The sequence below is a fragment of the Streptomyces sp. PKU-EA00015 genome, from assembly GCF_013387495.1.
Taxonomy (GTDB): Bacteria; Actinomycetota; Actinomycetes; order Streptomycetales; family Streptomycetaceae; genus Streptomyces.
Genome location: NZ_JABZEE010000007.1, coordinates 54,734 through 110,846 on the forward strand (window position 1 = coordinate 54,734; position 56,113 = coordinate 110,846).

Consider the following 56,113-nt stretch of genomic DNA (forward strand, 5'->3'; position numbering starts at 1 on the left):
GCTCCGGCGCCCTGGAGCTGAACGGCATCATCACCGCCACCGAGACCGTCAACTGCTCGGAGTCCTCCGCGCTCCGGTTCTCGACGGCGATGGCGCGCGCGACCTCCCGTATCTCCTTCACCCCGAAGTCGTAGCCGGTCGCCGAGACACCGATGCATTCGTCGCTGCCCTCGGGTTTCACCACGCCCTTCGCGCACGAGCGGTTCTGATCGAGGACGCCCGGCCCGAACAGCACGCCCAGCACGACCGCGGTCACGGCTCCGACCCCGATGAGGATCTTCGTCAGGTTGTTCATCAGTCCATCCCCCCACTCGCCCGGCCCCGCCGGGAGCAGTCGCACTCCCGCAGCGGACGGCCCGACCGGATGCTCTCCGCCCAGTGCGTGGCGGCGTCGGTGAGTACGGAGCTGTCGGCGACGTCGTCCCGCAGGGCGTGCAGCGCCCCGTGGACCGCCGCCTCCAGCCGCGCCTCGGGCAGCTCCAGCCAGTCCTGCGCCAGCCAGGCGGCGTTCAGCAGCCGCTCGACGCGCCGCTGCGGCTCACGGTGCCCGCCGGTGAACGCCAGCCTCCGCCGCTCCGACAGCCCCTCGAAGCCGGGCGCGGACGCGATGTGCAGCAGTTCGTCCAGCCAGGCGGCCGTGTCCGCGCGGCCGAGCGAGCCGGTGAGATACGCGACCGCGCCGCCGGTCCGGCCGATCGCCAGCTCGTGGTGGTACGCCTGCCAGGAGTCGGGTCCGGCCGCCGCGTAGTGCATCACGAGCCGCGAGTGCATGCCGAGCCACGACGAGTGGTCGGTGTCCAGGTGGTAGAGCCGGTGCAGGAGCAGGGTGCGCAGGCAGTGGTCGGCTACGAAGTGCCGGTCGCAGCGCGGCCATCCGTCGGAGTCGAGCGCGTGGCGCAGCTCCGGCGTCGTCATGCCGGCCGCCGCCGGGAGCAGCAGCTCGGCGGAGCGCGCGTCGGCAGCCGGGGACACCCGGGTGAGCAGGTCGCCCAGCTCCCCGGGGGCGAGCTCCTCCCGCAGCGCCTCGGCGACCGTCGGCCCGGTGTCCGCCTGCCGCGGTGTCGCCGGCCGGTGCCGCAGCAGCGAACGCAGCGTCAGCGTCGCGAGGGCGGTCGGCGCGGGCGGCCCCGCCGGGCCGGGCGGCACGGCGGCGTCGGCCGCCGTCCGCAGCTCCTCGATCGCGTCCGTCATCCGGGTCATGGCCAGCGGCCGTCCGCCCGTGAACCGGTAGAGCGCGCGCGGCAGTCCGGGCGGCAGCATCGCGTCCGGATCGACGTGGCTCAGCAGCCCGTCTGAGGTCTCGGGACCGGCCGGCGGCAGCGGCGGATACGGCACCACGACCATCGGGTGCACGCACAGCCCGTCGCCCCGGCCGCCCGCGAGGCCCACCGCGGAGCTGAGCGACGCCAGCCCGTGCGCGCCCTGCAGGACCGGCGGATCGCCGCGCCGGAACGCCGCGTACACCACCACCCGGTCCGGATGGCCGGTCGACCGGTGGGTGAGGCAGTCGCGCACCAGTTGCTCGCCCAGCTCGTCGTGGGCGTTGTCGAGCAGCATCAGCGGGCGGCCGGTGCGCAGCAGCCAGCCGCCGGCCGTCCGGTACGCCTCCTCCAGGTCGGCCCGCAGCGCCTGACCGAGGAAGTACTCGGCCCGCCGCCGCTGGTCACCGCCGAGCCGGAAGTGGCTGCCCAGCAGGGTCAGCCCCCAGCGGGCGCTGCCCTGCGCGCCCGGATAGGCCGCGTACCAGCCGACGGCCTTGCGGCTGCCGCGCTGGAACAGCTCCTGGAGCAGCACCTCCACCGACACCTCGATGAACTTCTGCACCGGCGGCAGCGGCATGGGCAGCGCCGCGTACGCCGCCATCAGCTTGGCCACCCAGCTCTGCACGACCGCCGCCCAGTTGCCCCGGGACGGCGAGATCAGCTCCAGGCGGCGCAGTTCGGCGGCGATGCGCTCGTCCTGGTCGGCGTTCCACGTGCCGGAGGCGACGGCGACGAGCCCCGCGAACAGCCGGGTCATGTGCAGCGTCGGCGCCCGTGCGGGCCCGGCGCTGGTGAAGCCGATGCCGAGCAGCCGCAGCGCCTCCGTCAGCAGCGAACGCGACTCCGGCGACTCGGCCGCGCCGGTGCGCAGCGTGTCGTCGGCGCAGTCCAGGTACGCGGTGGGCGTGACCGGTCCGCAGACGTCCCGCAGCCAGGCGAAGTCGTACGACTTGCCCATTCCGCGGCCGCCGACGACGGCGACGACGGGAGGCGGCAGGGCCTTGCAGGAGGGGCGGAACTTCCGGCCGGCGACCTCGGTGCCGGTGAGATGGGACGTGAGCTGCGCGAGCAGTTCGCTCCTCGCGGCGAGTTGATCCCTCAAAAACGACTCCCGAGCGGTCAAGTGGCGCCGGGGGACAAGTAGTTGAAGACGATGATATGACCCGCGGGGCAGGCGGGCGAGGGGATTGACGCGCTTTCGTGTTCAGTCCGTTACGCGCCGTCGCGGGGCTCCGGCGGCACCGGCTCATGCATCGCCGATGTCCTCGCTCCACAGCGCCGGATGACCTTCGACGAAGTCCCGCATCATCGCCGCGCACCCGGGATCGTCCAGCAGCACGATCTCCACGCCGTGCTCCGCCAGCCAGTCGTGCCCGCCGTGGAAGGTCCGCGCCTCGCCGATCACGACCCGGGAGATCCCGAACTGCCGCACCAGCCCGGAGCAGTACCAGCACGGCGAGAGCGTCGTCACCATCGTGGTGCCCCGGTACGACCGCTGCCTCCCGGCCGCCCGGAACGCCGACGTCTCGGCGTGCACCGACGGATCGCCGTCCTGCACGCGCCGGTTGCGGCCGCGCCCCAGCAGCGAGCCGTCGGCCCCGTACAGCGCGGCTCCGATCGGGATGCCGCCCTCGGCGAGCCCCGCACGGGCCTCGGCGACCGCGGTGGCGAGCCACCTGCGGGCCTGAGCATCGTCCATGCCCGGACTCTTCCCGGGCGGGCCCGGCACCACCCCATCGACACGGCCGATGGGGCCATCGGCAGGACGCCACTGGCCCGTGGACCGGCGCACGGGCCCGTTCGCAGCGTCAGGACCGGGCGTACCTCAGCTCGGCGGCGGCCCGGGTGAAGCCGAGGACGGTGGCGACCTTCTCGAAGGTCACCAGGAGCCGCAGCTCCATCAGCCGTCCTTGTCCTCGCCCTGCTCGCGGCGCTTGAGCTCCTCCTCACGGCGGCGCAGGTCGGCCTCCCAGTCCTTGAGGAGCGACTCGTCCTTCTTGTTCTCGTCCTTGATGGACTTCAGGAACTCGGGGTTGTCGTCGGGAGCGACCCAGTCCATGCGGTGGTTGCGGTGCCACTCGGAGGGGGTGCGGCCACCCGCCGGGGCGTGCCGCATCTTCCCGGCGGCGAACCAGACGATCGGCCCGACGATCCAGAACAGCAGGATGATGAAGATCCAGGCGAGCTTGGGCAGATGCTTCGCCTCGTCCTCGGGCGTGTTCAGGCAGTCGATGAACGCGTAGATCGTCAGCGCCAGCGGCAGGATGTACATCAGCGCCCTGAGCATGTGGGACAGCCCCCTGGAGACTTGGGCGGAGCCGTGTTCTCCGGCCCCGGTGACGGGCCCAGGGTAGCCCGTGGCCGATACTTGGCCCCATGGCTTACGACGATCTTCGCTCCTTGCTCCGGGCGCTGGAGCGCGAGGGCGACCTCAAGCGCATCAAGGCCGAAGTCGACCCGTATCTGGAGGTCGGGGAGATCGTCGACCGGGTCAACAAGGCCGGCGGCCCCGCCCTGCTCTTCGAGAACGTGCGCGGTTCGGCGATGCCGCTGGCGATGAACGTGTTCGGCACCGACCGCCGGCTGCTCAAGGCGCTGGGACTGACGTCCTACGACGAGATCAGCGACAAGATCGGCGGACTGCTCAGGCCCGAGCTGCCGCACGGGTTCGTCGGGGTGCGAGAGGCGTTCGGCAAGCTGGGCTCGATGGTGCACGTGCCGCCGAAGAAGGTGAAGGACGCGGCCGTGCAGGAGGTCGTCCTCACCGGCGACGACGTCGATCTGGACGCCCTGCCCGCGCTGTTCACCTGGCCCGAGGACGGCGGCTCCTTCTTCAACCTGGGACTCACGCACACCAAGGACCCCGAGTCCGGTGTGCGCAACCTCGGTCTGTACCGCCTCCAGCGCCACGACCGGCGCACCATCGGCATGCACTGGCAGATCCACAAGGACAGCCGCAACCACTACCAGGTCGCCGCCAGGCGGGGCGAGCGGCTGCCGGTCGCGATCGCCTTCGGCTGCCCGCCGGCCGTCACGTACGCGTCGACGGCGCCGCTGCCCGGCGACATCGACGAGTACCTGTTCGCGGGGTTCGTCGCGGGCAAGCGGATCGAGATGGTCGACTGCAAGACCGTGCCGCTCCAGGTCCCGGCGAACGCGGAGGTCGTGCTGGAGGGCTGGCTGGAGCCGGGGAAGATGCTTCCCGAGGGCCCGTTCGGCGACCACACCGGCTTCTACACGCCGCAGGAGCCGTTCCCGGCGCTGACGATCGACTGCGTGACGATGCGCAAGCGGCCGCTGCTCCAGTCGATCGTGGTGGGCCGGCCGCCGACGGAGGACGGCCCGCTGGGCCGTGCCACCGAGCGCTTCTTCCTCCCGCTCCTCAAGATCATCGTGCCGGACATCGTGGACTACCACCTGCCGGAGTCGGGCGGTTTCCACAACTGCGCGATCGTCTCGATCGACAAGAAGTACCCGAAGCACGCGCAGAAGGTCATGCACGCGATCTGGGGCGCGCACATGATGTCGCTGACCAAGCTGATCGTGGTCGTCGACGCGGACTGCGATGTCCACGACCTGCACGAGGTCTCCTGGCGTGCGCTGGGCAACACGGACTACGCCCGTGACCTCACGGTCGTCGAGGGCCCGGTCGACCATCTCGACCACGCCTCCTACCAGCAGTTCTGGGGCGGCAAGGCGGGCATCGACGCGACGCGGAAGCTCCCCGAGGAGGGCTACACCCGCGACGGCGGCTGGCCCGAGATGGTCGTGTCGGACCCGAAGACGGCGGCGAAGGTCGACCGCCGCTGGAAGGAGTACGGCCTGTGACCTCCGCCGCCGCGGCCGTCCCGCAGCCCGGACGCACCAGGGCGTTCCTGCGTCTGGTGATGATCGAGCACTCGGTCTTCGCGCTGCCGTTCGCCTACATCGCCTCGCTCACCGCGATGTTCCGGCTCGACCGCACCGTCCACTGGGGCGAACTGCTGCTCGTCACCGTCGCGATGGTCGGCCTGCGGACGTTCGCGATGGCGTGCAACCGGATCATCGACCGGGAGATCGACGCCCGTAACCCGCGTACGGCCTCGCGCGAGCTGGTGACCGGCGCGGTGTCCGTCCGCTCGGCGTGGACGGGCGCGCTCGTCGCCGTCGTCGTCTTCCTCGGTGCCGCGGCCCTGCTCAACCCGCTGTGCCTGGCGCTCGCGCCCGTCGCCGTGGTGCCGATGGTGGTCTATCCGTACGGCAAGCGGTTCACGAACTTCCCGCACGCCATCCTCGGGCTCGCCCAGGCCATGGGGCCGGTCGGCGCGTGGATCGCGGTCACCGGCGCGTGGTCGTGGGAGGCGGTGATCCTCGGTCTCGCGGTGGGTGTGTGGATCGGCGGCTTCGACCTGATCTTCGCGTGCCAGGACGTCCAGGCCGACCGGGCCCACGGCGTGAAGTCGGTCCCCGCGCGCTTCGGCATCCCGGCGGCGCTGTACGGGGCGCGCGGCTGCCACGTCGTGACGATGGCGCTGTTCGTCTGGTACGCGCTGGCCACGGACGCGGGGGTGTTCCTGTGGCTGGGGCTGGTGATCGTGGCGGCGGCGTTCCTCTACGAGCACACGATCGTGCGCCCGCACGACCTGTCGCGTCTGAACCGGGCGTTCTTCACGGTGAACGGTTTCATCGGGATGGCGTTGTTCGTGTGCGCGCTGCTGGACCTGGTGGTGCGCGGCCTCACGGTCTGACCGGCCCGGGGCCTGGGGCCGGATAGGCTCACCCATGTGGAGCCGCAGGAGATGAACAGTCGTCGGCCGTGGGTCGTGGGGGTGTCGGGTGCCTCCGGCACGCCGTACGCCGCCGCCGTGCTGCGGGCGCTGCTCGCCGCCGGCGAGAGCGTGGACCTCGTCGTCAGCCGGGCCTCGCGGCTGACCCTGCTCGACGAGACGGGGATCGCCTTCCGGGACGCGCACTGGCGGGACGACCTGCGTCAGTGGCTGGCCCGCGGGGCGGACGGCAAGCCCGACACGTTCGACGTCGACGTGGCCGGGGTGCGCCACTGGGCCGCGGGGGACCTGGCCGCCGGTCCGTCGTCGGGGTCGTACCCGGTCAAGGGAATGCTGATCGTGCCCGCGTCCACCGCCTGTGTGGCGGGTGTGGCACTGGGGCTTTCGAAGGACCTTCTCCAGCGGGCCGCGAGCGTGACGCTCAAGGAGCGGCGCCGGCTGGTGGTCGCCGTGCGGGAGACCCCGCTGAACGGGCAGACGCTCAAGCATCTGGTGACGCTGGACGAGGCGGGCGCCGTGGTGCTGCCCGCCTCTCCGGCGTTCTACGCGGGGGCGACGCACATCCAGGATCTGGTGGACTTCGTCGCCGGGCGGGTGCTGGACGCGGCCGGGGTGCCGCATCGGCTGTACCGCCGTTGGGAGGGGGAGCTCGGTGGTGGCTCCGCGGACGATTAGCTCTTCCTGCCGCGGCGCGGTGCGCGGGTCCGGTCGGCCCGGCGGGCGGCGGAGGGCTGGTGGGCACGCGAGCGGTTGGCCAGCTCCTGCAGCTGTCGCATGTGGGCGTAGGCCATCTCGATCGTGTACACGGTGAGTGTCATCTCCTGTATGGATCCGGATCCTTGTGGGATCAGCTGTGATCGTTTGAGTAATTCGCAGGGTGTCGGCCCTGCTTGCCTTAGATTCTACACGTAAACTTGCGCTATCGCTGAATAATGGAAGGCTTGAGTCTATGGACGCCGTGGATAGGCAGCTCATCCAGGCCCTGCGCGAGAACGGCAGGGCCTCGTACGCCGAGCTCGGCCGGCTCGTGGGGCTCTCCGGCCCCTCCGTGACCGACCGCATCAACCGCCTGGAGGCGGCGGGGGTCATCACCGGCTACCGCGCCACCGTGGACGCGGCCTCGCTCGGCCTCGGCGTCACGGCCCTCATCGGCATCTCGCTCTCGGACGCCGCCGACCACGAGGACGTCGCCCGCCGGCTGCGGGACCTCGCCGAGATCGAGGACTGCTGGTTCATCGCCGGCGACGACTCGTACATGCTCAAGGTGCGCGCCAGCGACGTCGACGGCCTGGAGAAGACCATCCGCCGGCTCTCCGGCACCCGCGGCGTCTCGCGCACCCGCACCACGATCGTCCTCTCCACCAAGTGGGAGAACCGCGTCGGAGACCTCCCCGACGAGGCGTGAGTCACCCGCCGCCCGCCGTACCGCCCCGCCCGTGAAGGGACGCCAGGGCGGGGGAGTACGGTGGGCGGAGCCTGTTTTACGTGGAGATATGGGAGGCGGCCAGGTGGACGCGGGACTCAAGCGCGAGCTGGAGGAGAAGGTCCGGGCCGGTGAGCGGCTGACCCGTGAGGACGGCATCGCGCTCTACGCGTCGGACGACCTGGCCTGGCTCGGCGGTCTCGCCCACGAGGTCCGCACGCGCAAGAACGGCGACGTGGTCCACTTCAACGTCAACCGCCACCTCAACATGACCAACGTGTGCACCGCGTCGTGCGCCTACTGCTCGTTCCAGCGCAAGCCGGGCGAGAAGGACGCGTACACCATGCGCATCGAGGAGGCCGTCCGCCTCGCCAAGGCGATGGAGAACGAGAACCTCACCGAGCTGCACATCGTCAACGGCCTCCACCCCAACCTGCCGTGGCGGTACTACCCGCGTTCGCTCAGCGAGCTGAAGAAGGCCCTGCCGAACGTCTCGCTGAAGGCCTTCACCGCCACCGAGATCCACCACTTCGAGACCATCTCGGGGCTGTCCGCCTCCGAGATCCTCGACGAGCTGATCGAGGCCGGCCTCGAATCGCTGACCGGCGGCGGCGCGGAGATCTTCGACTGGGAGGTCCGCCAGCACATCGTCGACCACCGCACCCACTGGGAGGACTGGTCGCGCATCCACCGCCTGGCGCACGAGAAGGGCCTCAAGACCCCGTGCACGATGCTGTACGGGCACATCGAGGAGCCGCGCCACCGCGTCGACCACGTCCTGCGGCTGCGTGAACTCCAGGACGAGACCGGCGGCTTCCAGGTCTTCATCCCCCTTCGCTACCAGCACGACTTCGTCGACATGCAGGACGGCAAGGTCCGCAACAAGCTGCAGGCGCGCACGACCATGGCGACGGGCGCGGAGGCGCTGAAGACCTTCGCGGTCTCCCGCCTGCTGTTCGACAACATCCAGCACGTCAAGGTCTTCTGGGTGATGCACGGCGTGCAGACCGCCCAACTCGCCCTCCAGCACGGCGCGGACGACATGGACGGCTCGGTCGTCGAGTACAAGATCACGCACGACGCCGACAACTACGGCACGCCGAACAAGCTCACCCGCGACGACCTGCTCGACCTGATCCGCGACGCCGGCTTCCGCCCGGTCGAGCGCAACACGCGCTACGAGATCATCCGCGAGTACCCCGGCCCGGACGCCTCCCGCCGTGAGTCCCCGCAGCCGATGCGTGTCTGACGCCCAGTGACTCCGCCCCCGCGGTCCCCGGCCCGGGGGCGGAGCGCCGTCCGTCTCGGACCCTGGAATTCTGTGTTCCCGCCGCCGGGCCTTTCCTACGCTGGGGCGCATGGCTCTCACCTTCGAACTCGATCCGCCCGGTGGGCCGGCTCTGCGTGACGGCGTGCTGGAGCTGTGGGCCGACGTCAGCAATGCCGGCGGGGCCGTCGGCTTCGTGCCGCCCGCCACGGTCGACGACATACGTCCCGAGTGGGTCAAGCACCTGACGGCCATGGCCGAGGGCCGGATGAGGCTGCTCGTCGGGCGCGACGAGGACGGCGAGATCGCGGCCACGGCGTTCCTCGCGCTCAACACGCACCGCCTGATGACCCACTGGATCTGGCTCTACACCGTCATGGTCCACCCCCGTCACCAGGGCAAGGGCTGCGGCCGCGAGCTGATGGCCGCCGCCGCGGAGGCCGCCCGGGGTCTGGACGGCATCGAGGCGATACGCCTCACCTGCCGGGGCGGCACCGGCGCCGACCGGTTCTACAGCGCCTGCGGGTACAAGGAGGTCGGCCGCGTACCGGGCGCCATCCGCGTCGCGGACGGCGACGACCGCGACGACGTCATCATGCTCCTGCCGCTCAACTGATCCGCCCTCCCTCCCCCAGCCACCGCCGGTTGGTGCCCCCACCGGCCACCACCCCTCATGCAAGCCCTGGGGGCCGCCCCGCCCTCCCGCCCCCTTTCATGCAAGCCCTGCGGGCCGCCCCTTTTGTCGGGCGTGCTTCACTGGACGGGCACCTCTGTCGTCAAGGAAGAAGGCCCGCCGTGTCCGCAGGAAAGTCGAGCGCCGCGATCCGGTACACCGCGCTGCGGCTCGCGATCTTCGTCGGCTGCTTCGTCGTCGTCGCCGGTCTCGTCCAGGTCGGCGCCCTGCCCAAGGGCCTCGGCGACGCCAACTTCGCCTGGGTGGTCCTGCTCGCCCTCGTGCTCTCCGCACCGCTGAGCTTCGTGCTCCTGCGCAAGCAGCGCGACGCCATGTCCGAGCAGATCGTCACCAAGGTCGACCGGGCCAAGGCGCGCCTCGAGGCCAACCGCTCGCAGGAGGACGGCGTCACGCGGTAGGGGCGGGCGCCCTGGGCCGACGGGGATCGTCCCCAAGGGGAGCTTTGAGGTTCTCAAAGTTCAAGTGTTAACGTGTTCGGCATGAAGACAGCAGTGCGCCATCACACCGCCGCGAGCGTCCCGCTCGTGGCGCGCCTGCATGTCGATCTGTGCCGCTGTATGTCCGCGGTCTGTTGCCGCCAGTTCTGACCCGGCATCACAGCGGCGCCGCGCATCCGCGCACGGGCGCCGCATCCCTGTTCCCCGTCTGTCCCCGCTACGCCCCTGTGGAGTGTGCCCGTGTCCGCGACCACTGTGTCCGCGTCCGGTAACCGCATACCGAAGATCCCCTTCTGGGCCCAGATCGTCGCCGGTCTGGTGCTCGGCGTCCTGCTCGGCTGGTTCGCCCGCAGCCAGGACGTCGCCTGGCTGAAGGACACGCTCGACCAGGTCGGCTCGATCTTCGTCCAGCTGCTGAAGCTGGCGGTCGCGCCGCTCGTCTTCTTCGCGATCCTGGTCTCGATCACCAATCTGCGGAAGGTCAACAACGCCGCCCGGCTGGCCACCCGCACCCTGCTCTGGTTCATGATCACGTCGCTGATCGCGGTCGCCATCGGCCTCGCCATCGGCCTGGTGACGAACCCCGGCGCCGGCACCGGCCTCACCCCGAAGGACGGCCAGAAGCCCGAGCACGCCGGCTCCTGGATCGACTTCCTCACCGGCATCGTGCCGACCGACGTCATCACGCCCTTCACCGAGCTGAACGTCCTTCAGATCGTCTTCATGGCCGCCGTCGCCGGCGTCGCCGCGCTGGGGCTCGGCGACCGGGCCAAGCCGATCCTCGCCCTGAGCGAGTCCGTGCTGGAGCTGCTGCAGAAGGCCCTGTGGTGGGTCATCCGCCTCGCGCCGATCGGCACCGTCGGCCTCATCGGCTTCGCCATCGCGGACTACGGCTGGGACCTGATCGGCAAGTACGCCACCTTCACCGCCGACGTCTACATCGGCTGCGCCCTGGTCCTGTTCGGCGTGTACCCGCTGCTGCTGGCGACCGTGGCCAAGGTCAGTCCCGTCCAGTTCTTCAAGGGCGCCTGGCCCGCCATCCAGCTGGCGTTCGTCTCCCGCTCCTCGGTCGGCACCATGCCGGTCACCCAGAAGGTCACCGAGCGCCTCGGCGTCCCGAAGGACTACGCGTCCTTCGCCGTCCCGTTCGGCGCGACGACCAAGATGGACGGCTGCGCCGCGATCTACCCGGCGCTCGCCGCGATCTTCATCGCGCAGATCTTCGACGTGCAGCTGGGCATCAAGGAGTACGTGCTGATCGCGTTCGTCTCGGTCGTCGGATCGGCCGCCACGGCGGGTCTGACCGGCGCGACCGTGATGCTGACGCTGACCCTGTCCACGCTCGGCCTCCCGCTGGAGGGCGTGGGTCTGCTGATGGCGATCGATCCGGTCCTCGACATGATGCGGACCGCGACGAACGTGGCCGGCCAGGCGCTGGTCCCCGTCCTGGTCGCCGCCCGCGAGAACATCCTCGACCGCGACGCGTACAACGCGGCCACCTCCTCCCCGATCGACGGGGCCGAGGTGCAGGGCGCCGAGCGCGAGGTCGCGGTCCCGGCCGCCGCGTAACGGCCCCTCCACAGGCCAAGCGCCCCGGATCCGGCGGATCCGGGGCGCTCCCGCGTTCGCGGGGCGGCGCGGCGCCGGGGAGCGGGACCGATCACATCCGGACGATCTTTCTCCTGGCCGTTCCCCGCTGTTCGGTCCGTCCTTCCCGCGGGTCGTAGTCTTACCGCTGGGTAAGGGCACGGGGTGGGAGGAACGTCGACAATGGGTGCTGTGAAAGGCGTCAGGGCCAAGCGGATGCCGCGGGCCGTGCGCGAGCAGCAGATGATGGACGCCGCCGTCCACACCTTCGGGCAGCGGGGCTACCGGGCCGCGTCGATGGACGAGATCGCCGAGCTGGCGGGGGTCTCCAAGCCGCTCGTCTATCTGTATCTGAACTCCAAGGAAGAGCTCTTCACGGCGTGCATCCGGCGGGAGGCCAGAGCCCTGACGGAGGCCGTGCAGGCGGCCGTCGAGCCGGGTCTCCCGGTCGACCGGCAGATGTGGGCCGGCCTGGAGGCGTTCTTCCGGCACACCGCCGAGAACCCCGACGGCTGGGCCGTGCTGCACCACCAGGCACGTACGCACGGCGAGCCGTTCGCCGCCGAGGTGGCGAGGATGCGCGAGGACATCGCGGCCTTTGTGACCGGCCTGATCGCGGCCGCGGCCCGGCAGGGCGTGCCGCCGGCGGGGTACCGCGACGCGGAGCTCGCCGAGCGGGACGTGGCCGGCCTCGCCCAGGCGCTGGTGGGCGCCGCCGAGTCGCTCGCCGGCTGGGCGAACGAGGCCGGTGAGGTCTCGGCCAAGGAGGCGGCGGGCCTGCTGATGAACTTCGCCTGGACGGGGCTCGATCGGCTCATGCGCGGGGAGCGCTGGAGCCCGCGGTGACGTCCCCGGGCACGGCTCGCCGTCGCCGAAGTCCGGTCGGCGTTCCATGGCGTCAGGACGGCGGCGGACTCTCCACCATGACCACCTCGAACTCCTCCAGCGACCGCAGGGTCGCCCGCGCCTTGCTCGTGGCCTCGCCCCGCAGCGCGGCGACAGGACTGCGCGAGGCCGCGAGGCTGTCCTTGTCGGCGTAGAGCGTGCCCACCGCCCCGCGCCCGGCGGCACGGTCGACGAGGAGCGATCCGCCGAGGAAGCCGGGCATGGTCCGCAGCCGTGGCAGGACGCCGTTCTCGAAGGCGTCGACCAGGCTGTCTGCGTCGGAGGGGGCGAAATCCAGCCGGGCCAGCCGGAAGCGGGCGCCCTCGGGGACCGACTCCGCGCGGGCTGCGACCGCGGCCTCCCAGTTGTCGACCGTCACGGTCGTCGCGAACGACGACAGCACCCGGGCGCGCACCTGCCCCATGCGGTCGGCGCTCGCCCGCATGGCCGCTTCGTCCTCCCACCACGTCCCGGTCACCAGCTTGCCGAGCTCGCGGTCCGCGAACATGCCCGCGCCGCGGAAGCCGGGTTCCGCGACGAGTCGCTGTCTGCCTTCCGTGGTCAGTGCCTGCACGGCCTGGTCGAGCGTGGCCGGATCACCCGTCGCATACGTCGTACGAACGAACATGACTCCATGCGACGTCCGGTCCGCACGGCAGGCAAGGCGGTCCGTGCGTTCGGGTGACGAGTCCCCATGCCGCGCGCGACGGCGCGGGGGAACCGAACAGCCGGGCGAAGCGCCGGCCGGGCGGCAGTGCGCACTCCGGAAAGGGCAGGAGCCCCGTTCCGCAGGGAACGGGGCTCCTTGGTACTGCTAAGTCGTGCGCGATCGCCGACCCATGGCCCGATTAGGCCGGGGTGACGTTCTCCGCCTGCGGGCCCTTGGGGCCCTGGGTGACGTCGAAGTTCACGACCTGGTTCTCCTCGAGGGAGCGGAAGCCGGTCGCGTTGATCGCGGAGTAGTGGACGAAGACATCCGGGCCGCCGCCGTCCTGGGCGATGAAGCCGAAGCCCTTTTCAGCGTTGAACCACTTGACGGTTCCGGTAGCCATAAGCCCTCCTATGGGCCAAAGGGTTGCCCTGCTCCAGAACCTGCAAGAAGTCTGAAAACTACAAAAGCCTGCGGGTTACATGCTCCGCAGGCTCTGTACTGCAAGGGAAACCAAACTGCAACTTGCGTTGAGCCTAGCACGCAGCGTGCGCACAGCGGTAGAGGGAAAGATCACGTCACCCGGACGTTTGATTCGGGGGCCCGGGGCGCTGACGAAGCGCAGTTCGGACGGGCCGCACGGAGGTCACCGCGCAGCCCCGGCGCCTGCCTCGGCAGGGCACGGGTCTAGCCTCACGATGTGGACAGTCACGGTGAAAGCACAGCAACCGACATCCGTCGCAGCCGGCCGCGCGTCGGCCACATCCAGTTCCTGAACTGTCTACCTCTTTACTGGGGGCTTGCCAGAACGGGAACCCTTCTCGACCTGGAACTGACGAAGGACACTCCCGAGAAGCTCAGTGAGCGTCTGGTGCGCGGCGAACTCGACATCGCGCCGATCACCCTCGTGGAATTCCTTCGCAATGCCGACGACCTCGTCGCATTCCCCGACCTCGCCGTCGGCTGCGACGGCCCCGTGATGTCCTGCGTGATCGTCTCCCAGCTGCCGCTGGAGCAGCTGGACGGGGCGCGCGTCGCGCTCGGGTCCACCTCCCGTACCTCCGTGCGCCTCGCGCAGCTGCTGCTCGCCGAGCAGTACCGGGTGGCGCCCGACTACTTCACCTGCCCGCCGGACCTCGGCGTGATGATGCAGGAGGCGGACGCCGCCGTCCTCATCGGGGACGCCGCGCTGCGCGCCTCCCTGCACGACGCGCCCCGCCTCGGCCTGCGGGTCCACGACCTCGGGCAGATGTGGAAGGACTGGACCGGGCTGCCCTTCGTCTTCGCCGTCTGGGCCGCGCGCAAGGACTACCTGGCCCGTGAGCCGGTCGTCGTGCACCAGGTGCACGAGGCGTTCCTCGCCTCGCGCGACCTGTCCCTGGAGGAGGTCGGCAAGGTCGCCGAGCAGGCGGCGCGCTGGGAGAGCTTCGACGCCGAACTGCTGGAGCGCTACTTCACGACGCTGGACTTCCGCTTCGGGCCCGAGCAGCTGGCGGGCGTACGGGAGTTCGCGCGAAGGACGGGGCCGACCACCGGCTTCCCCGCCGATGTGGACGTGCGGCTGCTCGACGGCCACCGCTGACATCCCACCCCCTAGTCTGTTGGCAGTCCGTTGACCGGACGGTCTGTGCCAGGGCCTTGGCGCCAGGGCTGACGGGGGAGTTGAGATGCAGCCGCTGGATCCGGGTGAGCCGCGCGTCATCGGTGCGTACCGGCTGCTCGGCAGACTCGGCGCGGGCGGGATGGGCCGCGTCTATCTGGGCCGCAGCGCGGGCGGCCGTACGGTCGCGGTGAAGGTCGTCCATCCGCACTTCGCGCTCGACGACGAGTTCCGGGCGCGGTTCCGGCGCGAGGTCGGGGCCGCGCGCCGGGTCGGCGGGGAGTGGACCGCCCCCGTACTGGACGCCGACCCCGACGCGTCCGTGCCCTGGGTCGCCACCGGTTACGTCGCCGGCCCCGCCCTGTCCCGGGCGATCGCCGGCCACGGCCCGCTGCCGACGCCCTCGGTGCGCGTGCTGGGTGCCGGGCTCGCCAGGGCGCTGGTCGCGGTGCACGCCCTCGACCTGGTGCACCGGGACGTGAAGCCGTCGAACGTGCTGCTCGCCCTGGAGGGCCCGCGGCTGATCGACTTCGGGATCGCGCGCGCCACCGAGGGCACGGCGTCGCTCACCTCCACCGGCGTCTCGGTCGGCTCGCCGGGCTACATGTCCCCCGAGCAGATCCTCGGCAAGGGCGTCACGGGGGCGGCCGACGTGTTCTCGCTGGGCGCGGTCCTGGTGTACGCGGCGACCGGTGAGGCCCCCTTCCCCGGCGACTCCTCGGCCGCGCTGCTCTACAAGGTGGTGCACGAGGAGCCCGAACTCGGCGCGCTGGACGGCGGGATACGGGATCTGGTGAGCGCCTGCCTGGCCAAGGACCCGGCGGCGCGGCCGACGCCCGCCGAGGTCGCGGAAGAACTCGGTGACGGCACCGGGGCGGGCTGGCTGCCGGGTCCGTTGGTGGAGGAGATCAGCCGCGCGGCGGTGGACCTGCTGCACCTGGAGTCCTTCCCCGCCGAGTCCGTCGCACCCGCGGCCTCGGACCCGGCCGCCTCCGGCCCGGTCGCGTTCTCCAGCCCGGCCCTCGGCGTCTTCGGCCCGCCGGTCGAGCCGGACGGGGCCGCGGCACCGTGGGGCAGGCCGGCGCCGGCCGTCCATCACGAGGCCGCCACTGCCTCCGGTACGTCCCGCCCGGCCGACGGCGGCGGCATCTCCCTCGCGGCGAGCGGCGGCCGCAAGGGCCGCAGGGTCAGCTGCACGCTCGCCCTCACCGTGGCCGGCGCCCTCGCGGCCGTCACCCTCGGCAGCGGCTTCCTCCTCGACCTGTGGCCGGGCCGCGGCGGCGACGGCAAGCAGGGCGCGAACGACGCGGCCGAGCCGCCGCCCGCCGCGACCGCGTCCCCCTCCCCGAGCAAGGGCGACGAAGTCCCGCCGGCGTTCCTCGGCACCTGGTCCGGGCCCGCCACCGAACGGTCCGGCCTGCCGCACGGCACCGTGACCGTCACGTTCACCAAGGGGACGAAGGGGCAGGACGTCGTCCGCAGCACCAACGCGATCTCGGTCCTGGGAGTGAGCGTCGAGTGCTACGGCGTCGGCAGGCTCACCTCGGCCACCTCCCGGATGGTGCGCATCGAGGAGCGCACCGACCCCGAGCGCGAGGGCACGGCCGGCAAGTGCACCGGCGGGAAGGCGGCGCTGGTGTTCACGCTCGCCGACGACGGCACCCTGCGCTACCGGTCCCACGAGGAGGCCGCGGGCACACCGACCGCGACGCTGACGAAGGTGCGGCGCTGAGCGGGGGCGGGACGGGGAGGCCCGCGGCCGGGCGCCGGGGCCGTGGCGTAGCCTGGATCGGTCCGTGGATCCGCAGAAAAACCGCCGAAGGGTGACGCCCGGTGACCGAGAAGGCCGACCTTCAGTCCGTCCTGGACCGTGCCGCCGCAGGCGGGCGGATCACAGCCGAGGAAGCGCTCGACCTCTACCGCTCCGCGCCGCTGCACGCGCTGGGCGCCGCGGCGGACGCCGTGCGCCGGCGCCGGTACGCAGGTACGGAGCACATCGCGACGTACATCATCGAACGCAACATCAACTACACCAACGTCTGCGTCACGGCCTGCAAGTTCTGCGCCTTCTACGCCCCGCCGAAGGACACCGCCAAGGGCTGGACCCGCGACCTCGACGACATCCTGCGCCGCTGCGCGGAGACCGTCGAACTCGGCGGCACGCAGATCATGTTCCAGGGCGGTCACCACCCCGACTACGGCGTCGAGTACTACGAGAAGCACTTCGCTGCCATCAAGAAGGAGTTCCCGCAGCTGGTGATCCACTCGCTCGGCGCGTCCGAGGTGGAGCACATGGCGCGGATCTCCGGCGTCACCGTCGAGGAGGCGATCAGCCGCATCCACGCGGCCGGCCTCGACTCCTTCGCGGGCGCCGGCGCCGAGTTGCTGCCGGAGCGCCCCCGCAAGGCGATCGCGCCGCTCAAGGAGTCCGGTGAGCGGTGGCTGGAGATCATGGAGATCGCGCACGGCCTCGGTGTCGAGTCGACCTCCACGATGCTGATGGGCACGGGCGAGACCAACGCCGAGCGGATCGAGCACCTGCGGATGATCCGCGACGCGCAGGACCGCACGGGCGGCTTCCGCGCCTTCATCCCGTACACGTACCAGCCCGAGAACAACCACCTCAAGGGCCGTACGCAGGCGACCCTGTTCGAGTACCTGCGCATGATCGCGATCGCGCGTCTGTTCCTCGACAACGTCGCGCACATCCAGGGCTCCTGGCTCACCACGGGCAAGGAGGTCGGCCAGCTGTCGCTGCACTACGGCGCGGACGACCTCGGCTCGATCATGCTGGAGGAGAACGTCGTCTCCTCGGCCGGCGCCAAGCACCGCTCCAACCGCATGGAGATCATCGACCTGATCCGCAAGGCGGGCCGCGTGCCGGCGCAGCGGACGACGACGTACGAGCACATCGTCGTGCACGAGGACCCGGCGGACGACCCGGTCGACGAGCGCGTGGTCTCCCACATCTCGTCCACGGCGATCGAGGGCGGGACGGCGCACCCGGAGCTGAAGCTGCTCAGCGCCAACTGAGGCCGCTTTGCTGACGATTCACGTCGCGGACCGGGCGGCCTTCACCGGCCGCAGGGACGCCGACGCCGTGGCCGTGGACGGCGGGCTGATCGTCGCGGCCGGTCCGTACGAACGGCTGGCCGGTGAGCGCCCGCAGGCGCGGGTGCGCCGCTGGCCCGGGCTGCTGCTGCCCGGGCTGCGCCATCCGCAGGCCGTGCCACTGCTGGAGCGTGCGTACCACCCCGATCCGCGCGAGGCGGACGAGCTCGGCATGGAGCCGCTGACGGGCGATGCCCTGGAGGCGCTCGCGATGGACGACACGCGCTGGGGCGCGAGCGCCCGGCGCGGTCTCCAGCGGCTGCTGGCGCAGGGAGTCACCGCGCTCGCCGGACCCTTCACCGTGCCGGCCGTGCGGACGGCGGTCGCGCGGTCCGGGCTGAGGGTGCGCGAGGCGCGGCGCGGCCGGTACGAGGGGGATGCACTCGCGCTCGATCCCGCCGTGCACTTCCCCCTCAACGCGCTGCTCGACGGCGACTTGAGTGCCGGCGGCGCCGCCGACTTCGCGGTGTTCGACGTCCCCGTCGGCGAGCAGCCGGCCCGCGCGCTGCGCCTGGGCGGTGCGGCCACGTGCGTCGCGACCGTCCTCGGAGGCCGACTGGTGTACCGGCGGAGGTGAGCCGGGCGCGGCGGCACGCGCCGGGCGCGCCCCGAGACCTGCGCACCGCGTCGGGCACGGCGATCCGTGACCTAGCCGTCGACCACGCGCGGCCGGCCGGGCCGGCTCCACGCAAGCGCCGCCGGGCCGCCTCACGGGCGACGCCACCTGGGAGGCGCCGCGCCGCGCGTCAGTCGCGGGGCGTCCCGCGGGCGGCTCGGCAAGGCGGGCTGCTTGAATGGGGCTGTGACCCGAGCAACCTTGGCCAAGCAGCCGCACGAAGTCGCCTCGATGTTCGACGACGTGGCGGCGAACTACGACCTCACCAACGACGTGCTCTCGCTCGGCCAGGACCGGCGCTGGCGCAAGGAGGTCGCCAAGGCCGTGGACGCGCGCCCCGCGCAGAAGGTCCTCGACCTCGCGGCCGGCACCGGCACCTCCTCGCTGCCGTTCACCGCCACCGGCGCGTACGTCGTCCCGTGCGACTTCTCCCTCGGCATGCTCCGCGAGGGCAGGAAGCGCCACCCGTGGCTGCCGCTGACCGCGGGCGACGCGACGAAGCTGCCGTTCGCCGACGACGTCTTCGACGCCGTGACGATCTCCTTTGGGCTGCGCAACGTGCAGGACACCGACCAGGCGCTGCGCGAGCTGTACCGGGTCACCAAGCCGGGTGGCCGTGTGGTCATCTGCGAGTTCTCGCACGCGACATGGGCGCCGCTGCGCACCGTGTACGAGGAGTACCTGATGCGGGCCCTGCCGCCCATCGCCCGCGCGGTGTCCTCCAACCCGGACGCGTACGTCTACCTCGCCGAGTCGATCCAGAGCTGGCCCGACCAGCCCGCACTCGCCCGCAGGCTCCAGCAGGCCGGCTGGACGAAGGTCGCCTGGCGCAACCTGTCCGGTGGCATCGTCGCACTGCACCGCGGCACCAAGCCCCAGCAGTAGGCAGCAGGCGTGGAACACCAGTCCATCGCCGTGGACTACCAGGCGGTCCTGGAGCAGATCGCGCAGGACGTCGCCCCGCTGGTCGGCAGCGGCAGGCCCGCCGAGTACATCCCGGCCCTCGCCGGCGTCGACCCGCGACGCTTCGGCATGGCCGTCGCCGACCTGCACGGCAACGTGTACGGGGTGGGGGACTGGCGCCACCCGTTCTCCGCACAGTCGATCACCAAGGTCTTCACGCTGGCGCTGGCGCTGGCCGCGGGCGGCGACGGCCTGTGGGAACGGGTGGGCCGCGAGCCCTCGGGCAACCCCTTCAACTCGCTGGTGCAGCTGGAGTACGAGAACGGCATCCCGCGCAACCCGTTCATCAACGCGGGCGCCCTCGTCGTCACCGACGCGCTGCAGACCCTCACCGGCGACGCCAGCAGCGAACTGCTCGAATTCCTGCGGGAGGAGAGCGGGAACAAGGACCTCGCCTTCGACCCCGAGGTCGCCGAGTCGGAGTCCGCGCACGGCGACCGCAACGCGGCGCTCGCCCACTTCATGGCCTCCTACGGCAACATCACCAACCCCGTCCCGGCCCTCCTCGACCACTACTTCTGGCAGTGCTCGATCGAGATGAGCTGCGCCGACCTGACGCGCGCCGCCCGCTTCCTGGCCCGGCACGGGCTGCGCGCGGACGGCTCGCGGCTGCTGACCCGCAGTGAGGCCAAGCAGATCAACGCGGTGATGCTCACCTGCGGCACGTACGACGCGGCCGGTGACTTCGCCTACCGCGTCGGTCTGCCCGGCAAGAGCGGGGTCGGTGGCGGCATCGTGGCCGTCGTGCCGGGCCGCTGCACGCTGTGCGTGTGGAGCCCGGGCCTCGACGCCCGCGGCAACTCGGTGGCCGGGGTGGCGGCGCTGGACAGGTTCACGACGCTGACGGGGCTGTCCGTGTTCTGAGGCGGGAACCGGCGGGTGGCAGGATGAGTCAGTTGCTTACGTGCTCCTCATGGAGCGTCAACTTCCGTCCCCGCCCGTTGCCTTCGGAGTCTCCCCATGGCGTCGTACTGCGGCCACTGCGGTGCCCCATCCCCGGATGAGGCCCGCTTCTGCATGACATGCGGCAAGGAGCGGCCGGCCGAGACCGCCCCGCCGGTGCCCGTTCCCGTCCCGGCGCAGGGCCCGGCGCCCGTGCCGCCCCCGCCCGCGTACGGACCCGTTCCCGCCGTGCCCTCGCCCGTGGCGGCCTTCTTCCGGCGGGCGCTGCGCGGCGACTGGGCGGCATCGGTGCGGGCCGCGCTCTGGCCGACCGGTCTGCTGCTCCTGCTCGCGACCGCGCTGGCGATCCCGTCGTACGGACAACAGGACGAGGTCGTCGTCGGCTGGAGCGACCGGCTGCGGATCGCCCTCGCGCTGCTGATGCAGGGCTTCGGCGGCGGGTTCGAGCTGAAGGCCGGCGACGGGACCGGGTTCGGCACCGGAGACTCCTCGGACGGCGGCCGTTTCGGCTGGGGGGACTCCTCGGGTGGTTACGGCGACGGCTCCGGCGGCTCGGGCTTCCCCGACTCCGGCATGGAGGCCGTGACACAGGGCACCGCGTCGCTCTCGCTCGTCCCGCTGACCGTCACCGTGCTGTGGATCGCCGCACTGTGGACGGGAGCCCGGATGCTCCGTGCGCGCGGCGCGGGGCTCGAAGCGGCCGTGCGCGTCTCGCTGGTGGTCACCGCGGCGGTCCTCGTGCTCGGCCTGTTCGCCCAGCCCGACATCGCGGGCATCGAGGTCTCCTCGTCACCGCTGCTCGCGGCGCTCGGCGCGCTGGTGCTCTCGGCGGTCGTGACGGCCGGGGTGCTCCAGCGCGACGACCTCGCCGCGTGGCTGGCGCAGCGCCCCGCCGCCCGGTCCGCGGTCCGCGCGTTCGGCACGGCGGTCCGCGCGCTCGCCGTCGTCGTCGCACTGTGCTCGCTGACCGGCTTCGCCGTCTACGCGGCCAACGACGACGTGGACGGTACGGCCCTGCTGATGGCGCTGCCGCTCCTGCCGAACATCGGCTTCACCCTGCTCGGCCTGGGCTGGGGCGTGCCGGTGACGTACGAGGTCCGGGGCGACGCCGTCTTCTTCGGCTGGGGCTCCGAGCACGGCAGCTTCGGCCTGGGCGAGGTCTCCGACGTGTGGGGCGGCGGGGCGGTGGCGGGAGCGGTGGCGCTCGGAGTCGTCTCGGCGCTGATCCTCGGCGTGTGGGCGGCGCGCCGATCGGCCGACCGGCGCGAGCAGCTGCTGGCGGCAGCGTTCGTCCTGGGGCTGGTGCTGCTGTTCACCGGGGTCTGCGGTCTCTCCGCCGAAATGGCGGGCGGGCTGGCCGGCTTCGGCGGCCAGGGCATCGCCGAGATCGCGCCGAGCGTGCCGGACGCGCTGCTGTTCGGGCTGCTGTGGATGGGCGGCGCGACGTTCGTCTGTTCGTTCCTGCCCGGGCGGCCTGGACAGTGGCCGGCGGAGCAGGCGACGCCGTACACCCCGCCGCCGGTGCCGTACGGGCCCGGGGCTGCGCCCGCACCGGCGCCGTACGCACCGGGACCGCCCGCGCCCGGGGTTCCCGCGCCCGGTCCGGAGGCTGGCGGTCCGGGAGCCCCGGCGGCCGCTGCCGCCAACGGCGGTCCGCACGACCCGTACACCGTGCACCTCGGCGCCCCGGCGGTGTCCGGCACCGCGCCGCTGCCCGCCGGACCGGGCGCGGGAGCCGGCGGGGACCGCAGGCGCAAGGTCCTGCTGTGGACGGCGACGCTCACCGCCGCGTTCGTCATCGGCGGCGGGGCGACGGCCGGCCTGCTGATCTGGCAGGACCAGCAGGACAAGGAAAACGCACCCACGACGCAGGACCGGCGGTCCGCGCCGCCGGCGCAGACGCCGGACGCCAAGCCGCAGGCGACGCCGTCGCCCGCCGCCTCGCCCTCGCCTTCGTCGTCCTCGGCGTCGCCCTCGCCGTCCGCTTCCCCCGGCGGCACGCTCCCCGCCGGATTCGTGGTGCGCGAGGATCCCGCCGGGTTCAGTGTGGCGGTCATGGAGGGCTGGACCCGCCGGCAGGCGGGCAGCCAGGTCTTCTACGAGGCGCCCACCGGAGGCGAGTACCTGCAGATCGGCGTCATCCGGAACACCCCGATGAGCTCGTACGAGAACTTCACCGGCCTGGAGAAGAAGCACCTGGCGAACGCCGCGAGCGACTACCGGCGCCTGCGGCTGGAGCAGAACACCTACCAGGGCCGCCCGGGAGCGCTCTGGGAGTTCACGCACATCCCCGAACCCGACGAGGGCGGCCTGGTCCGCCACGTCATCGACCAGGCCTTCGTCGCCGCCGACGGCACCGAGTACGCGATCCTCGCCGCCGGTCGCGCCGACCGCTGGGACCCGGACAAGGACGTGGTGTTCTCCACGGCGGTCGCCACGTTCACGGCCGGCTGAGGCCGTCCGCCAGCTCCAGCCGGAAGCAGTAGCCGGTCTGCTGCGACGCCGGGGTCGTGAACGTCTCGGCGAGCTCCATTCCGAGGCGCCGGACCACGGCGATGGACCGCTCGTTGCGGGAGTGCACCATCGCCACCACGCGCTCCACACCCGCCGCCCGTACCCGCTCCAGCGTGGTGCGGGCGGCGGCCGTGGCGTAGCCCTTGCCCCAGGCGGAGCGGGCGAGCCGCCAGCCGATCTCGATCTCGCCGACCGGCCCGAAGTTCTCGTGCGGCCACGGCTGCGCGCCCGTGAAGCCGACGACCTCTCCGTGCTCGTCGAGGATCGTCCAGAAACAGAAGCCGCGCTCGGCGTCGTGCTTGCGCTGCCGGGCGGTGAGCTCCTCGTACACCGACAGCTCGGCCGGCCTGCCCCCGTGGAACTCCATGACCTCGGGGTCGGCGAAGACCCGGTGCCAGGCCAGGGCGTCCTCGTCGGTGGGGACGCGCAGCTGCATGTCGGGGAGCGGCCTGCTGCTCATGTACGGAGCCCTTCGGTCGGCGGAACTGATCGCCCCCATAGACTGCCCATGTCCTGTGCCGTTCGGTACGCAATATCGAACCGAATCGAATCGAATCTTCGGGAGAAACCGCCGTGACCGAAGCCCTTACCGAGCACACTGCCGATGTGATCGTCGTCGGGGCAGGCCCGGCCGGCTCCACGACCGCGTACTACCTGGCCAAGGCCGGGCTCGACGTCCTCCTCCTGGAGAAGACGGCGTTCCCGCGCGAGAAGGTCTGCGGCGACGGTCTCACCCCGCGCGCCACCAAGCAGCTCGTCGCGATGGGCATCGACATCTCGGAAGAGGCCGGCTGGCTGCGCAACAAGGGCCTGCGGATCATCGGTGGCGGCGTGCGCCTCCAGCTGGACTGGCCGGACCTCGCCTCGTACCCGGACTACGGACTCGTCCGCAAGCGCGACGACTTCGACGAGCAGCTGGCGCGGCAGGCGCAGAAGGCGGGCGCGCGGCTGTACGAGCGCTGCAACGTGGGTGCGCCGATCGTCGACGACCGCACCGGCCGCATCACGGGCGTGCACGCCAAGCTCGGCGAGGACAAGTCGCCGGTCACCTTCCACGCGCCGCTCGTCGTCGCCGCCGACGGCAACTCCTCGCGCATCTCCCTCGCGATGGGCCTGCACCGCCGTGAGGACCGCCCGATGGGCGTCGCGGTGCGTACGTACTTCACCTCCCCGCGCCACGACGACGACTACCTGGAGTCCTGGCTGGAGTTGTGGGACCGGCGCGGCCCGGGCGAGGACCGGCTGCTGCCCGGCTACGGCTGGATCTTCGGCATGGGCGACGGCACGTCCAACGTCGGCCTGGGCGTCCTCAACACCTCCGCGTCCTTCAAGGAGCTGGACTGGCGCGAGGTGCTCAAGGCGTGGTGCGCCTCGATGCCGGAGGACTGGGGCTACACCGAGGAGAACATGACGGGCCCGATCCGCGGCGCGGCCCTCCCCATGGCGTTCAACCGCCAGCCCCACTACACGAAGGGCCTGCTGCTGGTCGGCGACGCGGGCGGCCTGGTCAACCCGTTCAACGGCGAGGGCATCGCCTACGCGATGGAGTCCGGCCAGATCGCGGCCGACGTCATCGTCCAGGCCCACGCCCGGCAGACCCCCGCCCAGCGCGAACTGGCCCTGCACCGCTACCCGAAGGTCCTCAAGGACACCTACGGCGGCTACTACACGCTGGGCCGCGCGTTCGTGAAGCTGATCGGCAACCCGAAGGTCATGAAGGTCGCCACCCAGCGCGGTCTGACGCACCCGCTGCTGATGAAGTTCACGCTGAAGATGCTGGCGAACCTGACTGACCCGACGGGCGGCGACGCGATGGACCGCATCATCAACGGCCTGTCGAAGGTGGCCCCGAAGGCGTGATCCTTCAACCGGGATCACAGGAACCCCGCCGGCCCGGGCTGCCGTAGCCCACTGACGTAGGCCCTTCTTCCCGCGGACATGACTCAGCCCGCAGGCTGCGGTGCTTGCCGGCGGCCGGAATGCGAACGGGTCAGCGGTCGCTCTCGCTCCGGTCGGCTGATGCGGAGCGATTGGGGAGCGGCCAGGGGGTGATGTTCGGTACGCAGTCGGGACAGGCGCAGACGGTCCGGCCCCGCTCGGCGGCTCGACGCACGGGACGGCGTCGACATCGCCGATGCGGGCGGGGAATTCGACGAAAGCCCGATGGCCGGTCGAGGCGACGGCATACGCTTGCCCCACGGAGGACAGCGGGGGAGCAACTGCCGAGGCGGGGGATGTCTGGCAACCAGAGCGCGAGCGGCGAGCGACGGCCCGAGGAGTCCCATTCCGCCGTCAGCATGCAGGGGAGAGCACAGACATCGGGCTCCGTGCACCAGGCCGGGGGCGGACAACTCAACCTCACCAACAGCAGCAACAACAACGTCTTCTACCTCCCGCCCGGCCACCCCGGTGCCGCGGCACCCGCCGACGGCGCTGCCGCCGACCGGTCCCGGGCCCACGGCAGGAGACGCATCGTGCTGGCAGCGGCCATCGCCGCGGTCGTCGGCGCGGCGACCGCGTACGCGATGACAGACGGCCGGATCTCGAACGGCGCCGGCCGTCAGCCCGCCTCCTCACCCGACGGCACGCCGGGCGGCGGCCCGCAGACGGGTGGCGACCGACCGCGGGCGACCGGTCCCAGCGCCGCACCGGAGGAGGAGACCGGCACTACGAGCCCGTCCTCCGCGCTCCCCGAGCCCTCAGTCCAATGGAGCGGCGTCATGGTGCTCGGCCTGGAGGGCAAGGAACTGGACGACGGCCAGCCCACCAAGCCGTCGCAGTTCTCCTACGGCGATCTCGTTATCGGGTCGGGCGCCGGCGGTTTCGATGTATTCCCGGGCAGCAACGGGGCCGTGTCGCTGTGGCGGATCGACGGAGACCTGCCGGACCACGAGGCCTGCGCCGGCACGGTCGAAGCCGCCGCCGCTCACTCCGTCCCCGTGCGACCGGGCACCGTCCTGTGCGTGAAAACCGACGGCGGCCGCCTCGCCCGCCTCCGGGTGACGCGGATCCCGGAAGGGGTCATGCCCGCCGTGGAGTTCGACGCGGTCGTCTGGGGTTCTCCACCCGGCGCGTCCGCGGACCGCTGAACAGGCCGGACACGGTGACGCCCGCGTACCACACCTCTCCACATGAGCCCGATTGACGACCGTGCAGAACTGTCTTTCCCGGAGGTTGACATGGATCCACTGGCAGCGGCCGCCGCGACCGCGCTGGTCGGTGCGATGGCCACCGACGCCTGGCAGCAGGCGCGCACCTCCGCCGTGGAGTTGTGGCGGCGCGTCCACCCGGAGCGGGTTCCGGCCGTCGAGGCCGAGCTGGCGGAGGTACGTGCCGAGGTGCTTGAGGCACGACAGAGCAACGACCCCGAAACCGAGAGCCACCTCGCTTCGGACTGGCAGCGCAGGCTCCAGCGGCTGCTGCGGGAGGATCCCGACCTGGGACGGGAACTTCGCCGTGTGCTCGACGAGGAGCTGACCCCGCTCCTGCCGACGGCGGAGGACCGGTCACACCACGGCACGCTGGTACAAGAGGCAAGGGCCTCGGGCGGCAGCCACATCTACCAGGCAGGCGGCGACCAGACGAACATCCACCGCTGAGCCGTCGACCAGGCGGAGCAGGCCGCGCTCGCGGCCCGGGTCGCCTCCGGGAGCCGCGGGATGCACCTACGCCGTAACCCGCCGGGGGCGGCCCTGCTCCCCGGGCTGCGGGGCCTGCGGAGGTCTCCATGCTCATGCGAACCTTGCGACCGAGTACCTCTGACCCGGACTTGCCAAAGTGACCCCGAAGGCGTGACCGCCCGGCGGGCACAGGGGGACGGCTGGAGGAACGGGCGACCGAGCGGTCGTGGGTCGTTGGAGCGTCGCCCGCGTGCCGGGCCACGAAGGGGCAGCCTCAGCGGCCCGCGGCCGAGACATGGACCCGCAGGCCCGTCAGGCTGCCCAGGTCCGGCAGCGGATGGGCGGGCCACGCGCGGGCGTACGCCGGGGGGCGTCCCCCTCCCGCGACCACGACGGCGACCGGCCGGTGGCCGGCCGCTGCCGCGAGTTCCTCCGGCGTGATGCTCTCGTCGTGGCCCCAGGGCTGGCGGGAGGCGCAGCCGGCGCGGAACGCGATGCGGATCGCCTCCGCGCCGCTGACCACGCACGGCGGGCGCACACCCAGGGCACGCAGTTCGGCGGCGATGCGCCCGAGATCGGCGGTGTTGCGCCGCACCCGTTCCGCCGCGCTGTCGGCCACCCGGAACTGGATCGCCAGATGCGCCGCCACGGCCACCGCGACGATCCCGACGGCGATCCGCCGCCCGCGCGGCCGGGGCCGGCACGCCCGGACGAGGCCGTACGCGACGGGCAGGGCGAGCAGGGCGTAGGCGGGCAGCAGGAAGCGCGGTGCCGCGTAGCCGACGGTGAACAGGTAGGGCGCGGCCAGCGCGGCACCGACGACAGTCGCGACCACCAGCGGCGTGCGGTGGCGGCGGGTGCGGGCGGCGGCCCGCACGCCCGCCGCCACGAGCAGCGGCAGGACGAAGAACCACAGGGCGGCCGCGGGGTGCCGCCAGGCCACGTCGCAGGGGCGGCACAGCAGGCGCCCGTCGAGGGCGCGTACGTGATCGTCGATCGAGAAGTACCAGCCGAGCCGGCCCTGGATCTCGCTGGCCCGGTCCAGCCGGGCGGCGAGGCCCCCGTACGAGACATACGCCTCGACGATCCACGGGGCACAGCCGGCCACCACGCCAGCGGCGAGCAGGACCAGCAGCAGCGGCCACCGCCAGGCCCGCATCACCACGGCCGCGACCGCGAGCGGCAGCGCGAGCCACACCGCGTCCGTGGGCCGCATCAGCGCGGCGAACGCCACCCCCGCTGCCATGCCGGCCGGCGCCCACCGGTCGCCCGGGCTGCGCGCGGCCCGCAGGAAGCAGCCGACCGCGGCGAGCGCCCCGTAGGCGACCCACAGGTTGGGCATCGCCTGCGAGGCGTAGAACATCGTGATCCACAGGCTGGCGAACAGCCCGCCCGCGACGCCGAGGACGGGAGCGGGCAGCAGCCGGCGCCACACCCACAGCGCGAGGAACAGGCCGCAGCCCGCCAGCACGGCCATGAAGACGCGCAGCGCCATGACGGAGGTGGTGAGCGCCGTGACAGGCGCGACGAGGAAGGTGACGCCCCGGGCGCGCGGCGCGCTGAAGAACGCCGCCGGCGCCTGCGGGCTCACCTGACTGACGTACACCGACTCGTCCCAGCCGAGCCCGAGACCCGGGGCGATCAGCGCGAGGTGGACGAGTACGAAGGCGGCGGAGACGGCCGCGAGCCAGGGCAGAGCGTTCCCGGCGGCCGTCCCGGCGCGTGGTCCCCGCAGCACCTCGCCCGCCGCACCGGTCAGTGCCCCGTTGATCACGCCTGTTTCCCGCATGGCAGCCAAGATGCCGCCGGCTGCGGCCGGGCGCCCGGGCCGGCGCGGCAGTCGGACCAACGCGCGTTCCGAACGAGTGAGCCCGTGCCGGTCGTCGCGTGAGCTGGTTAGCATCCGGAAAGGGGCAGCCCACGGATGGCACGGAGGCCGTCATGCAACAAGGACGCACATCCCGCCTGTCGGTGAACCGCTCACGCCTCGGCCACAAGGTGCGGTACGCCCTGCGCCATCCCCGCCGCGTGGTGCCCCATCTGCGCCGGGCGGGCCGGGACGCGTGGCTGCGGCTGCGCCACCGCGGCGGCCACGTCGCGTACTACCGGGCCGTGATGGCGTCCGACACCGCGAGGAGCCCGGAGGCGGCGGTCGGCGGCGGGCCCTCGCACGACCGCTGGCTCGCCATCGGGCAGATGCAGTTCGACTACCTGCGCGAGCACGGCCTGCGGCCGCAGGACCGGCTGCTGGAGATCGGCTGCGGCAACCTGCGGGCCGGCCGGCTCTTGATCGACCATCTGGAGCCCGGCCACTACTACGGGATCGACATCTCGCCGGACATCCTCATCGAGGCGAAGAAGACCCTCGTCCGCTACGGGCTCCAGGACAAGCTGCCGTATCTGACACCCGTCGACGATCTGACCCTGGACTTCCTTCCCGACGCCGCCTTCACGGTCGTGCACGCGCACAGCGTCTTCTCGCACTCGCCGCTGGAGATCATCGACGAATGCCTCGCGCACGTCGGACGGATCCTCGCGCCCGGCGGCTTCTTCGACTTCACCTACGACCGCACCGAGACGCGCGAGCACCAGGTGCTGGGCGAGGACTTCTACTACCGTACGGAGACGCTGGTACGGCTGGCCGCGCGCCACGGTCTGGCCGCCCGGTTCATGGACGACTGGGAGCGCCTGCCGCACGGTCAGTCGAAGCTCCGCGTCACCCACGCGGGGTGACGAGCGAAGGGAGAACCACCCCATGCGGGTCGCGGTAGCGGGCGGCACGGGCCTGGCCGGGCGGCACGTCGTCGGGGAACTGCGGGCGGCGGGTCACGAGCCCGTGGTGCTGGCGCGGTCGACCGGCGCCGACGTCACCACGGGCCGGGGGCTGGACGCCGCGCTCGCCGGCGCCGAGGTGGTGATCGACGTGACCAACGCGGCGACGATCAGCCGCCGCAAGGCCGTCGCCTTCTTCGAGTCGGCGTCGCGCCATCTGCTCATGGCGGAGGAACGGGCGGGCGTGCGCCACCACGTGGCGCTGTCGATCGTGGGCATCGACCGGGTCGGCCACGGCTACTACCAGGGCAAGATCCGTCAGGAGGAGGTCGTGGCGGCCGGCCCGGTCCCGTGGACGGTGCTGCGCGCCACCCAGTTCCACGAGTTCGCCGACGAGCTCCTCGACCGCATGCGGGGGCCGCTGGCGCCGATCCCGCCGATGCGCGTGCAGCCGGTCGCCGTCCGGGAGGCGGCCCGCGCGCTCGTCGGGCTGGCGCTGGGCCCGGCCGTGGGCATGGCCCCGGAACTGGCGGGCCCCCGCGAGGAGCTGCTGATCGACATGGTCCGCCGTGTGCTGCCGGCCCGGCACGAGCGGCGCTTGGTGGTGCCGGTCGGGTTCCCGGGCGCGGCGGGCCGCGCGATGGCGGCCGGCGGCCTGCTGCCGACGGGGCCCGGCCCGCGCGGCACGCAGACGTTCGACGAGTGGCTGCGGCAACGGCGGGCGGCACCGGGCGGCCGGGCCTGAACCGCCGGGGCGCGGTCACGGGGGTGAGTACGACGAAGGCCGCCGCTCCCTTTCCGGAGCGGCGGCCCGTCGAAGACGTCGACAGCCCTCAGAGCACGCGGACCGCGCCGCTCGCCGGGTAGCCGGACAGGTCCTGGATGACGACGCCCTTGCTCGGGTTCGCGGCGTCCAGGTACTGGCCGTTCCCGATGTAGACGCCCGTGTGGTACGCGGAGCCGGCGCCGCCCCAGTAGAGGATGTCGCCGACCTGGAGGTTGGAGGTGCCGACCTGGGTGCCGGCGACCGACTGGTCCTGCGAGACACGCGGCAGCTCGATGCCGACCTGGCGGTACGCGGCCTGGACCAGGCTGGAGCAGTCCCACGCGTTGGGACCGGTGGCGCCCATGATGTACGCGTCGCCGAGCTGCGCCTTGAGGAAGGCGACGACGGTGGCGGCGGAGCCGCTCGCGGGGGCGGTGGAGGCGGACAGCGTGGTGCGCTCGGCGTCGCGGGAGGCGCGCGCCTCGGCCTCCGCCTCGGCGCGGGCCTTCGCTTCCGCCTTGGCCTTGGCCTCGGCCTCGCGCTCCGCCTCGGCCTTCGCCTTCTTGGCCTTCTTGGCCGCCTCCTCGGCGGCGGCGTCCTCCTGCGCCTGCAGTTCGAGGTCGAGCGCGACCTGCTGCGTGGCCTCGGCCGACTGCGCGACCGCGGCGGAGAGGTCGGCGGACGTGAGGACGGGCATCTCGATGGTCTGGGTCACCGGCTCGGCATTCGCCGGCCCGGCGGCTCCGGCCACCGCGATGGTGCTGAGGAAGCCACCGGCAACTCCGGTCCGGATCGCGACTTTCGACGCTCCGCGGCGGGGCTTCCGGTGGCTGGGTATGTGAGCGGTGTGGGACATGAGTACAACCGCTATCAGGGCCCGACGGTTCCCTTCAAGAAACGTGGGTTGCGCCACAGTTACGAACGGAACCTGTGAATCCGCTGCGGATGGACCTTTATTGACGCCGTAACGGGCAAACCGGGCATGCGTGATCACGGCTGTGATCATGGGCTTTCCGTAAAAGGTCCGAATTGCCGTCGGCCTATCACCCTCTCGCCTGGATGGCCAAGCCCGCTTTTGTTGAACTCTTGAGAGAGTGGCGCAGGTCACAGAAGGGTCAACGTCCGGACCTCCGGAGGCTCGTGAACGCGCGCACGCGTCCACCGTTGTCCGCCCCGTCCCACGGTCGAGTGAGCGGATGTCCTCTATCACCCATTGCGGTCCATTGCCAATTTGCCTGCATGGGCCACCACTTGATAGGGCACCGCGCGTTTGACCAGCGGTAACCGCGCCGGATGTCACGTCTGGTGATCACTCGGGAGCTTCACGTATGAAGATCACGGCTCATCCTCGTTCATGATCGTTCGTCGGGTGGTGGAGATCACAAACGTGATGCCCGACCCCGTGTCGCAGATCACAGACCGACAGGCATAGGATGCGGAGCAGTCGGGCTTGTGAACTGCCTCACATATGCATGATCTTCGCGAGGCGGTGAGGCGATGGCCCGGTGCGGTCCAACGGTCAAGGACGACTGGAAGGAGCGGGGAGGGTGAATGCTTACGCGCCCATCCTTGTGCTCGGCGCCCTCGGGGCAGGGTTTGCGATCTTCTCCGTGGTCATGGCCACGCTTATCGGCCCAAAGCGGTACAACCGGGCGAAGCTTGAAGCGTACGAGTGCGGCATCGAGCCCACGCCGACGCCGGCCGGTGGCGGCCGCTTTCCGATCAAGTACTACCTGACGGCGATGCTCTTCATCATTTTCGATATCGAGATCGTCTTCCTCTATCCCTGGGCCGTCACCTTCGACGCGCTGGGGATCTTCGGGCTCGTGGAGATGCTGCTCTTCGTGCTCACCGTCTTCGTCGCCTACGCGTACGTGTGGCGGCGCGGCGGCCTGGAATGGGACTGAGGGGCGAAGGGGCACTCCTATGGGACTCGAAGAGAAGCTGCCGAGCGGCTTTCTGCTGACCACCGTCGAACAGGCCGCGGGCTGGGTGCGCAAGTCGTCCGTGTTCCCGGCGACCTTCGGCCTGGCGTGCTGCGCCATCGAGATGATGACGACGGGTGCCGGGCGGTACGACCTGGCCCGGTTCGGCATGGAGGTCTTCCGCGGCTCGCCGCGCCAGGCCGACCTGATGATCGTGGCCGGGCGGGTGAGCCAGAAGATGGCGCCCGTCCTGCGCCAGGTCTACGACCAGATGCCCAGCCCCAAGTGGGTGATCTCCATGGGCGTTTGCGCCTCATCGGGCGGAATGTTCAACAATTACGCGATTGTGCAGGGTGTTGATCACATCGTCCCCGTCGACATCTATCTGCCCGGCTGCCCGCCGCGCCCCGAGATGCTGATGGACGCGATCCTCAAGCTCCACCAGAAGATCCAGAGCTCCAAGCTCGGCGTGAACGCGGAGGAAGCGGCCCGCGAGGCGGAGGAAGCGGCCCTGAAGGCGCTCCCGACGATCGAGATGAAGGGGCTGCTCCGGTGAGCGACGCGCGCGCGGCCGCCGGGCCGCAGCCGAACACGAAAGCCGCACCTCTGCGCCGCGTGGGCGGAGACGGGGGCACCACCCGGGCGTCAGCTCTGGGGGACACCAAGGGGATGCAGTGATGACGGACCAGCCCAATCCCGAGAAGGAGCTCTCCGGGCAGAACCTTCCCGGGCAGCGCGGTGAGCACGGCGAGGAGATCCGCGTCCAGCGCGGCATGTTCGGCGCCAACAACGGAGGGGATACGTCCGGTTACGGTGGGCTCGTACGCTCCGTACGGCTCCCGGGGCCTGCCACCCGCCCCTACGGCGGCTACTTCGACGAGGTCGCCGACGAGCTCGAAGGCGCCCTGGAGGAGCAGGGCCTCCTCCCGGAGAACGCCATCGAGAAGACGGTCGTCGACCGCGGCGAACTCACCTTCCACATCGCGCGCGAACACCTGCTCCAGGTGGCGAGGACCCTGCGCGACGACCCGGCGCTGCGCTTCGAGCTGTGCACCGGCGTGAGCGGGGTGCACTACCTCCATGACAAGGGCCGCGAACTGCACGCCGTCTACCACCTGCGTTCGCTCACCCACGGCCGGCTGATCCGGCTGGAGGTCGCGGCGCCGGACAGCGACCCGCACGTCCCGTCGCTGGTGTCGGTCTATCCGACCAACGACTGGCACGAGCGCGAGACGTACGACTTCTTCGGGCTCGTCTTCGACGGCCACCCCGCCCTCACCCGGATCATGATGCCGGACGACTGGCAGGGCTTCCCGCAGCGCAAGGACTATCCGCTCGGCGGCATCCCCGTCGAGTACAAGGGCGCCCAGATCCCGGCTCCGGACCAGCGGAGGTCGTACTCGTGAGCGCCCACCCGCCACCCGGCCAGCGCCCCTCATCGACTCCCCTCGGGAGGCTCCAATGACCACCGCTTCCCCCCGCGAGACCACCGAGGGGACCGTGTACACGGTCACCGGCGGCGACTGGGACGAGCTCGTCCAGTCCGCGGCCAAGGCCGACGACCAGCGCATCGTGGTCAACATGGGTCCGCAGCACCCCTCCACGCACGGCGTGCTGCGCCTGATCCTGGAGATCGACGGCGAGACCGTCACCGAGGCCCGCTGCGGCATCGGCTACCTGCACACCGGTATCGAGAAGAACCTCGAGTACCGGACGTGGACGCAGGGCACCACGTTCGTCACGCGCATGGATTACCTGACGCCGTTCTTCAACGAGACGGCGTACTGCCTGGGCGTGGAGCGGCTGCTCGGCATCGACGACAGGATCCCCTACCGGGCGACGATCATCCGCGTGCTGCTGATGGAGCTCAACCGGCTCTCCTCGCACCTGGTCGCCATCGCCACCGGCGGCATGGAACTCGGCGCCACGACGATCATGATCTACGGCTTCCGTGACCGTGAACTCATCCTCGACATCTACGAGCTGATCACCGGCCTGCGCATGAACCACGCGTACATCCGGCCCGGCGGGCTCGCCCAGGACCTGCCGCCCGGCGCGGTGGACCAGATGCGCGAGTTCGTGAAGACGATGAAGAAGAACCTGCCGGAGTACGACAAGCTCGCCACCGGCAATCCGATCTTCAAGGCCCGGATGCAGGACATCGGGTACCTCGATCTCACGGGCTGCATGGCGCTCGGCGCCACAGGACCGATCCTGCGCGCCGCGGGCCTCGCCCACGACCTGCGCAAGACCGACCCGTACTGCGGCTACGAGACGTACGACTTCGACGTGCCGACCGCCGACACCTGTGACGCCTACGGCCGCTTCCTGATCCGTCTCGAGGAGATGCGCCAGTCGCTGCGGATCGTCGAGCAGTGCCTGGACCGCCTCGAGCCCGGGCCGGTCATGGTCGCCGACAAGAAGATCGCCTGGCCCGCGCAGCTCGCCCTGGGCCCGGACGGACTCGGCAACTCCCTCGACCACATCAGGAACATCATGGGCACTTCCATGGAGGCTCTGATCCACCACTTCAAGCTGGTGACCGAGGGCTTCCGCGTCCCGGCCGGGCAGGTCTACGCCGCCGTCGAGTCGCCCAAGGGCGAACTGGGCGTCCATGTCGTCTCCGACGGAGGCACCCGTCCCTTCCGGGTCCACTTCCGCGACCCGTCCTTCACCAACCTGCAGGCCATGGCGGCCATGTGCGAAGGCGGCCAGGTCGCCGACGTCATCGTCGCCGTCGCGTCCATCGACCCCGTGATGGGAGGCGTCGACCGATGACGGACGTATCGCTGGGCATGCCGCAACTGCCCGCGCCCGACTACCCGGCCGATGTGCGCGCCCGGCTCGAGGCGGACGCGAAAGAGGTCATCGCCCGCTACCCGGACTCGCGCTCCGCGCTGCTCCCGCTGCTGCACCTCGTGCAGTCGGAGGAGGGCCATGTGACCCGCACGGGCATGCGGTTCTGCGCGGACGTGCTCGGCCTCACCACCGCGGAGGTCACCGCGGTCGCGACCTTCTACACCATGTACCGGCGCAAGCCGTCGGGCGACTACCAGGTGGGCGTCTGCACCAACACCCTGTGCGCGGTGATGGGCGGCGACGCGATCTTCGAGGAGCTCAAGGAGCACCTCGGCGTCGGCAACAACGAGACGACCGAGGACGGCAAGGTCACCCTCGAGCACATCGAGTGCAACGCGGCCTGCGACTTCGCGCCCGTCGTGATGGTCAACTGGGAGTTCTTCGACAACCAGACGCCCGACTCCGCGAAGCGGCTCGTCGACGACCTGCGGGCGGGCCGGCAGGTCACGCCCACCCGCGGCGCGCCCCTGTGCACCTACAAGGAGACCGCCCGCATCCTGGCCGGCTTCCCCGACGAGCGCCCCGGCGCGGTCGAGGCGGGCGGCGGCGCGGGGCCCGCGTCCCTGATCGGGCTCCGCCTGGCCAGGGGCGAGGCCGCCCCGGCGACGCGCGTGGTCCACCCGCGGGGCGAGGCGCCCCAGGAGCGGCCGCAGCCCGGCTCCGAGCACCTCAGCTCTCATGATGCACCGCAGCAGACATCGGCATCCGACCCGGAGCACTCGGCCGGACCTGTCGGCGAGGAGGGGGAGTGATGACCGTGTCCACCGAATACGGGGGCAGCTCCCGGCCGGAGGCCGGCGGCGAGGCGAGCCCGGAGAAGCTGCTGGCCCCGGTGCTCTCCGCCTTCTGGGACGAGCCGGAGTCCTGGACCCTGGAGACCTACCGCAGGCACGAGGGATACGAGGGCCTGCGCAAGGCGCTGGCGATGTCGCCCGACGACCTCATCGCCTACGTCAAGGACTCGGGCCTGCGCGGCCGCGGCGGCGCGGGCTTCCCCACCGGGATGAAGTGGCAGTTCATCCCGCAGGGCGACGGAAAGCCCCACTACCTCGTGGTCAACGCCGACGAGTCGGAGCCGGGCACCTGCAAGGACATCCCGCTCCTCTTCGCCAACCCGCACTCCCTGATCGAGGGCATCGTGATCGCCTGCTACGCGATCCGGTCCCAGCACGCCTTCGTCTACCTGCGCGGCGAGGTCGTCCCCGTGCTGCGGCGGCTGCACGAGGCCGTCCGCGAGGCGTACGAAGCGGGCTTCCTCGGCAAGAACATCCTGGGCAGCGGACTCGACCTCGAGGTCACCGTGCACGCCGGCGCCGGCGCGTACATCTGCGGTGAGGAGACCGCGCTGCTGGACTCCCTGGAAGGCCGCCGCGGCCAGCCCCGGCTCAGGCCCCCCTTCCCCGCGGTCGCCGGTCTGTACGCGTGCCCCACTGTGGTGAACAACGTCGAGTCCATCGCCTCCGTTCCCGCGATCCTCAACAAGGGCAAGGACTGGTTCAAGTCGATGGGCAGCGAGAAGTCCCCGGGCTTCACGCTGTACTCGCTCAGCGGCCATGTCGCGAGCCCCGGCCAGTACGAGGCCCCGCTCGGCATCACGCTGCGCCAGCTGCTCGACATGAGCGGCGGCATGCGGCCGGGCCACCGGCTCAAGTTCTGGACGCCGGGCGGCTCCTCGACCCCGATGTTCACCGACGAACACCTCGACGTCCCGCTGGACTACGAGGGTGTGGGCGCCGCCGGGTCGATGCTCGGCACCAAGGCGCTCCAGTGCTTCGACGAGACCACCTGCGTCGTGCGGGCCGTGACGCGGTGGACCGAGTTCTACGCCCACGAGTCGTGCGGCAAGTGCACACCGTGCCGCGAAGGCACCTACTGGCTCGTCCAGTTGCTCCGGGACATCGAGAACGGGGCCGGCACCCTTGCCGACCTCGACAAGCTGAACGACATCGCCGACAACATCAACGGCAAGTCGTTCTGCGCGCTCGGCGACGGCGCCGCGTCCCCGATCTTCTCCTCGCTCAAGTACTTCCGCGACGAGTACGAGCAGCACATCACGGGCCGGGGCTGCCCCTTCGACCCGGCCAAGTCCACGGCCTGGGCCGACCGACACATCACGGAGGTGTCCGCATGAGTCCGGCGCACGCGCCCGGCACCGGCCGCGGCTTCGACTCGTCCCACCCGGAGGTGGACGCATGACCGTCACCACGTCCTCCGCCTCCGCCGGCGGAGCGGCCGCCCAGCCGCCGCAGGACCTCGTCTCGCTGACCATCGACGGCGTCGAGCTCTCCGTCCCCAAGGGGACGCTGGTGATCCGTGCCGCCGAACTCCTCGGCATCGAGATCCCCCGCTTCTGCGACCACCCGCTCCTCGACCCCGCCGGCGCCTGCCGCCAGTGCATCGTCGAGGTCGAGGGCCAGCGCAAGCCGATGGCCTCCTGCACCATCACCTGCACCGACGGCATGGTCGTCAGGACGCAGCTCACCTCGCCCGTCGCCGAGAAGGCGCAGAAGGGCGTGATGGAGCTGCTGCTGATCAACCACCCGCTGGACTGCCCGGTCTGCGACAAGGGCGGCGAGTGCCCCCTGCAGAACCAGGCGGTCTCGCACGGGCAGGCGGAGTCCCGCTTCGAGGGGAGGAAGCGCACCTACCAGAAGCCGGTGCCCATCTCGGCGCAGGTGCTCCTCGACCGCGAGCGCTGCGTGCTGTGCGCGCGTTGCACCCGCTTCTCCAACCAGGTCGCGGGCGACCCGATGATCGAGCTGATCGAGCGGGGCGCGCTCCAGCAGGTCGGCACCGGCGAGGGCGACCCGTTCGAGTCGTACTTCTCCGGCAACACCATCCAGATCTGCCCGGTGGGCGCGCTCACCTCGGCCGCGTACCGCTTCCGCTCCCGCCCCTTCGATCTGGTCTCCTCGCCGAGCGTGTGCGAGCACTGTGCGGGCGGCTGCGCCACCCGCACCGACCACCGGCGCGGCAAGGTCATGCGCCGTCTGGCCGCCGAGGACCCGGAGGTCAACGAGGAGTGGCTGTGCGACAAGGGGCGGTTCGCCTTCCGCTACGCCCAGCAGCGCGACCGCCTCACCACCCCGCTGGTGCGCAGCAAGGACACCGGTGAGCTGGAGCCGGCGAGCTGGCCCGAGGCGCTGGAGGCGGCGGCGGAGGGACTGCGTGCCGCACGCGGCCGGGCCGGCGTGCTCACCGGCGGCCGGCTGACCGTCGAGGACTCCTACGCGTACGCCAAGTTCGCGCGGGTCGCCCTGGGCACCAACGACATCGACTTCCGCGCGCGGGTCCACTCCGCCGAGGAGGCCGACTTCCTGGCGGCAGCGGTCGCCGGGCAGGGCCGGGACCTGTCCGGCACCGGAGTCACCTACACCTCGCTGGAGAAGGCGCCGGCGGTGCTGCTCGCCGGGTTCGAGTCGGAGGAGGAGGCGCCCGGTGTCTTCCTGCGGCTGCGCAAGGCCCACCGCAAGCACGGCCAGCGCACCTTCTCCCTGGCCACGCACGCCACGCGGGGCCTGACCAAGGCGGGCGGCACGCTGCTGCCCGCCGCGCCCGGCACCGAGACCGAGTGGCTGGACGCCCTCGCCTGTGGCACCGGCCTGGACGGGGACGGCGCGAAGGCGGCCGAGGCGCTGCGCGCCGAGGGCGCGGTGATCGTGGTGGGCGAGCGGTTCGCGGCCGTGCCCGGCGGCCTCACCGCCGCCCTGCGCACGGCGACCGCCACCGGTGCCTGCCTGGTGTGGATCCCGCGCCGGGCCGGTGACCGCGGCGCGATCGAGGCGGGCGCACTGCCGTCGCTGCTGCCGGGCGGCCGCCCGGCCACCGACCCGCGGGCCCGCGAGGAGACCGCCGAGGTCTGGCGCGTACGCGAACTCCCGCACCGCTACGGCCGGGACACCGGCCAGATCGTCGAGGCCGCGGCCACGGGCGAACTGGCCGCGATGGTCGTCGCCGGTGTCGAGGTCGCCGACCTGCCCGACGTGGCCCGCGCGCGGGAGGCGCTCGACGCCGTCGGCTTCCTCGTCTCGCTGGAGCTGCGGCCCAACGAGGTCACCGACCGGGCGGACGTCGTCTTCCCGGTCGCGGCCGTCGCGGAGAAGCCCGGCACCTTCCTCAACTGGGAGGGCAGGGTGCGGATGTTCGAGGCCGCGCTCAAGCCCGAGCAGATGACCCGGCCCCTCCCGCCGACCGACGCGCGGGTGCTGCACATGCTCGCGGACGCGCTCGACATCCCCTTCGGCCTCCCGGACCTGACGTCCGTACGCGCCGAGATGGACCGGCTCGGCCGCTGGGACGGTCCCCGCGCCGGCGAACCCGCCGAGTCGGCGAGGCCGCTGCCGCGGCCGGACGCGGGCGAGGCCGTCCTCGCCGGTCACCGGCTCCTGCTCGACCAGGGCGTGCTCCAGCAGGGCGACGAGGCGCTGGCCGTGACCCGGCACGCCGCCGTGGCCCGGCTGTCGGCGGCGACCGCGGCCGAGACCGGCGTCAAGGACGGCGACGAACTGCAGGTCTTCGGCCCGGCCGGATCGGTGCGGCTGCCGCTCCTGGTGAGCGAGATGCCCGACCGCGTGGTGTGGCTGCCCATGAACTCGGCCGGCGGCGGCGTGATGGCGGACACCGGTGCCCGTCCGGGCGAACTGGTCCGTATCGCGGCCGTGACGGGTGCCGTCGAGGCGACACCGGAGGTGCAGTCATGACCGCTCGAGTCACCCGCCGGCCGACGGCCGCGCGCCTGCGCGACGCCGTGCGGCCGTCCAGGTCCCTGACCCTCGTCGGCCTGCCGGGCGCAGCCCCGGCCACCCCCGCAACGGAGGTGCACGCATGACCACGCTGGCTCATGTCGCCGAAGCACAGCGCAGCGTCCTGGCTCTCGAGGACCTGTCGATGTTCGGGCGCGACCCCTGGTGGCTCGTCGTCGTCAAAGCCGTGTTCTGCTTCGCCTTCCTGATGGTGACGGTGCTCTTCTCCATCGTGTGGGAGCGCAAGGTCGTCGCCTGGATGCAGCTGCGCATCGGCCCCAACCGGCACGGTCCCTGGGGACTCCTCCAGTCGCTCGCCGACGGCGTCAAGCTGATGCTCAAGGAAGACGTGATCGTCAAGCGCGCGGACAAGGTGGTCTACATCCTTGCCCCGATCGTCGCCGCGATCCCGGCCTTCATGGCGATCGCCGTGATCCCGTTCGGCCCCGCCGGCAACGAGATCTCGATCTTCGGCCACCGCACCACGATGCAGCTGACCGACCTGCCGATCGCGATGCTCTACATCCTCGCGGTCGCCTCGGTCGGCATCTACGGCATCGTGCTCGCGGGCTGGTCGTCCGGCTCGACGTACCCGCTGCTCGGCGGTCTGCGCTCGTGCGCGCAGATGATCTCGTACGAGATCGCGATGGGCGCGGCGTTCGCCTCCGTCTTCCTCTACTCCGGGTCGATGTCGACGTCGGCGATCGTGGAGGCGCAGGCGGACCGCTGGTACATCCTGCTGCTGCCGGTCTCCTTCATCATCTACGTCGTCACGATGGTCGGGGAGACCAACCGGGCGCCGTTCGACATGCCGGAGTCCGAGGGCGACCTCGTCGGCGGCTTCAACACCGAGTACAGCTCCATCAAGTTCGCGATGTTCATGCTGGCCGAGTACGTCAACATGGTCACCGTCTCGGCCGTGTCGGTCACCCTGTTCCTGGGCGGCTGGCGGGCGCCGTACCCGATCTCCGCCTTCTGGGAGGGCGCGAACCACGGCTGGTGGCCGATGCTCTGGTTCGTCCTCAAGGTCCAGCTGCTGCTGTTCTTCTTCATCTGGCTGCGCGGCACGCTGCCCCGCGTGCGCTACGACCAGCTGATGAAGCTCGGCTGGAAGGTTCTGATCCCGGTCTCCGTCGTCTGGCTGATGCTGGTCGCGACCGTGCGGGCGCTGCGGAACGAGAACTACGACTTCCAGCAGATCGTGCTGTACGTCGCCGGGGCCGTGATCGCGGTCCTGCTCCTGTCCTTCGTCGCCGACGTCTTCCGCGGCAAGAAGGAGAAGGAGGCCGAGGCGGACAGGGCCGCGGCGCACGGCCCGTTCGACCCTATGGCGGGCGGATTCCCCGTACCGCCGCTGCCCGGCCAGGAGTTGCCGCCGGTGCCGCGCAGGCGCCCGCGCCGCGACCGCGAACTGATCGCCAGCGGCGGATCGCATACCGACAGTGATGGTCCTCGGGACGGAAAGGAGGCTGACGGTGTCTGAGGAATCCGAGAGCACGTTCCAGAATCCGGTCGCCGGCTTCGGCGTGACCTTCAAGGCCATGTTCAAGAAGCGGCTGACCGAGCAGTATCCGGAGCAGCAGAAGGTCACGGCGCCGCGCTTCCACGGCAGGCACCAGCTCAACCGCCATCCGGACGGGCTGGAGAAGTGCGTCGGGTGCGAGCTGTGCGCCTGGGCCTGTCCGGCCGACGCCATCTATGTGGAGGGCGCGGACAACACCGACGAGGAGCGCTACTCCCCGGGCGAGCGGTACGGCCGCGTCTACCAGATCAACTACGCCCGCTGCATTTTCTGCGGACTGTGCATCGAGGCGTGTCCCACCCGCGCGCTGACGATGACCAACGAGTTCGAGCTGGCAGACAGCAGCCGGGCGAACCTGATCTACACCAAGGAGCAGCTGCTCGCCGGTCTGGAGGAGGGCATGGTCGACAGCCCGCACGTCATCTATCCCGGCATGGACGAACAGGACTACTACCGGGGGCTGGTCACGGAGGCCGCGCCCGGCACCGTCCAGCAGGTGGCCCACTCCGAGGGCGAGACCGTCCAGGAGGCCGAGTCGACGTTCGGCGAGGGCGAACCGGCCTCGAAGAAGGTGATCGGGGCATGAACCTGCTCGCCGCCTCCGCCACCTCCACGGGCGAGGCCGTCCAGTTCTGGGTGCTCGGCACCATCGCGGTCGTCGGGGCGCTCGGCACGATCCTGATGAAGCGGGCCGTGCACAGCGCGCTCAGCCTCGCCGGGACCATGATCGTCCTGGCGGTCTTCTACCTCGCCAACGGCGCGTACTTCCTCGGCGTCGTGCAGATCATCGTCTACACCGGCGCGATCATGATGCTGTTCCTCTTCGTCGTCATGCTGGTCGGCGTCACCGCAGCCGACTCGCTGAAGGAGACGCTGAAGGGGCAGCGCTGGCTGGCCGCCGCCTGCGGGCTCGGCTTCGGCATCCTGCTGATCGCCGGTATCGGCAACGCCTCGCTGAAGAACTTCAACGGGCTGGGCGTCGCCAACAGCGCGAACGGCGGCAACGTCGAGGGCCTCGCCCGGCTGCTCTTCACCAAGTACGTCTTCGCCTTCGAGATCACCGGCGCCCTGCTGATCACGGCCGCGGTCGGCGCGATGGTGCTCACGCACCGCGAGCGCACCGAGCGGGCCAGGACCCAGCGGGAGCTGTCCGAGCAGCGCGTACGCGAAGGCAAGCACCTGCCGCCGCTCCCCGCGCCCGGTGTCTACGCCCGGCACAACGCCGTGGACGTCGCCGGACTGCTGCCGGACGGCACCCCGTCCGAGCTCACCGTCAACCGGACCCTGCGGGACCGCGGCCAGATCCGTGACGTGTCGGCCGACGCGCTGGAGGACCTCAAGGCGATCGAGAAGCGCTCCGAGGAGCGCCTCGGACGCGGCCGGGACGAGCACGACCGGGACGGACAGGAGGCCAAGCGGTGAATCCGGTCAACTACCTCTATCTCGCCGCCCTGTTGTTCACCATCGGTGCGGCCGGTGTGCTGATCCGGCGGAACGCGATCGTGGTGTTCATGTGCGTGGAGCTGATGCTCAACGCGTGCAACCTCGCGCTCGTCGCGTTCTCCCGGATGCACGGCAATCTCGACGGCCAGATCATCGCGTTCTTCACGATGGTGGTCGCCGCCGCGGAGGTCGTGGTCGGACTCGCGATCATCGTGTCGCTGTTCCGTTCCCGCCACTCGGCCTCGGTCGACGACGCCAGCCTGATGAAGCTGTAAGGGGACGGACGAATCGTGGAGAACCTGATTGCGCTGCTCGTCGCGGCGCCCCTGCTCGGAGCGGCGGTGCTGCTCTGCGGCGGCCGCCGGCTCGACCGCACCGGCCACTGGCTGGGCACCCTGCTCGCGGCCGCGTCCTTCGTCATCGGCGCCGTGCTCTTCGCCGACATGCTCGGCAAGGACGCGGAGGAACGCGCCCTGCACAGCACGCTGTTCAGCTGGATCCCCGTCGAGGGGTTCCAGGCGGACATCGCCTTCCGGCTCGACCAGCTGTCGATGACGTTCGTCCTGCTGATCACGGGCGTCGGCACGCTGATCCACCTCTACTCCGTCGGGTACATGGAGCACGACGAGCGGCGCCGCCGCTTCTTCGGCTACCTGAACCTGTTCCTCGCGGCCATGCTGCTGCTGGTGCTCGCCGACAACTACCTGCTGCTGTACGTCGGCTGGGAGGGTGTCGGTCTCGCCTCGTACCTGCTCATCGGCTTCTGGCAGCACAAGCCCAGTGCGGCCACCGCGGCGAAGAAGGCCTTCCTGGTCAACCGCGTGGGCGACATGGGCCTGTCGATCGCGATCATGCTGATGTTCACCACCTTCGGCACCTTCGCCTTCGGGCCGGTGCTGGAGTCCACGGGTGAGACGTCCGAGGGCATGCTGACGGCCATCGGCCTGATGCTGCTGCTCGCCGCGTGCGGCAAGTCGGCCCAGGTGCCGCTGCAGTCCTGGCTCGGGGACGCGATGGAGGGCCCGACCCCGGTCTCGGCCCTGATCCACGCGGCCACCATGGTCACCGCCGGCGTCTACCTGATCGTCCGCTCCGGCGCGATCTTCAACGCCGCGCCGGACGCCCAGCTGGCGGTCGTCGTCGTCGGTGCGGTCACGCTCCTGTTCGGTGCGATCGTCGGTTGCGCCAAGGACGACATCAAGAAGGCGCTGGCCGGTTCGACCATGTCGCAGATCGGCTACATGATCCTGGCGGCCGGTCTCGGTCCCATCGGATACGCCTTCGCGATCATGCACCTGGTGACGCACGGCTTCTTCAAGGCCGGGCTGTTCCTCGGCGCGGGCTCGGTCATGCACGGCATGAACGACGAGGTCGACATGCGCAAGTACGGCGGCCTGCGGAAGTACATGCCGGTCACCTTCGTCACCTTCGGCCTCGGCTACCTGGCGATCATCGGCTTCCCGGGCCTGTCCGGCTTCTGGTCCAAGGACAAGATCATCGAGGCGGCCTTCGCGTACGACGACGGCATCCGCGGCTGGATCTTCGGCGGCGTGGCCCTGCTGGGCGCCGGCATCACCGCGTTCTACATGACCCGCGTGATGATCATGACGTTCTTCGGCGAGAAGCGCTGGCAGCCCGCGCCCGACCCGGACACGGCGCCCAGCGTCGAGCCCGGTGTCGAGGTGCACCCCGGTGAGATGCCGCACCCGCACGAGTCGCCCAAGTCGATGACGATCCCGATGATCGTGCTCGCCTTCGGGTCGGTCTTCGCGGGCGGTCTGTTCAGCCTGAACGAGTCCTTCGTCCACTGGCTGGAGCCGGTCACGCAGTTCGAGCACCCGCACCCCGTCATCGGCGTCCCGGCGATCACGACCTCGACGGTCGTCGTGCTGCTGCTCGGCGCGGGGCTCGCGTACCTGATGTACGGGCGCCGCCCGGTGCCCGTCACGGCGCCGCGCGGCTCACTGCTCACCCGCGCCGCCCGCCGCGACCTGCTCCAGGACGACTTCAACCATGTGGTCCTGGTCCGAGGCGGTGAGCACCTCACACGTTCGCTGGTCTACGTCGACCACACGCTGGTCGACGGCGTGGTCAACGGCACGGCGGCCACGTTCGGCGGCCTCTCCGGCCGGCTGCGCAAGCTGCAGAACGGCTACGCCCGCAGCTACGCGGTCTCGATGTTCGGCGGTACGGCGATCCTGATCGCCGCGACCCTGCTGATGAGGGCGGTCTGATCGGTATGTCCGAAGTAGTGAACGCAGGCTTTCCTCTGCTGACGGCAACGGCCGTGCTCCCGGCGCTCGGTGCGATCGCCACGGCGGCCGTGCCCGCCGTGCGCCGGACGGCCGCCAAGTGGCTGGCCCTGCTCGTCTCCTTGGGCACCCTGGTGCTCGCGGCGATCGTGCTCGTCCGGTTCGAGCCCGGCGGCGATCGCTACCAGCTCGTCGAATCACACGCCTGGATCAAGGACTTCGGCGTCCGCTACGAGCTGGGCGTGGACGGCATCGGTGTCGCGCTGATCGCGCTGACCGCCCTGCTGATCCCGTTCGTGATCCTCGCCGGCTGGAACGACGCCGATCCGCAGGAGACCGGCAGCAAGCGGTGGCGGCCCACTCAGGGTTTCTTCGCGCTGATCCTGATGGTCGAGGCGATGGTGATCCTCTCCTTCGAGGCCACCGACGTCTTCCTCTTCTACATCCTGTTCGAAGCCATGCTCATCCCGATGTACTTCCTCATCGGCGGCTTCGGCGACCGCGCCCACGCGGGCACGGACGAGAACGCGGCGGCCCAGCGGTCGTACGCGGCCGTGAAGTTCCTGCTGTACAACCTGGTCGGCGGACTGATCATGCTGGCCGCCGTCATCGGCCTGTACGTCGTCGCGGGCAGCTTCTCGCTCTCCGAGATCGCCGAGGCCAGGGCGAGCGGCCAACTGGAGATGGCTGCCACCACCGAGCGGCTGCTGTTCCTCGGCTTCTTCTTCGCCTTCGCGGTGAAGGCCCCGCTGTGGCCCCTGCACACCTGGCTGCCGAACGCGATGGGCGAGGCGACCGCCCCGGTCGCCGTGCTGATCACGGCGGTCGTCGACAAGGTCGGCACCTTCGCGATGCTGCGCTTCTGCCTCCAGCTCTTCCCGGGGGCGTCGAAGTGGGCGACGCCGGTCGTCATCACGCTGGCGCTGATCAGCATCGTCTACGGCGCCCTGCTCGCCGTGGGCCAGCGGGACATCAAGCGCCTGGTCGCGTACGCCTCGATCTCGCACTTCGGCTTCATCATCCTGGGCATCTTCGCGATGACCAGCCAGGGCCAGTCGGGCGCGACGCTGTACATGGTCAACCACGGCATCTCGACCGCCGCGCTGATGCTGGTGGCCGGCTTCCTGATCTCGCGGCGCGGCTCGCGGCTCATCGCCGACTACGGCGGTGTGCAGAAGGTCGCCCCGGTGCTCGCGGGCACGTTCCTGATCGGCGGCCTCGCCACCTTGTCACTGCCCGGACTCGCGCCGTTCGTCAGCGAGTTCCTGGTCCTGGTCGGCACGTTCGCCGCCTATCCCGTGGCCGGCATCATCGCGACCTTCGGCATCGTGCTCGCCGCGCTCTACACCCTCGTGCTCTACCAGCGCACGATGACCGGCCCGGTGAAGGCGGAGGTCAGCGCGATGCCCGACCTCAAGGCACGTGAACTGGCGGTGGTCGCACCGCTGATCGCGCTGCTGCTCTTCCTCGGCGTGTTCCCGAAGCCGCTGACGGACATCGTCAACCCGGCCGTGGAGCACACGATGTCCGACGTACAGAAGCAGGACCCCCGGCCCGATGTGGAGGCGGCCAAGTGAGCGCTACAGCTGTCCACAGCCTGTGGACGACGGCTGCGGAGGTCGAGCCGCTCGGCAAGATCCCCGCGCCCCACATCGAGTACGCCCAGCTGGCACCCGTGCTGATCGTCGTCGGCGCGGCCGTGCTGGGGGTGCTCGTGGAGGCCTTCGTCCCGCGCAGGGCCCGGTACCACACCCAGGTGTTCCTGACCGTCGTCGCGCTCGCGGCCTCGTTCGCGGCGGTCGTCGGGCTCGCCGCCGGCGGGTACGGCACCACCAAGGCGCACATCGCCGCCATGGGCGCGATCGCGGTCGACGGGCCGGCGCTCTTCCTGCAGGGCACGATCCTGCTGGCGTCGCTGGTCGCCGTGTTCACGTTCGCCGAGCGCCGCCTCGACCCTGCTGCGCACGGCAAGCGCGTCGACTCGTTCGCCGCCGAGGCCGCCGCGGTCCCGGGCGGCGACCACGAGAAGGCCGCGGTGAAGGCGGGGTTCACCACCACCGAGGTGTTCCCGATCGTCCTGTTCGCGATCACCGGCATGCTGGTCTTCCCGGCCGCCAACGACCTGCTGACGCTGTTCATCGCCCTGGAGGTCTTCTCCCTCCCGCTGTACCTCCTGTGCGCGCTGGCCCGCCGCAAGCGGCTCATGTCGCAGGAAGCGGCCGTGAAGTACTTCCTGCTGGGCGCGTTCTCCTCCGCGTTCCTGCTCTTCGGCATCGCGCTCCTCTACGGCTACGCGGGCTCGGTGTCCTACGCCCGTATCGCCGAGGTCGTCGACGGCAGCGTCCGCACCATCGACCCGGCGCTCGCCGACACGATGGGCAACGACGCGCTGCTGCTGATCGGCGGCGCGATGATCCTCATGGGCCTGCTGTTCAAGGTCGGCGCGGTGCCGTTCCACATGTGGACGCCCGACGTCTATCAGGGCGCGCCGACCCCGGTGACCGGCTTCATGGCCGCGGCCACCAAGGTCGCCGCCTTCGGCGCGCTCCTGCGGCTGCTGTACGTGGTGCTGCCGGGCCTGACCTGGGACTGGCGTCCGGTCATGTGGGCGGTCGCCATCGTCACGATGCTCGGCGGCGCGATCGTCGCGATCACCCAGACCGACATCAAGCGGCTCCTGGCGTACTCGTCGATCGCCCACGCCGGCTTCATCCTCGCCGGTGTGATCGCCACGACGCCCGAGGGCATCTCGTCGGTCCTCTTCTACCTGCTCGCGTACTCCTTCGTGACGATCGGCGCGTTCGCGGTCGTCACGCTGGTCCGCGACGCGGGCGGCGAGGCGACGCACCTGTCCAAGTGGGCCGGTCTCGGGCGGCGTTCGCCGCTCGTGGCCGGGGTCTTCGCGGTGTTCCTCCTCGCCTTCGCCGGTATCCCGCTGACGTCCGGGTTCTCCGGCAAGTTCGCGGTGTTCAAGGCGGCGGCGGAGGGCGGCGCGGGAGCGCTGGTCGTGGTGGGTGTGATCTCGTCGGCGATCGCGGCGTTCTTCTACATCCGGGTCATCGTGCTCATGTTCTTCAGCGAGCCGAAGCCGGAGGGCCCGACGGTCGCCGTGCCGTCCCCGCTGACGATCACGACGATCGGCGTCGGCGTGGCGGTCACGCTGGCGCTCGGCCTCGCGCCGCAGTACTTCCTGGATCTGGCCGGTCAGGCGAGCGTGTTCGTGCGCTAGCCGTGGCACGACCGAGGGCCCGGTCTCTCCCCGAGGAGAGACCGGGCCCTCGGCGTGTCCGCGTACCGTCCGGGCAACCCGGCGGTGCTGCGGGTCGTCCTACCGGGGGCGGGCGAACGGCCGACGACCACGGGGGAGACATGACCGAGCAGCAGATCCGGCACCGAGCGGCGGAGGAGGCCGGCGGTGACCACATGTGGCCACTCGGGTTCATGGGGCCCGCCCTGCTCCTGCTGCGCCTGCTCGGTGAGCACCCCTGGGCCTACTGGACCGCTGCGGTCGTGGGCGCCCTGGGCGTGATCGGCGCGGTCTTCGCGATCGCGGGCGCGGGCCGGGACCTGGTGCGCCGGCGCCGCCCGTGGAAGGCGGCGTTCGCGCTGTTCATGCTGGCCGGCGGCTCGTTCATGGTCGTGGTCAGGCTCGGGGAGTTCTGACGGCTGGGCCCTCGGCCGCCCGGGATCCCGCCGCCGAGGAGCGGCGGCGGGGCCCGTGCCGACCGGTCAGGCGGAGGGCACGATGCGGCCCGTGACCTCGCCGAGGCCGACGCGGACGCCGTCGGGGCCGGGGGCCCAGGCGGTGAGCGTCACCTCGTCGCCGTCCTCCAGGAACGTGCGCTTGCCGTCGGGCAGTTCGAGGGCGTCGCGGCCGTTCCAGGTGAGTTCGAGAAGGGAACCGCGCTGGTTCACCTCGGGACCGCTGACCGTGCCCGAGCCGAACAGGTCGCCCGTGCGCAGCGATGCGCCGTTGACCGTCATGTGCGCGAGCTGCTGCGCGGCCGTCCAGTACATCGTGGCGAACGGCGGCTCGGCCACCACATGCCCGTTGAGCGCGACCGAGATGCGCAGGTCGAAGCCGCCGGGCTCCTCCTCGGCCGCGTCGTCGAGATAGGACTGCAGAGGGAGGTCCCGTGCGGGCGGGGCGGTCCGGGCGGCCTCCAGCGCCTCCAGCGGGGTGACCCAGGCCGCCACCGAGGTGGCGAAGGACTTGCCGAGGAACGGGCCGAGCGGCACGTACTCCCACGCCTGGATGTCGCGCGCCGACCAGTCGTTGAGCAGGAAGAGCCCGAAGACGTGCTCGCGGAAGTCCGCCAGCGGGACGGGCCTGCCCCGCTCGGACGGGGTGCCGACGAGGAAGCCGACCTCGGCCTCGATGTCGAGCTTCACGGACGGGCCGAAGACGGGGGCCGGGTCGGCGGGCGCCTTGCGCTGCCCGGACGGCCGGACGACGTCCGTACCGGACACGACGACCGTGCCCGACCGGCCGTGGTAACCGATCGGCAGGTGCTTCCAGTTGGGGGTGAGCGCGTCGCCGTCGGGCCGGAAGATCTTTCCGACGTTGGTGGCGTGGTGCTCGCTCGCGTAGAAGTCCACGTAGTCCGCGACCTCGTAGGGCAGGTGCATCGTCACCGCGTCGAGCGGGTGCAGCAGCGGCTCCACGTCGGGCCGGTGCGCGGGCACCGTGACCCAGGCGGTCAGGGCGCGCCGCACGTCGCGCCAGGCCGTGCGCCCGGCGGCGAGCAGCGGGTTGAGGCCGGGCTGCGCCAGCACTCCGGCGTACGGGGAACCGAGCGCGAGGGCGGCGGCTCCGACGTCGAGCACATGGCCGCCGATCCGGACGCCGAGCCTGCGGCGCTCCGGCTCGTCGGCCGTGGTGAAGACGCCGTACGGAAGGTTGTGCGGGCCGAAGGGGTCGCCCTCGGCCAGATCGAGCGGGCTCTGCTCGGACATCGGTGCCTGCCTCGCTTTCCACGGGTGTGGGTGACACGTTACGTGCCCGCCCGTCTGCCGCGGCAGGGCCCAATGGATCACACGGAGAGTGCTCCGGCGTGGGCCGTCGTCCCGTCAGTGCGCCGTGCGGGGCAGGCGCTTCTCCCAGGTGCGGTGGAACACGATCTCGTCGCCGTCGCGGCACACCATCTCGTCCGAGGCGAGGAAGCCGGTCGCGTCGCAGGTGAGGGCGGAGCGGGTCTCGACGCGGACGTCCCAGCCGAGTTCCGGCCGGTGGAGGCGGATCGTCCAGGTGGTGCGGGCCTGCGCGGAGAGCGGATCGTCCTGCCGGATCGTGTACGTCTCGCGGGCCTCCTCGGTGTGCTCCAGTCCGTCCGGGTGGACATGCGTGCCCCCTCGGTGGGGCGTCGTGTCCAGGGTCCACAGGCCGTCCGCCACGTCACGCGTCAGCAGCAGGCGGGGGCGGTCCCCGTCGAGGGTCTGGGGGACCGCGACGGCCGGCGGCTCGGAGCGCTCGGGTTCCGTGAACACGCCGCCGGGGCCGGCCGGTTCGCGGACCGGCAGGTCGAGCCGCGAGCCCGCCGGGTCCAGGGTGAAGCCCGCCGTGTCCGGATGCGGCCACAGCCAGGGCCAGTACGCGGAGGAGACCGCGAGCCGGACGCGGTGGCCCGGCGCGAAGGTGTGCCCGGCCAGGGACAGGTCGAACGACACGTCCTCCGTCGTGCCCGGCGTCCAGGCGAGCGCCCGCTCCCGGCCCGCACGCGCGGCGAGGTCGAGGGCGCCGCGCGTGACGAGCGTGGACGCGCCGTCCGGTGCGACGTCGCAGAGCCGGGCCACCGCCTGTCCGTGCGGCGCGTCCAGGCGCAGCCGCAGGGTCACCCGGGGCCGTCCGAGGACGACGACCGGCGCCGTGCCGACGGGGAACTCGAAGCAGACCGACCGTGCGTCCTCCTCCCGCTGGTCCGGCGGCAGGTCGGCGGCGTGGCCCACGGGGCGCGTCCGGCCCGCGTCCGTCCCGGTGTACTGCGGGGAAGTCACGGGTACGGGGGCGCCCGGGGCGGTGCCGAGCGCGTAGGGGACGACGGTGACGTGCGGCGACGGCCAGGCGTCCTCGCCGGTCCAGCGGCCGGGCCCGGGCGCGGACGGCCCGAGCCGGCAGCGCAGCAGCGGCTCGGACAGCACACCCGTGTCCCGGTCCTTCAGCCACTGGTCCCACCAGCGCAGCGTCTCCTGGAGGAAGCCGATCCCCCGTTCGGGGTCCCGGTCCGGGTACTGGCGCGGCCACGGCCCGATCAGTCCGCGCACCCGCTCCGCCGGCAGCCGCTCCACGAGCCGCAGCACGGCGTCGCGGGCGGGGTCGTGCAGGCCGCTCACCGCGAGGACGGCCGCCCGCACCGCGTCCGTGTCGTCGCTGATCCCGGCGCTCCGCCAGAACTCGTCGCGCAGCGGGTGCGCCAGCCACGCGGGTACGCCGGGCTCGACGGCTTCCAGCCGCCGCAGCCACATCGCGCGCCAGGCGTCCCCCGTGTGCAGCGGGTCCGGCGGCCGGGCGGCGTGCGCGAGCCGGGCGGCGGCCCGGGAGTGCAGCGACTCGCCGGTGACCGATCCGCCGAGATAGGGCCCGTCGGTGTCGTACGGGTCGTCACTCGCGCCCACCGCGACCACGGCCCGCAGCGGCTGCGGCGCGAGCGCCGCGATCTGCAGCGCGCTCCGGCCGGCCGCTCCGATGCCGATCATGCCGACCCGGCCGGTGCTCCACGGCTGCCGTGCCAGCCACTCGATCACCGCGACGCCGTCCGCGAGCTCGGCCGCACCGCCCTCCGGGCCGGGCACACCCTCGCTGTTGCCGTGCCCGCGCACGTCGACGCGGACGCAGGCGTAGCCGTGGCCCGCGTACCAGGGGTGGCGCTCCCCGTCGCGGACCGCCGTCGCGTCGGTGAGCCGGTCCGGCGCGTACTCGAGCAGGGCGGGCACGGGCTCGTCCGTCACCGGCCGCCACAGGCGCGCGTACAGGGCGATGCCGTCGGGCAGGCGGACGCGCAGGTCCTCGTGAGCCGTCTCGTACGGAAAGTCTCTGCGGATACGCATGGCTGTACCTCGGCGGCAGGGCCTCGCCGAGGGGCGGCGGGGACCATCACGGGTAGGGGCGAAAGCCCCTGTTCCAGGTCATTGCGGCTGATCACGAACATACCGGGGGTGGCGGGAAGGCGCTCATGGTGATCGAAAGGCGACCGGATACGCTGACTTGAGTGAATCCAGCGACACATCGACAATCCGTGTGATCGTCAGCAGACAGGAGACCCCCTCGTGACCGTCGTCGGGCCGTTCGGGCTGAGCGTGCGGGACCAGGCTCTTGAGGCCGATGTCCAGACCGGATTGTCGGCTGTCGAGGCGGGCCTGCTCGACGCCACCAAGAGCGAGGTCCCGTTCATCACGGAGGCCGCACAGCACCTCGTCCGGGCTGGTGGGAAGCGTTTCCGCCCGCTGCTCGTGATGCTGGCCGCCCAGTTCGGCGACCCGCACGCGCCGGGCGTCGTGCCCTCGGCCGTCGTCGTCGAGCTCACCCATCTCGCGACGCTGTACCACGACGACGTGATGGACGAGGCGGACGTGCGGCGGGGCGTGCCCAGCGCGAACACCCGCTGGGGCAACTCCGTGGCCGTCCTGACCGGCGACTTCCTGTTCGCCCGCGCCTCGCACACCCTGGCCGACCTCGGCCCGGAGGCCGTACGCATCCAGGCGGAGGCGTTCGAGCGGCTGGTCACCGGACAGATCCTGGAGACGGCGGGCCCGCGCGACGGCCGCGACCCGGTGGAGCACTACCTCGACGTGCTGGCCGGCAAGACGGGTTCACTGGTCGCCGTGTCCTGCCGCTTCGGCGCGATGATGTCCGGCGCCGATGAGCGGGTCGTCGACGTCCTCACGCAGTACGGGGAGCGGCTCGGCGTCGCCTTCCAGCTCGCCGACGACGTCCTCGACATCGCCTCCGACGCGCACGAGTCCGGCAAGTCGCCGGGTACCGACCTGCGCGAGGGCATCCCGACGCTGCCGGTGCTGCACCTGCGCGCCGCGGCCGAGGCGCACGGCCGCCCCGAGGACCTGGAGCTCGTCGCCCTGCTCGACGGCGACCTCAGCGACGACGAGCGGCACGCCGAGGCGCTGCGCCGGCTGCGCGAGCACCCGGCGCTGGAGCAGGCCCGGCGGGACTCCGTCCGCTACGCGGAGGAGGCGCGGGCGATGCTCGCCCCGCTGCCCGACTGCTTCGCGAAGGCGGCGCTGGAGGAGCTGTGCGACGCGGTGGTCCACCGCGCGGGCTGAGCCCCGGGACCTGCTCGCCCCCTACGGGGCGGGGGACTTGAGGGCGGCCGTTGTCATCCCAGAGGGGTACGCGGGTTTGCGCCCGCGGGCTGACGCTTCCCCGCGGCCGTTTTGGTCAGATGGTGAACACCACCCCTGACCAACCACGGAGGTAGGGCACACCATGGCACCGAACGACAGCGCACACTCCACCGAGGCGGCCGACGGCCTCGCGGCGGGGCGCCGCAAGGCCCCCCGCTATCTCGTCCCCCTCGCGGTGGCCGGGGTCGCGGCGGGGACGATCGGGCTCGTCCCGGCGCTCGCCGCCTCGGGTGACCCCGATCTGCCGAAGATCACCGCACAGCAGCTGATCGAGAAGATCGCCGCGTCCGACACCGAGCAGCTCTCCGGCACCGTCAAGATCACCACCGACCTGGGACTGCCCGCGCTCGACGGTCTGGCCGGCTCGCTCGCGGGGGCGGGTGGCGAGGGCGCCGAGGGCTCCTCCGCCGACCCGCAGGCCCAGTTGACCGAGCTCGCCTCGGGCACGCACACGCTGCGGATCGCGGCCGACGGGCCCGACCGCCAGAAGATCACGGTCCTGCGGGACTCGGCCGAGTACAGCCTGATCCACAACGGCGACGAGATGTGGGGCTACGACAGCGCCTCGAACGAGGTCTTCCACGCCGAGGAGGACGGCATGGGCGAGGACGGCCCCGAGAAGCGGGGGGAGGACCTGCCGGCCACGCCGAAGGAGCTCGCGGACGAGGTGCTGAAGGCCTCCGAGGGCACGACGTCGATCACCGTCGGCGGCACGGCCAAGGTGGCCGGCCGGGACGCGTACAAGCTGGTCGTCAAGCCCGAGCAGAAGGGCTCGACGGTCGGTTCGGTCACCATCGCGGTGGACGCGGAGACCGGCACCCCGCTGAAGTTCACGCTCACGCCGAGCAGCGGCGGCAAGGCCGTCGTCGACGCGGGCTTCACCAAGGTCGACTTCTCCCGGCCGGCCGCCTCGGCCTTCGACTTCACCCCGCCCAAGGGGGCGAAGGTGACGGAGGCCGACAGGTTGGAGGGGGAGCTGGAGGGGGAGAAGCCCGCCCGCGAGGAGTTCGAGGGCGGCCTGGCGGACTTCGCCGGACCGGACGTCATCGGCGAGGGCTGGACGTCCATCGCCCGGATCGAGGCGCCCGGCGGAGCGGGCGCCGAGGCTCCGGAGAAGGGCGACGTCCCGGCCGAGGCCCAGCAGTTCCTGGACGCCTTCGGTGATAAGGTCACCGGCGCGTTCGGCAAGGGCACGGTCTTCTCGACGCGCCTGGTCAACGCCCTGATGACGGAGGACGGCACGGTCTACGTCGGCGCCGTGACGAAGGACGCCCTGGTCGAGGCGGCCAACCAGGACAAGTAGCGGGCACGGCCGGCCCGGGCCGCGCCGGGCCCGCCGCGGTATCCGGCCCGCCGCCCCGCCGTACTCCCCGTACGGCGGGGCGCGCTCATGGGACGAGGCGCCGGACGAACTCCGGTCGCGGGGCCCCGGCGGTGGCCTTCCGGCCTCGCCGGGGCCGGAGCCGTCAGAAGGTGAGCCTCCAGCTGTCGATGTAGCCGGTGTCGTACCGGGCCACGTCCTGCACCCGCAGCTTCCAGGCGCCGTTGGCCGCCTCGGTCGAGGCGTCCACCGTGTACGTCGTGATGACGTTGTCCGCCGAATCGCTGCTGCTGGAGTTCTTCAGCCGGTACGCGGTCCCGTCCGGCGCGACGAGGTCGATCACCAGGTCGCCCCGCCAGGTGTGCTTGATGTCCACCCCCACCTTCAGGGCGGCCGGGGCGTTGCCCGTGCGCCCCGAGACGGTCACGGTCGAGGTGACGGCCGCTCCGGCGTCCGGGACGGCGACGTCGGCGGCGTTCTCGAAGAAGTCGCCGGGCGGGACGGTGGTGCCGGCCGACAGGGCCCAGATCGCATGGGCGACGGCGTCGCTGTTGCGGTCCAGCGCGGTGTCGTTGATGTTGGACGTCGTGTCGCACGAGGAGTGGTAGCAGCGGTCGAAGGCCTGACCGGCCGTGCCGCCCCACTTCTGCGCCTGCGCGCTCGTCTTGGTGCGGCTGGCACCGGTGAACAGGCCGCCGACGGGTATGCCGACGTTTTTGAACGACGCGTGGTCCGAGCGGCCGTCGCCCTCGGTCTCGATCTCCGTCGGGACGCCGAGCGCGGCGAAGTAGTCCTTGAAGGTCTGCTCGATCGCCGGGTCGTCGTCGTAGACGAAGTAGCCGGGGTTCGGCGAGCCGATCATGTCGAAGTTCAGGTAGCCGGAGATCTTCGAACGCTCCGTCGTCGGCAGGCTGTTCACGTACTGCCGCGAGCCGACCAGGCCCAGCTCCTCCGCGCCCCACCAGCCGAAGCGCAGGTGCTTCGTGGGCTTCAGCTGCGCGCGGGAGACGGCGAGCGCGGTCTCGAGTACGGCGGCCGAACCCGAGCCGTTGTCGTTGATGCCGGCGCCGGAGGAGACCGAGTCGAGGTGGGCGCCGGCCATGACGGTCCGGTTGAGGTCGCCGCCCGGCCAGTCGGCGATCAGGTTGTAGCCGGTCGTGCCGTTGTACGTGAACTGCTGGACGGATGTGGTGAATCCGGCCGCGTCCAGCTTCGCCTTCACGTAGTCGACGGACGCCTTGTAGCCGGGCCTGCCGTGCGCTCGGTTGCCGCCGTTGGCGGTGGCGATGGACTGGAACTCGGTGAGGTGCGCCTTGACGCCTGCGAGGGGTATGTCGGGTGCGGCGAGCGCGGCCGCCGGGGCGCTCGGCGCACTGGGTGCGGCGGTGGCCGCCGGCGCGCCGGCCGTGAGCAGCCCGGCGAGGGCGAAGGCGGTGGCCGCGAGCGTGCGTCTGGGAACGGAGAGGTTCATGTGGGGGCTCCGGATTCCGTACGGGGATGGAACGGAACGTGCGTGACGCCCCGGGCCGGCGGGGCCCCGGGGCGCTGGAGCTTGACGTGCGCTGTGCGTGCTGAATGTTCAGTGAGATGTCGACGTACCGTCAAGAGTGGGATCCGGACACGGATGTTCGTATGCCGAACATCCAAACGGTCATCATTGGACGCAGAATTCGTTGCCCTCCGGGTCCGCCATCACCACCCACTCCCCGCCGGGCTCCTTCACGTGCCGCACGACCGTCGCCCCCAGTCGCAGCAGCCGCTCCGCCTCCGCGTCCCTCTCGCCGGGCGCGGCGTGCACGTCGATGTGGAGGCGGTTCTTGCCGGTCTTCGCCTCCGGGACGCGCTGGAAGAGAATGCGC

At 71.4% G+C, this 56,113-nt stretch carries 53 protein-coding genes (2 of these 53 cut by a window edge); 39 read left to right on the plus strand and 14 right to left on the minus strand.

All coding sequences use genetic code 11. The annotated features are described in order from the left end of the window. From HW130_RS06660 to HW130_RS06680, 4 genes are all read right to left on the minus strand, one after another. On the minus strand, window positions 1–295 hold the start of the coding sequence (locus HW130_RS06660; protein WP_177148494.1) for an ABC transporter substrate-binding protein. It extends 1,211 nt beyond the left edge of the window; only the first 295 of its 1,506 coding nucleotides appear in the window; it begins with the start codon at window positions 293–295; its stop codon lies beyond the left edge, outside the window. Next, window positions 295–2,364, minus strand: coding sequence for a hypothetical protein (locus HW130_RS06665; RefSeq protein ID WP_177148495.1), 2,070 nt, complete (start codon window positions 2,362–2,364; stop codon window positions 295–297). The genes HW130_RS06660 and HW130_RS06665 overlap by 1 nt, the downstream gene beginning before the upstream one ends. A 144-nt stretch (window positions 2,365–2,508) precedes the next feature. Continuing rightward, complete coding sequence (locus tag HW130_RS06670; RefSeq protein WP_177148496.1) at window positions 2,509–2,961, minus strand: nucleoside deaminase; 453 nt, start codon at window positions 2,959–2,961, stop codon at window positions 2,509–2,511. 201 nt (window positions 2,962–3,162) lie between these two features. Next, the gene (locus HW130_RS06680) at window positions 3,163–3,549 is read right to left on the minus strand and encodes a PLD nuclease N-terminal domain-containing protein (protein WP_177148497.1); all 387 of its coding nucleotides are present in this window, start codon (window positions 3,547–3,549) and stop codon (window positions 3,163–3,165) included. Between the two features lie 89 nt (window positions 3,550–3,638). Between HW130_RS06680 and HW130_RS06685 the strand changes: the two genes are divergently transcribed. The 3 genes from HW130_RS06685 to HW130_RS06695 are packed head-to-tail and all read left to right on the plus strand — an operon-like array spanning window position 3,639 to window position 6,703. Further along, complete coding sequence (locus HW130_RS06685) at window positions 3,639–5,090, plus strand: menaquinone biosynthesis decarboxylase (RefSeq protein WP_177148498.1); 1,452 nt, start codon at window positions 3,639–3,641, stop codon at window positions 5,088–5,090. Then, window positions 5,087–5,989 carry a menaquinone biosynthesis prenyltransferase MqnP gene (gene mqnP / locus HW130_RS06690; RefSeq protein WP_177148499.1) on the plus strand — a complete coding sequence of 301 codons (903 nt, stop codon included), beginning with the start codon at window positions 5,087–5,089 and terminating at the stop codon, window positions 5,987–5,989. The genes HW130_RS06685 and mqnP overlap by 4 nt, the downstream gene beginning before the upstream one ends. A 51-nt stretch (window positions 5,990–6,040) precedes the next feature. Beyond that, window positions 6,041–6,703, plus strand: coding sequence for a UbiX family flavin prenyltransferase (locus HW130_RS06695; RefSeq protein ID WP_177148500.1), 663 nt, complete (start codon window positions 6,041–6,043; stop codon window positions 6,701–6,703). Here HW130_RS06695 and HW130_RS06700 read toward each other — a convergent pair. Beyond that, window positions 6,700–6,846 carry a hypothetical protein gene (locus HW130_RS06700; protein WP_177148501.1) on the minus strand — a complete coding sequence of 49 codons (147 nt, stop codon included), beginning with the start codon at window positions 6,844–6,846 and terminating at the stop codon, window positions 6,700–6,702. The two genes, HW130_RS06695 and HW130_RS06700, sit on opposite strands and share 4 nt — an antisense overlap. 131 nt (window positions 6,847–6,977) lie before the next feature. Between HW130_RS06700 and HW130_RS06705 the strand changes: the two genes are divergently transcribed. The 6 genes from HW130_RS06705 to HW130_RS06730 all read left to right on the plus strand — a co-directional run bounded on the left by HW130_RS06705 (window position 6,978) and on the right by HW130_RS06730 (window position 12,282). Continuing rightward, window positions 6,978–7,433, plus strand: a complete 456-nt coding sequence (locus tag HW130_RS06705) for an Lrp/AsnC family transcriptional regulator (protein WP_177148502.1) — start codon at window positions 6,978–6,980, stop codon at window positions 7,431–7,433. Between the two features lie 103 nt (window positions 7,434–7,536). Then, window positions 7,537–8,700: an aminofutalosine synthase MqnE gene (gene mqnE, locus HW130_RS06710; protein ID WP_177148503.1), complete on the plus strand. Its 1,164-nt coding sequence runs from the start codon at window positions 7,537–7,539 to the stop codon at window positions 8,698–8,700. A 109-nt stretch (window positions 8,701–8,809) separates the two neighbouring features. Then, window positions 8,810–9,334 carry a GNAT family N-acetyltransferase gene (locus HW130_RS06715; protein ID WP_177148504.1) on the plus strand — a complete coding sequence of 175 codons (525 nt, stop codon included), beginning with the start codon at window positions 8,810–8,812 and terminating at the stop codon, window positions 9,332–9,334. A gap of 179 nt (window positions 9,335–9,513) precedes the next feature. Further along, complete coding sequence (locus HW130_RS06720) at window positions 9,514–9,810, plus strand: DUF4229 domain-containing protein (RefSeq protein WP_177148505.1); 297 nt, start codon at window positions 9,514–9,516, stop codon at window positions 9,808–9,810. 273 nt (window positions 9,811–10,083) lie between these two features. After that, window positions 10,084–11,418: a dicarboxylate/amino acid:cation symporter gene (locus tag HW130_RS06725; RefSeq protein ID WP_375256511.1), complete on the plus strand. Its 1,335-nt coding sequence runs from the start codon at window positions 10,084–10,086 to the stop codon at window positions 11,416–11,418. Window positions 11,419–11,619: 201 nt separating this feature from the next. After that, a complete protein-coding gene (locus HW130_RS06730; RefSeq protein WP_177148507.1) occupies window positions 11,620–12,282 on the plus strand; it encodes a TetR/AcrR family transcriptional regulator in 663 nt (220 codons plus the stop codon). Window positions 12,283–12,334: 52 nt separating this feature from the next. Here HW130_RS06730 and HW130_RS06735 read toward each other — a convergent pair whose 3' ends face one another. Both HW130_RS06735 and HW130_RS06740 read right to left on the minus strand, forming a co-directional pair. Continuing rightward, window positions 12,335–12,949: a hypothetical protein gene (locus tag HW130_RS06735; protein ID WP_177148508.1), complete on the minus strand. Its 615-nt coding sequence runs from the start codon at window positions 12,947–12,949 to the stop codon at window positions 12,335–12,337. Between the two features lie 220 nt (window positions 12,950–13,169). Then, on the minus strand, window positions 13,170–13,373 hold the full coding sequence (locus tag HW130_RS06740; protein ID WP_017948713.1) for a cold-shock protein: 204 nt from the start codon (window positions 13,371–13,373) through the stop codon (window positions 13,170–13,172). A gap of 297 nt (window positions 13,374–13,670) precedes the next feature. Between HW130_RS06740 and HW130_RS06745 the strand changes: the two genes are divergently transcribed. The 7 genes from HW130_RS06745 to HW130_RS06775 all read left to right on the plus strand — a co-directional run bounded on the left by HW130_RS06745 (window position 13,671) and on the right by HW130_RS06775 (window position 22,617). Further along, window positions 13,671–14,552, plus strand: a complete 882-nt coding sequence (locus HW130_RS06745) for a menaquinone biosynthetic enzyme MqnA/MqnD family protein (protein WP_177148509.1) — start codon at window positions 13,671–13,673, stop codon at window positions 14,550–14,552. A gap of 85 nt (window positions 14,553–14,637) precedes the next feature. Further along, the gene (locus tag HW130_RS06750; RefSeq protein WP_177148510.1) at window positions 14,638–16,302 is read left to right on the plus strand and encodes a serine/threonine-protein kinase; all 1,665 of its coding nucleotides are present in this window, start codon (window positions 14,638–14,640) and stop codon (window positions 16,300–16,302) included. 101 nt (window positions 16,303–16,403) lie between these two features. After that, the gene (mqnC, locus tag HW130_RS06755) at window positions 16,404–17,603 is read left to right on the plus strand and encodes a cyclic dehypoxanthinyl futalosine synthase (protein WP_177148511.1); all 1,200 of its coding nucleotides are present in this window, start codon (window positions 16,404–16,406) and stop codon (window positions 17,601–17,603) included. A gap of 7 nt (window positions 17,604–17,610) precedes the next feature. Beyond that, window positions 17,611–18,258, plus strand: a complete 648-nt coding sequence (locus tag HW130_RS06760; RefSeq protein ID WP_177148512.1) for a hypothetical protein — start codon at window positions 17,611–17,613, stop codon at window positions 18,256–18,258. A 225-nt stretch (window positions 18,259–18,483) separates the two neighbouring features. Beyond that, entirely contained in the window at window positions 18,484–19,182 is a 699-nt protein-coding gene (locus HW130_RS06765; protein WP_177148513.1) for a demethylmenaquinone methyltransferase, read from the plus strand. A gap of 30 nt (window positions 19,183–19,212) precedes the next feature. Beyond that, window positions 19,213–20,124, plus strand: coding sequence for a glutaminase (locus HW130_RS06770; protein WP_177148706.1), 912 nt, complete (start codon window positions 19,213–19,215; stop codon window positions 20,122–20,124). A 153-nt stretch (window positions 20,125–20,277) separates the two neighbouring features. Next, the gene (locus HW130_RS06775) at window positions 20,278–22,617 is read left to right on the plus strand and encodes a hypothetical protein (RefSeq protein ID WP_177148514.1); all 2,340 of its coding nucleotides are present in this window, start codon (window positions 20,278–20,280) and stop codon (window positions 22,615–22,617) included. Here the strand turns inward: HW130_RS06775 and HW130_RS06780 are convergent. Continuing rightward, window positions 22,604–23,137 (minus strand): GNAT family N-acetyltransferase, encoded by a 534-nt coding sequence (locus HW130_RS06780; protein ID WP_177148515.1) that lies wholly within the window; start codon window positions 23,135–23,137, stop codon window positions 22,604–22,606. The two genes, HW130_RS06775 and HW130_RS06780, sit on opposite strands and share 14 nt — an antisense overlap. 113 nt (window positions 23,138–23,250) lie before the next feature. On the opposite strand from HW130_RS06780, the gene HW130_RS06785 reads away from it, so the two are divergent. The 3 genes from HW130_RS06785 (at window position 23,251) to HW130_RS06795 (ending at window position 26,276) form a co-directional block, all read left to right on the plus strand. Further along, window positions 23,251–24,537, plus strand: a complete 1,287-nt coding sequence (locus HW130_RS06785) for a geranylgeranyl reductase family protein (protein WP_177148516.1) — start codon at window positions 23,251–23,253, stop codon at window positions 24,535–24,537. A gap of 467 nt (window positions 24,538–25,004) precedes the next feature. Beyond that, entirely contained in the window at window positions 25,005–25,766 is a 762-nt protein-coding gene (locus tag HW130_RS06790; protein ID WP_218183206.1) for a hypothetical protein, read from the plus strand. Window positions 25,767–25,856: 90 nt separating this feature from the next. Then, on the plus strand, window positions 25,857–26,276 hold the full coding sequence (locus HW130_RS06795) for a hypothetical protein (RefSeq protein WP_177148518.1): 420 nt from the start codon (window positions 25,857–25,859) through the stop codon (window positions 26,274–26,276). Window positions 26,277–26,571: 295 nt separating this feature from the next. Here HW130_RS06795 and HW130_RS06800 read toward each other — a convergent pair whose 3' ends face one another. Beyond that, window positions 26,572–28,086 (minus strand): hypothetical protein, encoded by a 1,515-nt coding sequence (locus tag HW130_RS06800; RefSeq protein ID WP_177148519.1) that lies wholly within the window; start codon window positions 28,084–28,086, stop codon window positions 26,572–26,574. Between the two features lie 152 nt (window positions 28,087–28,238). Here HW130_RS06800 and HW130_RS06805 point away from each other — a divergent pair, with 152 nt between their 5' ends. Both HW130_RS06805 and HW130_RS06810 read left to right on the plus strand, forming a co-directional pair. After that, a complete protein-coding gene (locus HW130_RS06805) occupies window positions 28,239–29,030 on the plus strand; it encodes a class I SAM-dependent methyltransferase (protein ID WP_177148520.1) in 792 nt (263 codons plus the stop codon). Between the two features lie 22 nt (window positions 29,031–29,052). Further along, complete coding sequence (locus HW130_RS06810) at window positions 29,053–29,814, plus strand: SDR family oxidoreductase (protein ID WP_177148521.1); 762 nt, start codon at window positions 29,053–29,055, stop codon at window positions 29,812–29,814. Between the two features lie 88 nt (window positions 29,815–29,902). On the opposite strand, the gene HW130_RS06815 is transcribed toward HW130_RS06810, so the two are convergent. Then, window positions 29,903–30,691 carry a C40 family peptidase gene (locus tag HW130_RS06815; RefSeq protein ID WP_177148522.1) on the minus strand — a complete coding sequence of 263 codons (789 nt, stop codon included), beginning with the start codon at window positions 30,689–30,691 and terminating at the stop codon, window positions 29,903–29,905. Window positions 30,692–31,382: 691 nt separating this feature from the next. On the opposite strand from HW130_RS06815, the gene HW130_RS06820 reads away from it, so the two are divergent. The 16 genes from HW130_RS06820 to HW130_RS06890 all read left to right on the plus strand — a co-directional run bounded on the left by HW130_RS06820 (window position 31,383) and on the right by HW130_RS06890 (window position 48,241). Next, window positions 31,383–31,742, plus strand: coding sequence for an NADH-quinone oxidoreductase subunit A (locus HW130_RS06820; protein WP_003974383.1), 360 nt, complete (start codon window positions 31,383–31,385; stop codon window positions 31,740–31,742). Between the two features lie 19 nt (window positions 31,743–31,761). Beyond that, complete coding sequence (locus HW130_RS06825) at window positions 31,762–32,316, plus strand: NADH-quinone oxidoreductase subunit B family protein (protein WP_177148523.1); 555 nt, start codon at window positions 31,762–31,764, stop codon at window positions 32,314–32,316. A gap of 121 nt (window positions 32,317–32,437) precedes the next feature. Beyond that, entirely contained in the window at window positions 32,438–33,166 is a 729-nt protein-coding gene (locus tag HW130_RS06830) for an NADH-quinone oxidoreductase subunit C (RefSeq protein ID WP_177148524.1), read from the plus strand. Window positions 33,167–33,221: 55 nt separating this feature from the next. After that, entirely contained in the window at window positions 33,222–34,538 is a 1,317-nt protein-coding gene (locus HW130_RS06835; protein ID WP_177148525.1) for an NADH-quinone oxidoreductase subunit D, read from the plus strand. After that, window positions 34,535–35,371 carry an NADH-quinone oxidoreductase subunit NuoE gene (gene nuoE, locus HW130_RS06840; protein ID WP_256355930.1) on the plus strand — a complete coding sequence of 279 codons (837 nt, stop codon included), beginning with the start codon at window positions 34,535–34,537 and terminating at the stop codon, window positions 35,369–35,371. The genes HW130_RS06835 and nuoE overlap by 4 nt, the downstream gene beginning before the upstream one ends. Further along, a complete protein-coding gene (nuoF, locus tag HW130_RS06845) occupies window positions 35,371–36,750 on the plus strand; it encodes an NADH-quinone oxidoreductase subunit NuoF (RefSeq protein ID WP_177148526.1) in 1,380 nt (459 codons plus the stop codon). The genes nuoE and nuoF overlap by 1 nt, the downstream gene beginning before the upstream one ends. 61 nt (window positions 36,751–36,811) lie before the next feature. Continuing rightward, window positions 36,812–39,319, plus strand: coding sequence for an NADH-quinone oxidoreductase subunit G (locus tag HW130_RS06850; protein ID WP_177148527.1), 2,508 nt, complete (start codon window positions 36,812–36,814; stop codon window positions 39,317–39,319). Then, a complete protein-coding gene (locus HW130_RS35725) occupies window positions 39,316–39,447 on the plus strand; it encodes a hypothetical protein (protein ID WP_256355931.1) in 132 nt (43 codons plus the stop codon). Before HW130_RS06850 ends, HW130_RS35725 begins: the two co-directional genes overlap by 4 nt. Then, window positions 39,444–40,844: an NADH-quinone oxidoreductase subunit NuoH gene (nuoH, locus tag HW130_RS06855; RefSeq protein ID WP_177148528.1), complete on the plus strand. Its 1,401-nt coding sequence runs from the start codon at window positions 39,444–39,446 to the stop codon at window positions 40,842–40,844. Before HW130_RS35725 ends, nuoH begins: the two co-directional genes overlap by 4 nt. Next, window positions 40,807–41,469: an NADH-quinone oxidoreductase subunit NuoI gene (nuoI, locus tag HW130_RS06860; protein ID WP_218183207.1), complete on the plus strand. Its 663-nt coding sequence runs from the start codon at window positions 40,807–40,809 to the stop codon at window positions 41,467–41,469. Before nuoH ends, nuoI begins: the two co-directional genes overlap by 38 nt. Then, window positions 41,466–42,305, plus strand: a complete 840-nt coding sequence (locus HW130_RS06865) for an NADH-quinone oxidoreductase subunit J (protein WP_177148530.1) — start codon at window positions 41,466–41,468, stop codon at window positions 42,303–42,305. Before nuoI ends, HW130_RS06865 begins: the two co-directional genes overlap by 4 nt. Next, window positions 42,302–42,601, plus strand: a complete 300-nt coding sequence (gene nuoK, locus HW130_RS06870; RefSeq protein ID WP_064070011.1) for an NADH-quinone oxidoreductase subunit NuoK — start codon at window positions 42,302–42,304, stop codon at window positions 42,599–42,601. Before HW130_RS06865 ends, nuoK begins: the two co-directional genes overlap by 4 nt. A gap of 15 nt (window positions 42,602–42,616) precedes the next feature. Continuing rightward, window positions 42,617–44,560, plus strand: a complete 1,944-nt coding sequence (nuoL, locus tag HW130_RS06875; protein ID WP_177148531.1) for an NADH-quinone oxidoreductase subunit L — start codon at window positions 42,617–42,619, stop codon at window positions 44,558–44,560. Window positions 44,561–44,565: 5 nt separating this feature from the next. Then, on the plus strand, window positions 44,566–46,155 hold the full coding sequence (locus HW130_RS06880; protein ID WP_177148532.1) for an NADH-quinone oxidoreductase subunit M: 1,590 nt from the start codon (window positions 44,566–44,568) through the stop codon (window positions 46,153–46,155). Then, entirely contained in the window at window positions 46,152–47,807 is a 1,656-nt protein-coding gene (nuoN, locus tag HW130_RS06885) for an NADH-quinone oxidoreductase subunit NuoN (protein WP_177148533.1), read from the plus strand. Before HW130_RS06880 ends, nuoN begins: the two co-directional genes overlap by 4 nt. Before the next feature lie 140 nt (window positions 47,808–47,947). Continuing rightward, window positions 47,948–48,241, plus strand: a complete 294-nt coding sequence (locus HW130_RS06890) for a hypothetical protein (RefSeq protein WP_177148534.1) — start codon at window positions 47,948–47,950, stop codon at window positions 48,239–48,241. Window positions 48,242–48,307: 66 nt separating this feature from the next. Here HW130_RS06890 and fahA read toward each other — a convergent pair whose 3' ends face one another. After that, the gene (gene fahA, locus HW130_RS06895) at window positions 48,308–49,534 is read right to left on the minus strand and encodes a fumarylacetoacetase (RefSeq protein WP_177148535.1); all 1,227 of its coding nucleotides are present in this window, start codon (window positions 49,532–49,534) and stop codon (window positions 48,308–48,310) included. Between the two features lie 114 nt (window positions 49,535–49,648). Beyond that, entirely contained in the window at window positions 49,649–51,622 is a 1,974-nt protein-coding gene (locus HW130_RS06900; RefSeq protein ID WP_177148536.1) for a CocE/NonD family hydrolase, read from the minus strand. A 219-nt stretch (window positions 51,623–51,841) separates the two neighbouring features. Between HW130_RS06900 and HW130_RS06905 the strand changes: the two genes are divergently transcribed. Beyond that, the gene (locus HW130_RS06905) at window positions 51,842–52,852 is read left to right on the plus strand and encodes a polyprenyl synthetase family protein (RefSeq protein ID WP_177148537.1); all 1,011 of its coding nucleotides are present in this window, start codon (window positions 51,842–51,844) and stop codon (window positions 52,850–52,852) included. A 163-nt stretch (window positions 52,853–53,015) separates the two neighbouring features. Continuing rightward, a complete protein-coding gene (locus tag HW130_RS06910) occupies window positions 53,016–54,236 on the plus strand; it encodes an outer membrane lipoprotein carrier protein LolA (RefSeq protein ID WP_177148538.1) in 1,221 nt (406 codons plus the stop codon). Between the two features lie 163 nt (window positions 54,237–54,399). On the opposite strand, the gene HW130_RS06915 is transcribed toward HW130_RS06910, so the two are convergent. Beyond that, window positions 54,400–55,725: a M28 family peptidase gene (locus tag HW130_RS06915; protein ID WP_177148539.1), complete on the minus strand. Its 1,326-nt coding sequence runs from the start codon at window positions 55,723–55,725 to the stop codon at window positions 54,400–54,402. 183 nt (window positions 55,726–55,908) lie between these two features. Then, on the minus strand, window positions 55,909–56,113 hold the 3' portion of the coding sequence (locus HW130_RS06920) for a VOC family protein (RefSeq protein ID WP_177148540.1). Its footprint extends 245 nt past the window's final position; only the last 205 of its 450 coding nucleotides appear in the window; the start codon falls outside the window, past its right edge; it ends in the stop codon at window positions 55,909–55,911.

Bases quoted from the DNA above. Each gene is read 5' to 3' on its own strand.
- HW130_RS06670 (WP_177148496.1), bottom strand. From the start codon at position 2,961: ATGGACGATGCTCAGGCCCGCAGGTGGCTCGCCACCGCGGTCGCCGAG.
- HW130_RS06680 (WP_177148497.1), bottom strand. From the start codon at position 3,549: ATGCTCAGGGCGCTGATGTACATCCTGCCGCTGGCGCTGACGATCTAC.
- HW130_RS06685 (WP_177148498.1), top strand. From the start codon at position 3,639: ATGGCTTACGACGATCTTCGCTCCTTGCTCCGGGCGCTGGAGCGCGAG.
- HW130_RS06695 (WP_177148500.1), top strand. From the start codon at position 6,041: ATGAACAGTCGTCGGCCGTGGGTCGTGGGGGTGTCGGGTGCCTCCGGC.
- HW130_RS06700 (WP_177148501.1), bottom strand. From the start codon at position 6,846: ATGACACTCACCGTGTACACGATCGAGATGGCCTACGCCCACATGCGA.
- HW130_RS06705 (WP_177148502.1), top strand. From the start codon at position 6,978: ATGGACGCCGTGGATAGGCAGCTCATCCAGGCCCTGCGCGAGAACGGC.
- HW130_RS06715 (WP_177148504.1), top strand. From the start codon at position 8,810: ATGGCTCTCACCTTCGAACTCGATCCGCCCGGTGGGCCGGCTCTGCGT.
- HW130_RS06730 (WP_177148507.1), top strand. From the start codon at position 11,620: ATGGGTGCTGTGAAAGGCGTCAGGGCCAAGCGGATGCCGCGGGCCGTG.
- HW130_RS06735 (WP_177148508.1), bottom strand. From the start codon at position 12,949: ATGTTCGTTCGTACGACGTATGCGACGGGTGATCCGGCCACGCTCGAC.
- HW130_RS06740 (WP_017948713.1), bottom strand. From the start codon at position 13,373: ATGGCTACCGGAACCGTCAAGTGGTTCAACGCTGAAAAGGGCTTCGGC.
- HW130_RS06750 (WP_177148510.1), top strand. From the start codon at position 14,638: ATGCAGCCGCTGGATCCGGGTGAGCCGCGCGTCATCGGTGCGTACCGG.
- HW130_RS06775 (WP_177148514.1), top strand. From the start codon at position 20,278: ATGACATGCGGCAAGGAGCGGCCGGCCGAGACCGCCCCGCCGGTGCCC.
- HW130_RS06780 (WP_177148515.1), bottom strand. From the start codon at position 23,137: ATGAGCAGCAGGCCGCTCCCCGACATGCAGCTGCGCGTCCCCACCGAC.
- HW130_RS06795 (WP_177148518.1), top strand. From the start codon at position 25,857: ATGGATCCACTGGCAGCGGCCGCCGCGACCGCGCTGGTCGGTGCGATG.
- HW130_RS06800 (WP_177148519.1), bottom strand. From the start codon at position 28,086: ATGCGGGAAACAGGCGTGATCAACGGGGCACTGACCGGTGCGGCGGGC.
- HW130_RS06805 (WP_177148520.1), top strand. From the start codon at position 28,239: ATGCAACAAGGACGCACATCCCGCCTGTCGGTGAACCGCTCACGCCTC.
- HW130_RS06810 (WP_177148521.1), top strand. From the start codon at position 29,053: ATGCGGGTCGCGGTAGCGGGCGGCACGGGCCTGGCCGGGCGGCACGTC.
- HW130_RS06815 (WP_177148522.1), bottom strand. From the start codon at position 30,691: ATGTCCCACACCGCTCACATACCCAGCCACCGGAAGCCCCGCCGCGGA.
- HW130_RS06825 (WP_177148523.1), top strand. From the start codon at position 31,762: ATGGGACTCGAAGAGAAGCTGCCGAGCGGCTTTCTGCTGACCACCGTC.
- HW130_RS06830 (WP_177148524.1), top strand. From the start codon at position 32,438: ATGACGGACCAGCCCAATCCCGAGAAGGAGCTCTCCGGGCAGAACCTT.
- HW130_RS06835 (WP_177148525.1), top strand. From the start codon at position 33,222: ATGACCACCGCTTCCCCCCGCGAGACCACCGAGGGGACCGTGTACACG.
- nuoE (WP_256355930.1), top strand. From the start codon at position 34,535: ATGACGGACGTATCGCTGGGCATGCCGCAACTGCCCGCGCCCGACTAC.
- nuoF (WP_177148526.1), top strand. From the start codon at position 35,371: ATGACCGTGTCCACCGAATACGGGGGCAGCTCCCGGCCGGAGGCCGGC.
- HW130_RS06850 (WP_177148527.1), top strand. From the start codon at position 36,812: ATGACCGTCACCACGTCCTCCGCCTCCGCCGGCGGAGCGGCCGCCCAG.
- HW130_RS35725 (WP_256355931.1), top strand. From the start codon at position 39,316: ATGACCGCTCGAGTCACCCGCCGGCCGACGGCCGCGCGCCTGCGCGAC.
- nuoH (WP_177148528.1), top strand. From the start codon at position 39,444: ATGACCACGCTGGCTCATGTCGCCGAAGCACAGCGCAGCGTCCTGGCT.
- nuoI (WP_218183207.1), top strand. From the start codon at position 40,807: ATGGTCCTCGGGACGGAAAGGAGGCTGACGGTGTCTGAGGAATCCGAG.
- HW130_RS06865 (WP_177148530.1), top strand. From the start codon at position 41,466: ATGAACCTGCTCGCCGCCTCCGCCACCTCCACGGGCGAGGCCGTCCAG.
- HW130_RS06880 (WP_177148532.1), top strand. From the start codon at position 44,566: ATGTCCGAAGTAGTGAACGCAGGCTTTCCTCTGCTGACGGCAACGGCC.
- HW130_RS06890 (WP_177148534.1), top strand. From the start codon at position 47,948: ATGACCGAGCAGCAGATCCGGCACCGAGCGGCGGAGGAGGCCGGCGGT.
- fahA (WP_177148535.1), bottom strand. From the start codon at position 49,534: ATGTCCGAGCAGAGCCCGCTCGATCTGGCCGAGGGCGACCCCTTCGGC.
- HW130_RS06900 (WP_177148536.1), bottom strand. From the start codon at position 51,622: ATGCGTATCCGCAGAGACTTTCCGTACGAGACGGCTCACGAGGACCTG.
- HW130_RS06910 (WP_177148538.1), top strand. From the start codon at position 53,016: ATGGCACCGAACGACAGCGCACACTCCACCGAGGCGGCCGACGGCCTC.
- HW130_RS06915 (WP_177148539.1), bottom strand. From the start codon at position 55,725: ATGAACCTCTCCGTTCCCAGACGCACGCTCGCGGCCACCGCCTTCGCC.